The sequence below is a fragment of the Maribacter antarcticus DSM 21422 genome (genome assembly GCF_000621125.1).
GTDB classification, from domain to species: domain Bacteria; phylum Bacteroidota; class Bacteroidia; order Flavobacteriales; family Flavobacteriaceae; genus Maribacter; species Maribacter antarcticus.
In genome coordinates this window covers 1-49,329 of record NZ_JHZC01000022.1, presented here as the reverse complement: position 1 = coordinate 49,329, position 49,329 = coordinate 1, and the positions used below count along the sequence as shown (strand labels likewise).

The 49,329-nt window shown below is 37.5% G+C and carries 40 protein-coding genes, 1 tRNA gene and 2 pseudogenes; 23 read left to right on the top strand and 20 right to left on the bottom strand.

All coding sequences use genetic code 11. The annotated features are described in order from the left end of the window. The 4 genes from Q360_RS0115655 to Q360_RS0115640 form a co-directional block, all read right to left on the bottom strand. On the bottom strand, positions 1 to 269 hold a 269-nt coding region (locus Q360_RS0115655), incomplete at its 3' end, for a carboxypeptidase regulatory-like domain-containing protein (protein WP_027077919.1). A 337-nt stretch (positions 270 to 606) separates the two neighbouring features. Continuing rightward, on the bottom strand, positions 607 to 2,259 hold the full coding sequence (locus tag Q360_RS0115650; protein ID WP_027077918.1) for a serine hydrolase domain-containing protein: 1,653 nt from the start codon (positions 2,257 to 2,259) through the stop codon (positions 607 to 609). A gap of 487 nt (positions 2,260 to 2,746) precedes the next feature. Further along, complete coding sequence (locus tag Q360_RS0115645; RefSeq protein ID WP_027077917.1) at positions 2,747 to 3,211, bottom strand: hypothetical protein; 465 nt, start codon at positions 3,209 to 3,211, stop codon at positions 2,747 to 2,749. 14 nt (positions 3,212 to 3,225) lie between these two features. Continuing rightward, positions 3,226 to 6,024 (bottom strand): bifunctional aconitate hydratase 2/2-methylisocitrate dehydratase, encoded by a 2,799-nt coding sequence (locus tag Q360_RS0115640; protein WP_027077916.1) that lies wholly within the window; start codon positions 6,022 to 6,024, stop codon positions 3,226 to 3,228. 460 nt (positions 6,025 to 6,484) lie between these two features. On the opposite strand from Q360_RS0115640, the pseudogene Q360_RS23595 reads away from it, so the two are divergent. After that, a pseudogene (locus Q360_RS23595) lies at positions 6,485 to 7,458 on the top strand (IS110 family transposase). A gap of 130 nt (positions 7,459 to 7,588) precedes the next feature. Here Q360_RS23595 and Q360_RS0115625 read toward each other — a convergent pair. Both Q360_RS0115625 and Q360_RS0115620 read right to left on the bottom strand, forming a co-directional pair. After that, positions 7,589 to 8,092: a YybH family protein gene (locus Q360_RS0115625; protein WP_027077913.1), complete on the bottom strand. Its 504-nt coding sequence runs from the start codon at positions 8,090 to 8,092 to the stop codon at positions 7,589 to 7,591. Between the two features lie 351 nt (positions 8,093 to 8,443). Continuing rightward, positions 8,444 to 8,860 carry a hypothetical protein gene (locus tag Q360_RS0115620; RefSeq protein WP_027077912.1) on the bottom strand — a complete coding sequence of 139 codons (417 nt, stop codon included), beginning with the start codon at positions 8,858 to 8,860 and terminating at the stop codon, positions 8,444 to 8,446. 433 nt (positions 8,861 to 9,293) lie between these two features. On the opposite strand from Q360_RS0115620, the gene Q360_RS23590 reads away from it, so the two are divergent. The 7 genes from Q360_RS23590 (at position 9,294) to Q360_RS0115585 (ending at position 17,026) form a co-directional block, all read left to right on the top strand. After that, the gene (locus tag Q360_RS23590; protein WP_156950137.1) at positions 9,294 to 10,514 is read left to right on the top strand and encodes a dipeptidase; all 1,221 of its coding nucleotides are present in this window, start codon (positions 9,294 to 9,296) and stop codon (positions 10,512 to 10,514) included. A 67-nt stretch (positions 10,515 to 10,581) separates the two neighbouring features. Further along, positions 10,582 to 11,694, top strand: a complete 1,113-nt coding sequence (locus Q360_RS0115610; protein WP_051554763.1) for an FG-GAP repeat domain-containing protein — start codon at positions 10,582 to 10,584, stop codon at positions 11,692 to 11,694. Positions 11,695 to 11,755: 61 nt separating this feature from the next. Continuing rightward, entirely contained in the window at positions 11,756 to 13,807 is a 2,052-nt protein-coding gene (locus tag Q360_RS0115605; protein WP_084273476.1) for an amidohydrolase family protein, read from the top strand. A 9-nt stretch (positions 13,808 to 13,816) separates the two neighbouring features. Then, entirely contained in the window at positions 13,817 to 14,293 is a 477-nt protein-coding gene (locus tag Q360_RS23585; protein ID WP_051554762.1) for a RidA family protein, read from the top strand. A gap of 99 nt (positions 14,294 to 14,392) precedes the next feature. Beyond that, on the top strand, positions 14,393 to 15,844 hold the full coding sequence (locus Q360_RS0115595; RefSeq protein ID WP_027077909.1) for an SLC13 family permease: 1,452 nt from the start codon (positions 14,393 to 14,395) through the stop codon (positions 15,842 to 15,844). A 304-nt stretch (positions 15,845 to 16,148) separates the two neighbouring features. Beyond that, positions 16,149 to 16,673, top strand: coding sequence for an alpha/beta hydrolase (locus Q360_RS24830; protein WP_027077908.1), 525 nt, complete (start codon positions 16,149 to 16,151; stop codon positions 16,671 to 16,673). Between the two features lie 50 nt (positions 16,674 to 16,723). Then, the gene (locus Q360_RS0115585) at positions 16,724 to 17,026 is read left to right on the top strand and encodes a prolyl oligopeptidase family serine peptidase (RefSeq protein WP_027077907.1); all 303 of its coding nucleotides are present in this window, start codon (positions 16,724 to 16,726) and stop codon (positions 17,024 to 17,026) included. A 280-nt stretch (positions 17,027 to 17,306) separates the two neighbouring features. Here the strand turns inward: Q360_RS0115585 and Q360_RS24825 are convergent, their stop codons facing one another. Further along, positions 17,307 to 18,140 carry a PIG-L deacetylase family protein gene (locus Q360_RS24825; protein WP_051554761.1) on the bottom strand — a complete coding sequence of 278 codons (834 nt, stop codon included), beginning with the start codon at positions 18,138 to 18,140 and terminating at the stop codon, positions 17,307 to 17,309. A gap of 493 nt (positions 18,141 to 18,633) precedes the next feature. Here Q360_RS24825 and Q360_RS0115575 point away from each other — a divergent pair, with 493 nt between their 5' ends. The 5 genes from Q360_RS0115575 to Q360_RS0115555 all read left to right on the top strand — a co-directional run bounded on the left by Q360_RS0115575 (position 18,634) and on the right by Q360_RS0115555 (position 25,126). Next, positions 18,634 to 19,476, top strand: a complete 843-nt coding sequence (locus tag Q360_RS0115575; RefSeq protein WP_027077906.1) for a universal stress protein — start codon at positions 18,634 to 18,636, stop codon at positions 19,474 to 19,476. A gap of 162 nt (positions 19,477 to 19,638) precedes the next feature. Then, entirely contained in the window at positions 19,639 to 20,283 is a 645-nt protein-coding gene (locus tag Q360_RS0115570) for a hypothetical protein (RefSeq protein ID WP_036196167.1), read from the top strand. Between the two features lie 226 nt (positions 20,284 to 20,509). Continuing rightward, positions 20,510 to 22,165, top strand: a complete 1,656-nt coding sequence (locus tag Q360_RS0115565; RefSeq protein WP_084273475.1) for a DUF885 domain-containing protein — start codon at positions 20,510 to 20,512, stop codon at positions 22,163 to 22,165. Between the two features lie 18 nt (positions 22,166 to 22,183). Next, positions 22,184 to 23,671: an APC family permease gene (locus Q360_RS0115560; protein ID WP_036196166.1), complete on the top strand. Its 1,488-nt coding sequence runs from the start codon at positions 22,184 to 22,186 to the stop codon at positions 23,669 to 23,671. A gap of 3 nt (positions 23,672 to 23,674) precedes the next feature. Then, positions 23,675 to 25,126: an aldo/keto reductase gene (locus tag Q360_RS0115555; protein WP_027077902.1), complete on the top strand. Its 1,452-nt coding sequence runs from the start codon at positions 23,675 to 23,677 to the stop codon at positions 25,124 to 25,126. Here the strand turns inward: Q360_RS0115555 and Q360_RS0115550 are convergent. From Q360_RS0115550 to Q360_RS0115530, 5 genes are all read right to left on the bottom strand, one after another. Continuing rightward, positions 25,113 to 26,012: a flavin reductase family protein gene (locus tag Q360_RS0115550; protein WP_027077901.1), complete on the bottom strand. Its 900-nt coding sequence runs from the start codon at positions 26,010 to 26,012 to the stop codon at positions 25,113 to 25,115. The genes Q360_RS0115555 and Q360_RS0115550 overlap by 14 nt on opposite strands. Positions 26,013 to 26,026: 14 nt before the next feature. Beyond that, complete coding sequence (gene fahA / locus Q360_RS0115545) at positions 26,027 to 27,265, bottom strand: fumarylacetoacetase (RefSeq protein ID WP_027077900.1); 1,239 nt, start codon at positions 27,263 to 27,265, stop codon at positions 26,027 to 26,029. A gap of 86 nt (positions 27,266 to 27,351) precedes the next feature. Then, on the bottom strand, positions 27,352 to 28,515 hold the full coding sequence (locus Q360_RS0115540) for a homogentisate 1,2-dioxygenase (RefSeq protein ID WP_027077899.1): 1,164 nt from the start codon (positions 28,513 to 28,515) through the stop codon (positions 27,352 to 27,354). 74 nt (positions 28,516 to 28,589) lie between these two features. Next, on the bottom strand, positions 28,590 to 29,723 hold the full coding sequence (gene hppD / locus Q360_RS0115535) for a 4-hydroxyphenylpyruvate dioxygenase (protein WP_027077898.1): 1,134 nt from the start codon (positions 29,721 to 29,723) through the stop codon (positions 28,590 to 28,592). 67 nt (positions 29,724 to 29,790) lie between these two features. Further along, entirely contained in the window at positions 29,791 to 30,903 is a 1,113-nt protein-coding gene (locus tag Q360_RS0115530; protein WP_027077897.1) for a pyridoxal phosphate-dependent aminotransferase, read from the bottom strand. Between the two features lie 109 nt (positions 30,904 to 31,012). On the opposite strand from Q360_RS0115530, the gene Q360_RS23570 reads away from it, so the two are divergent. Both Q360_RS23570 and Q360_RS0115520 read left to right on the top strand, forming a co-directional pair. Continuing rightward, complete coding sequence (locus tag Q360_RS23570; RefSeq protein ID WP_036196165.1) at positions 31,013 to 31,462, top strand: MarR family winged helix-turn-helix transcriptional regulator; 450 nt, start codon at positions 31,013 to 31,015, stop codon at positions 31,460 to 31,462. 183 nt (positions 31,463 to 31,645) lie between these two features. Next, a tRNA-Arg gene (locus Q360_RS0115520) sits at positions 31,646 to 31,719 on the top strand. A gap of 228 nt (positions 31,720 to 31,947) precedes the next feature. Here Q360_RS0115520 and Q360_RS23565 read toward each other — a convergent pair. The 5 genes from Q360_RS23565 to Q360_RS0115495 form a co-directional block, all read right to left on the bottom strand. After that, complete coding sequence (locus tag Q360_RS23565; protein ID WP_036196164.1) at positions 31,948 to 32,259, bottom strand: hypothetical protein; 312 nt, start codon at positions 32,257 to 32,259, stop codon at positions 31,948 to 31,950. A 98-nt stretch (positions 32,260 to 32,357) separates the two neighbouring features. After that, a complete protein-coding gene (locus Q360_RS0115510) occupies positions 32,358 to 32,723 on the bottom strand; it encodes a hypothetical protein (protein WP_027077895.1) in 366 nt (121 codons plus the stop codon). A 123-nt stretch (positions 32,724 to 32,846) separates the two neighbouring features. Further along, positions 32,847 to 33,521, bottom strand: a complete 675-nt coding sequence (locus Q360_RS0115505) for a hypothetical protein (protein ID WP_211251598.1) — start codon at positions 33,519 to 33,521, stop codon at positions 32,847 to 32,849. A gap of 108 nt (positions 33,522 to 33,629) precedes the next feature. Further along, positions 33,630 to 34,250 carry a relaxase/mobilization nuclease domain-containing protein gene (locus Q360_RS0115500; protein ID WP_027077893.1) on the bottom strand — a complete coding sequence of 207 codons (621 nt, stop codon included), beginning with the start codon at positions 34,248 to 34,250 and terminating at the stop codon, positions 33,630 to 33,632. Positions 34,251 to 35,692: 1,442 nt separating this feature from the next. Beyond that, entirely contained in the window at positions 35,693 to 36,391 is a 699-nt protein-coding gene (locus tag Q360_RS0115495; protein WP_027077892.1) for a Crp/Fnr family transcriptional regulator, read from the bottom strand. Positions 36,392 to 36,542: 151 nt separating this feature from the next. Between Q360_RS0115495 and Q360_RS0115490 the strand changes: the two genes are divergently transcribed. The 6 genes from Q360_RS0115490 to icd all read left to right on the top strand — a co-directional run bounded on the left by Q360_RS0115490 (position 36,543) and on the right by icd (position 45,880). Further along, positions 36,543 to 36,824 (top strand): hypothetical protein, encoded by a 282-nt coding sequence (locus Q360_RS0115490; protein WP_027077891.1) that lies wholly within the window; start codon positions 36,543 to 36,545, stop codon positions 36,822 to 36,824. Between the two features lie 156 nt (positions 36,825 to 36,980). After that, on the top strand, positions 36,981 to 39,524 hold the full coding sequence (locus tag Q360_RS0115485) for a YbcC family protein (protein WP_027077890.1): 2,544 nt from the start codon (positions 36,981 to 36,983) through the stop codon (positions 39,522 to 39,524). A 5-nt stretch (positions 39,525 to 39,529) separates the two neighbouring features. Continuing rightward, on the top strand, positions 39,530 to 41,398 hold the full coding sequence (locus Q360_RS0115480) for a proton-conducting transporter transmembrane domain-containing protein (protein WP_027077889.1): 1,869 nt from the start codon (positions 39,530 to 39,532) through the stop codon (positions 41,396 to 41,398). Positions 41,399 to 41,445: 47 nt separating this feature from the next. After that, a complete protein-coding gene (locus Q360_RS23560; RefSeq protein ID WP_051554760.1) occupies positions 41,446 to 43,617 on the top strand; it encodes a SulP family inorganic anion transporter in 2,172 nt (723 codons plus the stop codon). Positions 43,618 to 43,761: 144 nt separating this feature from the next. Beyond that, entirely contained in the window at positions 43,762 to 44,493 is a 732-nt protein-coding gene (locus tag Q360_RS0115470) for a DUF2490 domain-containing protein (protein WP_169734663.1), read from the top strand. A gap of 163 nt (positions 44,494 to 44,656) precedes the next feature. Continuing rightward, positions 44,657 to 45,880, top strand: coding sequence for an NADP-dependent isocitrate dehydrogenase (icd, locus tag Q360_RS0115465; protein WP_051554758.1), 1,224 nt, complete (start codon positions 44,657 to 44,659; stop codon positions 45,878 to 45,880). An 805-nt stretch (positions 45,881 to 46,685) separates the two neighbouring features. On the opposite strand, the gene Q360_RS0115450 is transcribed toward icd, so the two are convergent. After that, positions 46,686 to 46,925, bottom strand: coding sequence for a hypothetical protein (locus Q360_RS0115450; protein ID WP_156950135.1), 240 nt, complete (start codon positions 46,923 to 46,925; stop codon positions 46,686 to 46,688). A gap of 198 nt (positions 46,926 to 47,123) precedes the next feature. Between Q360_RS0115450 and azu the strand changes: the two genes are divergently transcribed. Continuing rightward, positions 47,124 to 47,651, top strand: a complete 528-nt coding sequence (azu, locus tag Q360_RS0115445) for an azurin (RefSeq protein ID WP_027077885.1) — start codon at positions 47,124 to 47,126, stop codon at positions 47,649 to 47,651. A 76-nt stretch (positions 47,652 to 47,727) separates the two neighbouring features. On the opposite strand, the pseudogene Q360_RS23555 reads toward azu, so the two are convergent. After that, positions 47,728 to 48,408: pseudogene (locus tag Q360_RS23555) on the bottom strand (3-keto-disaccharide hydrolase); the annotation flags it as partial. A gap of 119 nt (positions 48,409 to 48,527) precedes the next feature. After that, positions 48,528 to 48,938, bottom strand: a complete 411-nt coding sequence (locus Q360_RS23550; protein ID WP_262493232.1) for a gluconate 2-dehydrogenase subunit 3 family protein — start codon at positions 48,936 to 48,938, stop codon at positions 48,528 to 48,530. Positions 48,939 to 49,060: 122 nt separating this feature from the next. On the opposite strand from Q360_RS23550, the gene Q360_RS23545 reads away from it, so the two are divergent. Continuing rightward, a partial coding sequence (locus Q360_RS23545; RefSeq protein ID WP_036196162.1) for a carboxypeptidase regulatory-like domain-containing protein occupies positions 49,061 to 49,329 on the top strand: 269 nt, incomplete at its 3' end.

The window sequence follows — 49,329 nt, the reverse complement described above, 5'->3', positions numbered from 1 at the left end:
CTCACTTCAATATCTGGAATTGTACTGGTTTCATAGCCAATGTAACTTACTCTAATAGCCTTTCTGCCTACGGGGACATCTGTTAATGTAAAATACCCGTCAAAGTCTGTAATTACACCTCTGGGTGTTTCAGATCCCAATAGTTCTACACTAGCTCCTACCAAGGGAAGTTCTGATTGTTTATCGAGAATTTTACCTTTTATAGTTCCATTCTGTCCATATATTATGGAGGTAAATAATGTGAAAATAATATAAATTGATTTCTTCATTGTAATTGATTTAATTTTTGTTTCTGCAAAGAAACATTGCTTTAAACCTCAAACTCGTTAACCTAAATCAATAAATTTGGTTAAATGATAAAATCAATAAAATTGTATGAAGTGAATAAGGAATACCCATTGAATATAGACTTGGGTTCTAGTGGTTTTTCCTTTTATCCACAAATATTAATGATTGGTTACTATATGTGGTAACTCCCTATGTCTATGAATATTTGCGTCTTTAAAACACTAAACTTGGCAAATAAAACACGAACCAAGATAGTCTGTTTGGCCTTTCGTAAGTATGCGATTTGCCAGCAATTAATTTTATACGGTTTAGCACCAGTTATTTTTCAAACTTCAAATTTTTAACTCTTCCTGAGTCTAATTCAAAACCTGAAATTAGTCCATCTTTTCTTTGAAATCTTACTAATCCTAGTTCCGTTGAAAATTGGTCTAAGTCCCTAATTATGGATTCAATAGTAGATTGTGTATTTTCAATTCTAACAATTAAAATTTCGTTTTCTATCTCAAAATTATAACTCACATCTAGCTCTTTACTATAATAACTTCCTACGTAATCTTTTAGGTTAATTCCCGAAGTATCAATCTCTTTTTTTCTTGCTGCGATTGTCTCACTATCACCTTGTAAAAGTTTAAGCGTTTGTGTAAAACCATCTTTTAGATTAGAAAATGAAAAACTTAAATTTTCATTTCCTGATATTTGGAAAGTATTCCCACTTACTTTTAAAATATTATAAGTTAATTTATCCCAAGTTTGAAGGACATTTAATGAGTCATTCTTGATAAATAATCGAGCAACAACACCTGGTTGTATTTCATAATCACCTATTAATTGACTTAGTTGAAATTCATCTTCTGTAACATCAAACTTTACTTTTTTATCTTTCTTATCAATGTTTTCAATTAGTTTGTCTTTCAGTAATATATCAGCAACTTGATTAGCCATTCTTGAAGGATTGGCATCACCTCTGTTGGCAAATATTGCAATGGATAGTTTTTGTTCTGGAAAGCGTAATATTTCCGCTCTAAAACCAACAAAAGATCCTCCGTGTCTAACAGTTTTTAATCCTTTGTATTTACTTATCATTAGACCAGAAGCATAGTCAATAACTTCTCCATTGTTTAATACACCTTGTTGTGTCATCACATTCCAAAACTCTCTACTTAAAACAGCTGACTCATAATAGGCGTCATCCCATTTCTTTATATCATTTATTGTAGTAAAGATTCCACCATCACCTATCATATCTAATGTAGTCATACTGATTTTATAGTTCTCGTTATTATCAGGAACGTATCCAGACGCTCTGTTTTTTACTATTTGCTTATGGTCATTATGAAAATGAGTATTATTCATAGCAAGAGGCTCAAATATTTCTTTCTTCGCAAATTCTGCCATATTCATTCCTGCTACCTTTTTTACGATTTGACCAAGAAGCCAATATCCAGAATTGCTGTATAAATATTCTTCACCAGGTGAAAAGTTTAAATCAGTTTGATTTATTAGCCATTTCATAACATTGTCATCTGTATAATAGTCATCACCTCCCAATCCTTTTAGAGAACTAATTTGCAAGTAATCTCTGATACCGCTAGTATGATTTAGTAAATGTCTAATTGTAATCATTTGTGCATAATCAGGAAAATCAGGGAATAGACTTTTCAAATTATCATCAAGACTTAGTTTGTCTTTTTCTGCAAGAAGCACAATAGATGCAGCCGTAAACTGTTTGGAAGTTGAACCGATTCTAAACACAGAAGTAGCAGAGTTCGGAATATCATATTCCATATTTGCCATTCCGTATCCCTTGGCATAAATTAGTTTTCCTTCTTTTATTATTCCTAACGCACATCCTGGGACATCTGTCTTATTCCATTCCGTGAAAATGCTGTCTATCGCTTGACTTTCTTTAATTTGTCCAAACGAATAAACTGTAAAATAAATAAGAAATAATAGTAGAAAATATTTTTTCATAGTTGTGTTTTTTTATTGGTGCTAATGGATGATGATATGTGCCGTCTGCGACGAAGGAGCATATGGTCATCATATCTAATGTTAGCTACTTCCCATTTTAGGAGGAAAAAAGGTGGATTTACCTAGACCAAATGAATTTCAGCTTTCAATACTATTTGATGATCTTAAATAGTGCGTACAAGAAAATTAGTTGTGACTCATGTAATTAAATGTAAATCAATCTGTTAAATAGTAAAAAGTGAACGAATTTCAAGTTGAATCTTTTCACTATTTTAAACTAAAAAAGATTATTAATTATTCTACACTTTTAGGACCATGTTTTACAAAGAATAATGACTATTTCCCTTAATTAGTAAAAAAAATCAACCACAATGTTTTTTTAAAATTGAAGTTATTTTACTAATAATCATTTAATAATTTTTATTTATTTTCTTATGGGTACTAAATAGTATGAATTCAAGCAAAGACATTTTTAGCTTTATTGTTTCTAACTAGCTTTATTGTTTCTAATTAGGTTTATTGCTTCGCGATATTGATCTATGGAGAAGTTAAATTCTAATCCTCGATAGTCCAAATCAAATGGAATAATTTTAGAGAAGTTTTTAAAATCATGCCATATAAACTTATCGTTATTCATAGATATTTTACACGTAAGACTATGGTCCCCGGGAATACCAGAACAGTTGTAATCGTATAGCGTATATCTATTGTCAGTGTATATATAATCACTTAAAGTTCTACATAAAAAATGATTTTGATTATGAAAAGCAATAAAGAAAGATATTCCTTCATAACAACTAGTTTTTATGTTTATTCCCCTGTTGACAAATTGTGGTAATTCAATTTGCTCTATTTTTTTCTTAAGGTCAATGCCGTTTATATATATGGATGTAGTCATATAGTCTTCAAGTTCAGACTTAATACTTCCAAACGCTATAACATCTGTCTGCATAATTTTGAATGCTTTTAAAATGTGAGTAAGTGACCTGGTTTTGAAGTCATTTTATTGATTGGGGGTGCAAATTGAGTCAATGTGATACCTTTTACGGCTGCTTTATACTCTTCAATAGTTGGTGTTCTTCCTAAAATAGCAGAAAGTACAACGACTGGTGTGGAAGCTAATAAAGACTCTCCTTTTTTACGATCCGTATCTTTTACAACACGACCTTGAAATAAACGAGTTGAAGTTGCCATTACGGTATCTCCATTTTCCGCTTTTTCTTGGTTCCCCATACAAAGGTTACAACCAGGACGCTCCAAATATAAAATATTATCATACTCTAAACGAGCTATAGGTTTAGGTTTATTATCGTCAAATTCAAATCCAGAATACTTTTGAAGCATTTCCCAATCTCCTTCTTCTTTTAACTCATCAATAATATTGTAGGTAGGAGCTGTAAGTACTAATGGTGCTTTAAATACAACTTCACCATTAAGTTCTTCAAGGTTTTTAAGCATTTTAGAAACAATTTTAATATCTCCTTTATGAACCATACAAGATCCTACAAAACCTAAATCTATGTGTTTTTTACCTTCATAGAACGATAATTCTCTAATTGTATCGTGAGTGTAACGCTTAGAAACATCTTCATTATGTACATCTGGATCTGCAATCATTGGCTCGTCTATGATATCTAAATCTACTTCAAATTCAGCGTGATATTTTGCATTATCATCAGGTGTTAATGGCGGTTTTTCTCCAGTTTCTATTTCTTTAATTCGCTTATTAGCCAAGTCTATTAAACCTTGTAATACTTGTGGCTCATTATCCATTTCCTTATCAATCATAATTTGGATACGACTTTTCGCTATTTCCAATGACTGAATTAAAGTTTCTGGTTCTGAAATACAAATAGATGCTTTCGCTTTCATTTCCGCAGTCCAATCTGTAAATGTAAATGCTTGATCAGCAAGAAGTGTACCTATGTGTACTTCAATAATTCTACTTTGAAAAACGTTTTCTCCACCAAATTTCTTTAACATCTGTGATTGTGTAGCGTGTACAACATCACGGAAATCCATATGAGGTTTCATTTCTCCTTTAAAAGTCACTTTAACAGATTCTGGAATGGGCATAGAAGCCTCTCCTGTTGCTAATGCTAATGCAACGGTACCTGAATCGGCACCAAAAGCGACTCCTTTAGACATTCTTGTATGTGAATCTCCTCCAATAATAATTGCCCAATCATCAACAGTAAGGTCATTTAAAACCTTATGTATAACATCGGTCATTGGTTTGTATTTATGATCTGGATGACGTGCGGTAATTAAACCGAAGTCGTTCATAAACTTCATCAAACGTGGAATATTTTCTTTCGATTTATCATCCCAAACAGAAGCTGTATGACATCCAGATTGGTAACCCCCATCAACGATAGGGGAAATTACTTTAGCTGCCATCATCTCTAATTCTTGAGAAGTCATTAAACCAGTAGTATCTTGCGACCCTACAATATTTACCTCAACACGAACATAAGAACCAGCGTGTAAAGTAGCACCTGAAGTTCCTACAGCATTCTTGTTAAATATTTTTTCAACTGCAGTTAATCCTTGTCCTTTATGAGAAATCTCTTGAGAAGGAGCAAAAACTTTAAGAACTGGCACTCCTAATGTGTTTGCAGCAAATGTTTGTAATTTCTTACCGAATACAATAGCGTAAGAACCTCCAGCTTTCATAAACTCCATTTTTTGAGGAGTATACGCAGAAGAAATGTCCATTAATTCCTTATCGCCGTTGTATAATTTTTTCTCTTTAGTATTTATTGTTAAAACAGTACCTGTATCAACAGAGTATAATTGTTTCAATATAGCATCACCATCTTCATCAACGATTAGTTTACCGTCTGCATCATAGGTTTTAATCCAGTTTTTAAGATCTAAACCAATACCACCAGTTACACCAACTGTCGTTAAGAATATTGGAGATATACCATTTGTACCAGCAATAACTGGTGCAATATTTATAAAAGGCACATATTTACTAGCTTTTTTGCCAATCCATAAAGCAACGTTATTTACACCTGACATTCTTGAAGAACCAACTCCCATTGTTCCTTTTTCAGCCAGTAACATCACACGCTTATCAGGGTGTTGTGCTTGCAGAGCTAAAAGTGCTTTTTGTTGTTCTTTATTATGCTCAAACATACATTGTCCGTGTAATTCTCTATCGGAACGAGAGTGTGCATCACCACCTGGAGAAAGTAAATCTGTAGAAATATCCCCAATACCGGCAACAAATGTGACAATTTTCACTTCCTCTTCTAATTCAGGTAATTTTGTAAAAAACTCTGCTTCAGCGTAACTCTTTAATAAGTCAGTAGCAAGATCAGATCCGTTTTCATGGGCTACTTTGATACGCTCCATATCTGCTTCATATAAGAAAACTTGAGTTTTCATTACTTCAGCAGCTTTTTTAGCGATACTTTCGTCGCTACCTAAGGCAAGGTCTAATAACACATCGATAGATGGGCCACCTTTCATGTGTGACAATTGCTCAAAAGCGAATTCTGGTGAAATTTCTTTTACAGTTTCAAGTCCTAGAATAATATATTTTAAGTAATCTGCTTTTCCACGAGCTGCATTAGTAGTACCTGGTAATACATTGTATATAAAGAAATCTAATGATTCCGCTCTATGCTCATTATTTCCATCCTTAATTTGATCAATAAGAACTTTTAACAACTCTGCGCTATCAACTGGTTTTGGATGAAGACCTTGACCTTTTCTTTTTTCAATTTCTTCTAGGTATTCACTATATCTACTCATAATTTTTCTCTATAGTTCAAAATTAAAAAAAAACTTCTGTTATAATAATCTCATATGTGCCTTTTTTTTAAAAATAACTTGTGTTCAAGTTTGATTAATGAGAATCGACCTTTTTTCCCAGTCAGATGGATGTTGTAACTAACGTTTTTTGCAAATGGTTTGTTGCGTATTTGGCCAACTAATTTAGCTAATAAAAACCGACTAGAAAATCTGAAAGGATTTTCGTAAGTAGGCGAGAAGCAATAAATTATACACGTCTTAAGTTTGATTCCCTAACTTTTAGGATATACATCAGAAAGAACAAAAGAGAGCATTAAGGGTATTATATACGGTGAAGCACTAGACTTCGACAACATGGATAATTGGCTCTCTTTTACAACTTAAACCATGTTCAGTTCTGTGATACTTTAGATCTCGTTTTCAATTTGTTGTGAGCAGAAGTAGCTGGTTCTTTCATACAATAGCTCTTAAGAATAAATATAACGAAACTTTCGGAGTCGACATCAGTAAAGATGTCTTTGATGTACATGGTACTACCGTAGGATACGACCAGTATAAAAATGATGAATCCGGGTTTCGGAAGTTCCTTAAAGCGTTACCGGATACTTCATTGGTTGTTATGGAAGCTACGGGGTATTACCATTATCGTCTTGCACAGTTTCTTTACAAAAATGGGATTACGGTACCGGTTGTGAAACCCTTATCCGTAGAGCGTTTTATACAAATAGAAGTTGGCCAAGGTGAAAACGGGTAAGAGCGATGCCAAGGCCATTTGTGAATACGCCATAATAAACGAAGTAGCTCTTTATACTGCGCTTACTGAAGTTCAGCGTGAATATTTGCAGCTTTTTAGAGTACTTGATAGTTACTTAAAGAAACGAACGGCAACCAAGAACAAGAGGCATGGCGAGGAGGTGCTAGGGTTACCATCGAAATTTGTGTATCGCTCTTTAAAACGTAATCGATAGCAGCTGGATAAAGGGCATTGAAGAGAAGCTTCTTTCTTTGGTAAAACAAGACCAGCAACACCTGCTGACGGTACTAACTAGTATCCCTGGTATCGGAATCAGAACCGTTCTTTTTTTGATTGTTTGCACTGATGGTTTTAAGAAGTTCGAAACGGCATCTCAACTATGCAGTTATGTTGGTATTACCCCAACGATACGGGAATCCGGCAGTCGTGTTCGAGGCCGTAGTAGAATTAGCAAGATTGGTAATAGAAAGCTGAGGAATCTACTATTCTTATGTTCGTTCAATACCTGCAAACACAACAAGGCCTGTAAAGGGGTATATGAGCGAATCGTGAACAAGGGCGAGAGCAAGAAACTTGCCTTGATAGCCGTATCGAACAAACTGCTCAAACAACGTTTTGCTATTGCCAAATCAGGCAGGCCTTACGATGAAACCTACGTTTCTGTACTGTATGTGAAGTAGTTGAAAAAGCATCAATAAAAAAGCTCAAAGAATTATTAAAGTGAATCTGTTGGACTAAAGTACTAGTGTCTTGAATTAATGAAGAAAAGAGTTGTTTTTTACCTCAGTTCTTTGCTGTGCGTTCGTATTTTTATTCGGTTGGCATTGGTTCGTTACTACTCCACATACCATAAATAGCCATCCACGTTCCTTCCTTATTAAGCTCAAGTATTTCTGTATATTTCCCAACTTCAACTATGGTATCATTTTTCGCTCCGTGAAACCGCATTGTAAACGTTCCAATTTCGTATCCTGAATTACCTACACTTTTAGCATCAATCGTTTTCACGGTTGCATCAATAATTCCAGCATCAATAGCCCCTTGCCAATATGCTTGAATGTTGGCGCGTCCAGTAACAATCGGTTCATTTGGCGGAAGTATAGAAGCATTCTCGTCATAAACAATGGCAGCAGCCACAGCATCTTTTGCTGTTAATGCTTTTGCAAAATCTCGGTTCATTTGTCCGAGCTCTTCTATAGTGGCAGCTTTGGAAATTTCTTCTTTTTCAGGTTTTATATTTTCTTGTTTACAGCCCCATGTCGTTGCTAAAACAACTGTGATAATAAGTGTAAAAATTTTAGATGCAGTTTTCATTTTGATTAGGTTATTGTAATTGCCTACTCTGGTTGGTTTTCGGCTATCCCATTTTTTTTTCAGTTAATTTGTCATTTTAGGGTGTGTTCGTTAAGGCAGATAGTTTATCGTACCTAATGATGCACAACGTTTAGTATAAGAAAAGTAGGGCGATAGAAAGCGATAAACTTTCAGGTTTACTCTGAGCCACATTTTTATATTTTGTGTTTAACTTATTCATATTAAAAGCCAAATTAAAAATTTGGCGGTGTTTCTAAATAGCACTGAATTTTCGTAAACCACAGAATGCCTAATTTGCTATATACAGTGTTACATGCTGGCTTTTCATTTGTTTTTTTAAGTCCCTTTTCATCATCTATTGAATTGATTTGAATAAGATTTATATTCTACAATAATAATAAATCCAATTGCTACTAATTCAAGTGTAAAATACATCCATCCCAATTCAGTAAGTCTTTCAGAGTACTTAATTATCAGCCCGAGGGAAATCAATGAATAGATGACATTGCCAACTATTAATATTCTTAAAAAAGGTTTCCAGTTTGATTTGATAAGACGGTGACAACTAATTGAATAAATAAAGAAGCAAAAGGCAATTCCAGATAATAGCTTTAGAACTTTTTTTGGCATTCCAAAATATTGTTCCAATTGTGCTAAAATTCCGAATAATAAAAATGTGGTTAGCAATGCACCGAAAGCGTCAATCAGAAAAACCCGATTGGGATTGATTATAAGTTTATTTAGAAAATTCTGTTTTCCATTTTCCATATTTTCTACTCAAGTTTTTCAGCTTGCCGATAACAATTGTGTATAAGTACTTATACACGTCGGTAGTAAGGAATATAGTAACAAGGTACTATATTCCTATTTTAAAAGTACTTTAAAATGGTCTAAGGATTTTATTATTTATTTGAAACTCCTGTACTATCATCAAAAAAAGCATAACGCTTTACAAAATCCGCTTTCTGAACAGCCCTTATATACCCATCCCAAACACTGCTATAACCGATACTCAAAATTTAAATCGGAACTAGGTAATTCCTTTGCTAGCTTAAAACTTACAGAAATAAGGAACACATGATGCGCTTTAAACTATTAACACCACAGGTATATTTTGAGAAAGTAGCTTCGGTACTTAGTTAAAGGCAAAAAACTAAAGAAAAAGCTAGGCACAAAAGAAGAAAAATACGCTAAAAAAAATTTGACAGAAGTAATTCTCACAGAATTCCTTACTTTCAGGGCTCTTTATAACTTAACCCCTATCGCTTTGGAAAAGAATCGTAGAAACCTGGCAAAATTACTATCCTTAGGAGTTCTTTTCCCAAGCCAAGCGGCGTATTCACTATCCGCTATTTTAGAAACCTTACCATCTGAGTTAGATGCTAATTTAAAAAACCCATTGGCTTTAGGCATGAAACAGAAAGATATTGATACCCTGTATAAAGAGGCGGTAGTTATTGATGGTTTAACCATCTCAAGAGGTTGGAACGAAGCCTCTTTTAAGGCCTTAGAAAAATCAGGATATACAGGTTTTTGCACTTCATTAGCATCAGGAAATCTAGAAAACGCAATGGAAGCCTTGGCGGACTGGAGGAATCGAATAGACGAAAATTCCGATAGATTAATCTATGCAACTAGTGCCGATGATTTTCTTAACGCAAAGAAAGAAAATAAAACCGCCATTCTCTTAGGGTTTCAAAATGCGACGATGATTGAAAAATCTATCGCTAATATTGATACGCTTTATAATGCCGGAACACGTTGGATTCAATTGACTTATAACCATCGAAATTTATTGGGTGACGGATGCACGGAGCGCACCAACGCAGGCTTATCTGATTTTGGTATTGAAGCGGTGGCGCGTATGAACGAATTAGGAATCATGATAGACCTATCACACAGTGGCCGCCGAACCACTGATGATGGAATTAAATTCAGTACTTCCGGAGCCTGTTTCAATCATTCCATGTGCGAAGCGCTCTACAAAAACCATCCGCGCTCCAAAACTGATGCGCAAATTAAAGCGATGGCCAACAAAGGAGGTATCATGGGTATTATTTGTTTGGGGTATATGATAGGTTCTGATCCTGGCGGCAAAACAACATTAGAAACTTATGTAGACCATATAGACCATGCCGTTAAGATTGGTGGTATAGACCATGTAGCCCTGGCATCGGATTTTGCTATCCAAGGATTAGAGGCTACTGGGGCCACAAGAGAAAATTGGTATGTACCCCGTTTAACCCGATTCAAATCTTCTTATGAGGTACGTTGGCCGCCATGGATTCCAGAATTAGAAAGCCCAGAACGGTATCTAAGCGTTGCTAAGGTTTTAGATAAAAGAGGGTATAGCTCGGGGGATATTGAAAAAATAATAGGACAGAACTGGTTGCGATTTTTTCGAGAAACCTTAAAATCCTAAAACGAGTATTAAACGTTATGAGGATACAAACAACCAACACTTGCTATTAGTAACGCAAATACAATCCATGAAACGAACACTGTTTTTTCTCTTTTTCCTCTCTTTATGCACCGCCAACAGTCAGACCTTGGAATTCTCTACGAATGGTAGATTAATTTTGGGTACGTATAAAGAACGTACCGCCTCTATAGGACTTGGCGATATAGATAGTGATGGGGATATAGACGTGCTTGTTGCCAACGGAAGGCATTGGCCAGGCCAGAATCGTATTTTTCTTAATAACGGCAGAGGAATCTTTACAGTTTCTACAGTTTTGGGCGATGAACAAGAAACCAGCTATGCTACAGAGCTGGCTGATTTTGATAATGATGGTGATCTTGATATTGCTGTTGGAAACGATATGGCGCCCAATTATATTTTTATGAATGATGGGAAAGGCAACTTTACTAAAGCTACAAGCTTTGGGAAACCATACGACCATACAAGAAACATCATAACAGCCGATCTTGATGCTGATGGAGATATCGACATTCTCATTACAAACAGAGGAAGTGAAAATGAAATATGCCTAAATGATGGTGCTGGAAGATTTTCTACAACGATAGGTTTCGGCAATAAAGAAGATTCGACCATCGACGTTGAAGTTGCAGATATGGATGCAGATGGTGACTACGATCTAGTTTTAGCGAATAGGGATGACCAACCCAACTATGTATACTTAAATGAGGGAAATCTAAAGTTTACAAAAAAAATACCCTACGGCACAGGTACCGATATTACGAGATCTGTTGCCATTGCAGATATAGATAAAGACGGCTATTTAGATATTGTTACTGCCAATATTGGAGAACCAAATGTTATTTATTTTGGTAGCAAACAGCAACGTTATGAGCGGAAAGTAACGTTTGATTCCAGCAATGACAAATCGTATTCCATTAGTATTGGCGATTTGGATAGGGATAATGATACCGATATCGTCATAGGAAACTATGGAGCCCCCAACACCGTTTTTGTCAATACTGAAAACGGAAATAGTTGGAAAAAGACAGCCTTAAGTGATAAAAAATTCAATACCTATGATATTATGATTCAGGATTTAAATGGAGATGAAAAACCAGACATTATCGAAAGTAATTCGGATGAGCAAAACGTGTACTACTTTAATAAACACAAGCCCTAGTTTCATTAAAAAATTAAATAATACCATACGTATCCAAACCAAGCGAAAAAATTGAGAATACATGAAAACTGATTTAATACTGACCTATAGAACTAGTACGCTATTTACAATTGTAATGTTCCTGCTATTAATGACATCCTGTTCTTCCGAATCGTCTCGATGGGACGACATCAATGAAGAAGGCGCTTTTTTGGTATTCAGAAGGCAATCGCAGATTGGGGAAGAAACCTATAGCATTACATCCACTAAAGATTCCATTACCGTAACATCGCTACAAGGCGAAAATGAAAGGGGACGTATTACAGGCGTACTATCTGAACTTCACCTCACAAAAGAGTTAGTACCCATGTACTATAACAATAGAAGAATAGCTGCCGATACTACTAACATTTTTAAAATGGAACGTTCACCTGCTGGTACGGTCTCCATTTGGGAAGAAAATTTTGAGGTCGTAACTACGGAAACTCCCCCAGTCTTTTTTCCGTTGCACAGCAATATTCCTGCTGCTATGGAAATGATGCTTTACCATTATTATTTTAAAAATGGCGAAGTAACTATCCCTACCCTACCCAGAGGAGAAGTGACCATCACCCATAAAGGCAAGGATACAATAACCATTAAGGGAGAACAAATACCGTTAGACCGTTACGTAACAGAAGGCATCAACTGGGGCGGTAGAACCGTTTGGTTAGACGAATCACAGCAGCTGATAGCCTTGGTGAAGGCCAATACCCAGATTAGAGAAATGATTAGAAAAGGATATGAAGAAGCCTTACCCGTTTTTATAGCAGGTAATGTTGTAGAACAAATGGCTGCCCTTTCAAAATACACTACAGATTTAAAAGGAGAACAAACTAAGGTTAAAGCTTTAGTAGGAGGAGATATTATAGATGGCTTAAGTGAGCATACACAAAAAAATATGACCCTGATTGTTGAAAATGGACGTATTAAAGCAATTGGAAAAAGCGCAGTAGTAGCAATTCCTGAAAATGCTGAAGTTATTGATGTAACAGGTAAAACATTAATACCCGGACTTTGGGATATGCACGCCCATTCCAATCAAGTACAATGGGCGCCAGCCTATTTGGCAGGAGGCGTAACTACGATTCGGGATAATGGGAATGAACTTGAATTTGCAACTTCTTTTAGAGATGCAATAGCTAAAAATGGAGCTTTAGGCCCCGATATTCTTTTGGCAGGAATGACCGATGGTGCTGGTATAAAAGGCAACGGGGCTATTAGAGCCAGAAGCATTGAAGAGGCTAAAGAAGTAGTGGAATTATACCATAAAAATGGATACAAACAAATAAAAATCTACACCTCAGTACAACCAGAGATGGTTAGGATACTTGCTGAAGAAGCACACAAAAAAGGGATGACCGTTACGGGGCATGTACCCAAAGCTGTGGGCAATGCTATACCAGCGATTGAAAGCGGTATGGATATGTTAAGCCACAGGTCTCTAATCTTATCGGTACTTTTTCCTGAAAAGAACACAACCGAATTAGGAAGATACTATTTAGCCGAGCATGAGGTGAGTGCTGAAAGAATGAAAAAAGCAACAAACTTTTTACTAAAACATAAAACCGTACTAGATCCAACCATTGCGTTAAATGTTGTGGGAGCGCTTCTTAAAGGAGATTCGTTAGAGACGATAGAGCCAGCTGCTGATAGAATTGCCTATGAGTTATTTGAAGGAAAACGATTTAGAAATGGCGTTAGTGCCAAACGCTCAGCGCTAATTAAACAGGATAATAGCAGAGGGATGCAAATTCTTGGTGATTTTTTCAGAGCAGGCATACCCATTGTAGCAGGAACAGATAATGTAGTGCCTGTATTTAGTCTTTATTTAGAAATGGAAACCTACCATGATTTAGGTAACTTAACTCCCTTGGAGGCTATTAAAACAGCAACTAGTGTTCCTGCAAAGGCAATGGGAATGTACACTGAAACAGGAAGTTTAGAAGTTGGTAAAGAAGCTGATATTGCTATCTTAGAGAAAAATCCGTTGGAGGATATTACGAATATAAGAACGGTATCCTCAGTGATGACCAATGGAAACTATTACACAAGCGAACCGCTATGGAAAGCGGCTGATTTTAAACCAAATTGATTTTTAAAAATGAGTACCGAAAATTACGACCCAGAAGCAAGACTAAAAGAACTGAATATTGAACTTCCAAAAGCACCCAACCCAGTTGCAAATTATGTAAATGGTGTGCAAACTGGCAATCTTATTTTCTTAGCAGGAAAAGGCCCCAGATATGCAAACGGTGTTGAAATAACCGGCAAATTGGGTGTGGATATCTCTATTGAAAAAGGCTATGAAGGTGCTCGGTTAACAGCCATCAACCAAATAGCTGTATTAAAAGAAATGTTGGGCGATTTAAAGAAAGTGAAACGTATTGTGAAAGTGCTAGCGCTGGTCAATTGCCATCCCGATTTTATAGAGCAACCAAAGGTTATGAATGGTTTTTCTGATTTGATGGTGGCCGTTTTTGGCGATAGAGGAATTCACGCTAGAGCGGCTATTGGAGTAGCCTCTTTACCTAGAGCACAAGCCGTTGAAGTAGAGTGTATTGTGGAGGTTTATGATTAAAATCGCTAAAGAAGCATAAATAATTAGATCCCTGTTCTCCAAAATTTGACCTTATTATACCCGTATATTTTGAGACGATAATTATATTTTTAGTACCCTATGAGAATTTCAAAACAAGTTATTGGTCGCATTCTTGGACCTCTTTCCTTTTTTTATATCTTATTTTTTTTCCATCCTGAAGGACTTAGCGATTCGGCCAATGCCGTTTTAGCTTCTGTTGCTTGGGTTGCTATTTGGTGGATTACGGAAGCAATTCCTATTTACGTTACGGCATTATTACCCTTAGTTCTTTTCCCCTTGTCAGGTGGATTAGATTTAACGACTACCGCATTATCCTATGGTCACAAATACATATTTTTATATATGGGCGGATTCGTTTTAGCTATTGCCATTGAAAAATGGAACCTGCACAAAAGAATCGCCTTATCGATCATAAATATTATCGGAACCAACGTTATCAATATCATTCTTGGTTTTATGCTTGCCACGGCATTTTTATCCATGTGGATTTCCAATACTGCTGCAACGGTCATCATTCTGCCCATAGCGATGGCCATCGTATCTCAGTTAAACGATAATCCAGATACCCTAGTAAACGAAAATAAAATATTCGGCAAAGCCTTAATGCTCTCCATCGCCTATAGCGCTTCGATTGGAGGGATATCAACATTGATAGGAACACCTACCAACTTAGTTTTAGCAGGCGTGGTAGAAACCACTTTTGGGAAAGAGATCACCTTTACGGAGTGGTTTGTTTTGGGGTTCCCTATCTCCGTGTTATTACTATTTATATGCTGGTATTATTTAACGCGTTTTGCTTTTGATTTTAACCAAAAGGAATTCCCAGGCGGTCGTAAAGAGATTGCAACACAGCTTAAAGCTTTGGGTAAAATGAGCTTTGAGGAAAAAATAGTTTTAGTGGTCTTTGCAGGGACCGCTTTTGCATGGATTTCGCGCTCCTTTTTGCTGCAAAAATTAGTTCCCGCCATGGATGATACCATCATTGCTATGATTTCCGTAGTCATCCTATTTTTATTGCCAACCGGTCAAAAAAATCAAAAATTAATTTTATGGGAAGATGCTGTAAAATTACCTTGGGGCATTTTAATCTTATTCGGTGGAGGTTTAACGTTAGCGCTTGGGTTTGACTCCAGTGGATTGGCGCTTTGGATAGGAAGTAAATTAACAGCACTAGAAACATTACCTTTTATTTTGTTATTACTTATTCTGATCACCCTAGTAAATTTCTTGACCGAGATTACGTCTAACATCGCAACAACTGCAATATTACTACCAGTTTTAGTGTCCTTAGCACCAGTCCTTGGTGTTCACCCTTATTATTTAATGATTGGTGCCACATTAGCTGCCTCATGCGCCTTTATGTTACCGGTAGCAACGCCACCAAATGCAGTTGTTTTTGGGGCTGGCTATTTAGAGATGGATGACATGGTTAAAAAAGGATTTTGGCTAAACATAATTTCTATACTAATTTTAACAGCGGCAGTTTATTTGGTTCTTCCTTTGTTGTGGGATTTGAATGAACCAATCTAAGTTGCGCAATGCTAAATGTAACGACGTTTAGTAAGTACTGTTGCACGCCCTCAATACTACTTCAAAAATTCTTACCCTTAACAAAAGCTGTTTTTTGTAAAGCGCTACTATTTCTGCTTGTAGTAATTTTTCAGAAATGGAATTTGTGTAAAATATAACCCTAACCACTTCCCAGTGCCTCCTATATAAGTGTGATTGGTTAATGTATTGTAAATTTCATGAAACGATTGTTAATAAACTGGACGAATACGTACTACATTAAATTTATTTGACATGGTAACACCAACAAAAGTTGCTACCCCTATTGGTTATATTTGGTTTATTCCTTGAAAAGGCCATAACTGCGCAAGCCCCAATCGAATTACCACTTTGGCCTAATGGCATTCCCAATAACCCCGTGAAATACGAAAAAGAAAAAATACGAACGGAACCCGTATTAAAAAGTCCCTTATCTCAAAAGAGTGCTATTATACGTCAAGTTTATGAACCAACATATACGCTTTATACGCTTGATAAAGACACGGCGAACGGAGTTGCCATTGTCCTTTGTCCTGGGGGTGGTTTTAAAGAATTATGGATTGATAGAGCGGGAACGGATTTCGCCATCTGGCTTGCTAGCAAAGGTTTCACCGCAATGGTATTAACGTATTATAGTAATACCCCAGGATTCACGCTTGAGAGAGATGTGTTCAATGGAGAAGTGTATGCCGATGCAAAACAGGCTATCCATATGCTAAGAATTAGAGCGCATGAATTCGGGATAGATAAAAACAAAGTGGGAAGTAGTGGTTTCTCCTCTGGGGTGCCTTATCGCTTTTTGCTGCTTTAGAAACCTTTAATGAACTGCTCCCCTCCTATGCCCAGTATGAGGAAAATACAGTGCCAGATTTTGCTGGATTTATATATGGTTCTGTATGGGATGTATTTTTTGAAAAGATTGATTCCAATACAGAAATCCCTCCCATGTTTTTAGTCAATGGAGGAGAAGACACCGGAACTCCCCCTGCTAAATGTATTACATTGTATAGTGCTTTGTTAGAGAAGAACGTACCCACAGAATTGCACATCTACGCCAAAGGAGAACATAGTTTCGATTCTGGAATTAAAAGAGGCGTTAGTGTAGCAACTTGGCGCGACAGCTTTGTGCATTGGTTAACTGATATAAAAATAGTGGCTTACTAAACTTTTAAACCCTTGATATCATATCTACTGCGGTTGCCTTTACATTTTGTTCCTAAGCGCCTGTACTTATCAGCTACTCATGGCACTATTTTTTAAAAGGTGGCGGCAAAGGTTTTTCTTATCCGAAGGAACCTCAACATTCCAGACCCCTCGTTATAGAACAAGCTTTAACGGTAATCAATCACAACAAAGAGTATCCTTTACTCCTGGTCAGCAAAAACAACCGTCGCCTCATTACAAATCACCGATTAGGTATGACCCTAATCGAACCTGTAAAGACTCATTCAAAAACAGAGTTTGAATCTTTTGTTGGACCCTCAAATTTTCTTAAGTAAACGAACATACCGTTACTTGTTTTGCCTTTTTCATAATCTTCCTGAGTAATATCTGGATTCATTTGGCTGTAATGACATTGAATTGAAGTATACGATTTGTTAAGGTCTTCTTGGGTATATGAAATTTTAGTTCTTAAATACCTACTAGATTGTCCTCTTAATATTTTAGTTTCAGCAGTGTCGATATTGTCAGAGGGGGTGCCGTAAAAAAATAAGGCCATTGGCTTATCCCAATCTTTACTTAAAAAAACCTGCGTTACAGAGGCACCTACTAGCCTATGATCCATGTGCGTCGTACCTCCATCTGGTCCCCATGTAATTAGAACATCAGGTTGGACCTTTTCTATGATGCCGTAAAGTTCCTTTATCATCGCCCAAGCCTGTGGCATGTGTCCATCATAGCCTTCACCCGCCTTTAATTGATCATGATAGTCTAAGTGGGTTAGCACTACTCCCAGTTTTTCGGCAGCACATTTCATTTCTTCTTTTCTGGTAGCCACAAGGGATTCCCCAGCTTCGTGATCATGATAGTCGTTCGTACCATACCTACCGTCGGTAACGATTACCAGATGCACTTGGGCACCCTCTCTAACATATTTGGCCAATATTGGTGCTACTGTACTTTCGTCATCAGGGTGCGCAAATACAGCTAAAATAACCTTGCCTTCATGGGGTTTCTGACTCCATATTTCGGTCGTTTGAAAAAGCGATATAAACGACACGGCATATAGAAATATAGTGTGAATATCTGTCCGATACGGATAGTTGAAAATTTTCATACTTGTTTTCTTTAAATTTAATAGCGCTGTGATAGTGCACGACTTACTTTTTAGTTCTTCTTTAAAGATAGCAAATGAACCCCTTAACTAAAAAAATAGTACCCAAAGGCGGACGAATTTAAAAATAAACACGGTAGACAAGGAATTCTGGTTTCCCGTAAACAAATGAAAATATAATTAATTTCAGCTGATATCGCGATTATTCAACGACTTCCCATTTTTAAAGAGTAGCATCGTAAGCACTTCTCTAATTTGATATTTATGGGTTACCCCAACTAGTCCTTTACCGCTATTAAGTTAGGTGCTAAAATTTCACATAGCCCAAACCATTGGGGGAAAATGGACCAGAATGGGAGTTTCAGAGTTCCTTTTTAAACTAACATATTTTAAACCTGCATATTTCAAAACCCTCATATTAAAACCTAACCAATGTCATGGTTTTTTGTACTGTAGTGCGATAGCTTTGAATATTCAATCTATAAAATTCTTTATTATGCTACGTATACTCCTTCCTACCGATTTTTCAGAAAATGCTTATGAGGCTATTCAATATGCGCTCCAAACATTCAAGGATATAAAATCTACGTTTTATCTGCTACATACCTATATGCCGCCAGTATATCATGCGGAATATTTGGTAGGTAGCCCAGGCCTCATTGGCCTTGGAGATGTTATACGGGAAGCCGCCGTAGAAAATCTAGACAAACTAAAGGCCAGAATAGAAAAAGAACATCCAAACAACAACCATACTTTTAACTCCCTTGCCTGCCAAAATACGCTTACCAATGAGATCTCTAGAATGGTGCCAGAGGAAGAAATAAATCTAATCCTCTTGGGTACCAAAGGGGCAACGGGAGCCAAGGAAATACTATTCGGCACAAACACCGTAGATATTATTAAGAGGGCTAAGTGTCCCGTGATTGCAGTTCCGCCTAATTTTGAGTACGAGGTCCCCAATGAAATTTTGTTCCCAACCGATTACGAAGTTGATTTTAAAACAGTACCGCTTAAGGTACTACTGAAGGTTGCTAGACAACATGTTTCAAGTATTGAGGTGCTGCACGTCTCCAATGGCTATGACCTCACTAAACAACAGCTAAAAAACCAAGCGAAATTAGACGAGGAACTAAAAGGCATTGCCCATCTTTTCCATAACCCCCACAATCAAGAAATCATTAATGCTATCAATGACTTTCAACTAAAACATAAAATGAACCTGTTGGTTATGGTGCAGAACAAACACACTTTTGTGGAACGCCTTTTTATTGAACCCGTCATTAAAAAAATAGGATTTCATATTACCATTCCGTTTATGGTACTGCCAGATTTGAAATAATACTTGCGATACCTTGTATTTTCAAATGAACCTAGTATTTCCCGATTCCCTAGGTATACACTAACTAACGGACTTTAAAAATCACGTTCTAGCAGAATCAACAGTTAGTACTTAACAACGGAACAAACGCTAGAAAATAGCTAGGCTATCTATAAAAGTAAAATGATAAAAAAATTTATACTACTTCTTATTTTTACCAGTAGCCTATGGAGTTGTTCTTCTACGAAACTTGTAAGCAATTGGAAAAATCCAGATATCGTATTGTTCCACGCCTATAAGGTTCTAATCGTTGGCGTGACGGAGAATGACAGTATACGCGAAGATTTTGAGAGTAAAGTACAAGCCGAGTTCCAAAAGCGAAATGTGGAAGCCGTACGAAGTGTCGACGTTTTTGATGTTGACTTTACAAGCTCCCAACAATCAGAAGCGCAACTTACGGAAGTGGAACAGCAGTTGTTGAATAAGGATTTTGATGCCATACTGTTTACAAAAATCATAGGGTCGGAAGACAAAAAAACGCTTCGTACCCGAATTTCTGATGTAGACCACTACCTATATACCTTTCAGGATGATTATATAAGCCATCAAGCTATTTATTACGAGGACAGCTATTATGACAACTATACCGTGTTTCATACAGAAACAGCCTTGTATTGTATTTGTGTTGGGAAGGAGCGCGAAACCATTTGGAGGGCGGGCTTTAATATCACCGACCTACAAAATTTTAAAAAAACCACCACCGAGTATATAAAACTTATGATACTAGCTATGGAAGAGCAGGACTTGATTTTTTATACTACGGATTAGGCACATTTTGAGTAATGTCTCCCATTGCTTAATCCATCACTTTTATAGTGTCGGAACGTAAATTCTTTTTTTGTTTTCAAACGAGGAATAATTGTGAAATTTAGCCGCTAGCACTCCACCAAATCGTATTGATTAAAACCTAAATCAGCCTAAAAGGGGCTTCTTTTCAAATTTAGTCTTTCAAAAAAGTTATGAATAAACTATCTTTTGGAAAAATATAAGCATAATGAGCCACCAGCCCATATTAAAACATTTTCTTTTTTTCTCCTTGTTGATAAGCTTCGCCACAACGACCTATGGACAGTCTGTTAGTACCGATGACTCCTACACCCAACTAGAGGCCCTCTTCCAAGAATGGCGCTCCTTTGAAAACCCACCACTTTACAATAGCGCTCCCGATTACCGCGCAGCAACTTTTACTGTCAGAAATGCGGAATTCAGTGTCATAAAAAAGCAACTTAATGCCATGGCCATTGGCCAATGGCCAGTTGCAAAACAAATAGATTGGCATATTGCAAGGGCAGAGATGAACGGTTATGATTTTAATCAAAGAATCCTGAAACCTTGGGAGCGTGATCCTGCTTTTTACAAGACCATTTGGACCTCCCGTAGTGACGTCCCTGCTCACGAAGGACCAACACACCACGCTGTTTTAGAGGTCTGGCAGTATGATTTCCCGCTTTCTAAAGAAAAACGTACACAGTTTTTAGCAGAGCTTATGGTCATTCCATCTTTAAACGCACAAGCTAAAATCAATTTAACGGGTAACGCAAAAGACCTTTGGATTACAGGTATACGAGATATTAAAACCCAAATATCCGATTTAGAAAATCTAAAGAACAAATCAGGCATTGGAAAGGACAGGCAAGCACTGAACGCCATAAATAAAGCTATTTTAGCCACAGAAGACCTCGTTAACTGGCTAGAGGAGCAGGCACCCACAAAAACAGGCCCTTCAGGTATTGGAAAGGACAATTATACCTGGTATCAGCAGAACGTACACCTCGTTCCAATGACTTGGGAAGATGAAGTACTACTACTTAAACGAGAGTTAACACGTGCTTGGACAGGGCTTAAATTAGAGGAACATCGCAACAGAAATTTACCTCCATTGACTGATGCGGCTACGCCAGAAGCTTATACCGTACTAAATAAAAAAGCAGCAAATAGTTTATTGGACTTTTTGGAGGAAGAGGACATCGTAACAGTAAAGGATTATTTTGACCCTGCACTAAAGGCGCATTATGGTGAATTCGTCCCCAAAGAGCAGCGGAATTTTTTTTGGATTACTGCTCATTATGACCCAAGGCCACTATTCTCTCACTTTTACCATTGGTTTGAACTGGCCCGTATGGATAATGAACCACATGAAAGCAGTATCCGGAAAGACGCTTTGTTATATAATATTTTCGATTCCCGAAACGAAGGGATAGCTACAGCAGTAGAAGAACTATTTATGCAAGCTGGACTTTATGATGACAGCCCAAGAGTTCGTGAAATTGTTTACATCATGATTGCCCAACGTGCCGCTCGCGGTCTAGGCTCCCTGTATGCCCATGCAAATGAAATGACCATGGAGGAAGCGGGTAAAATTCATTCTGACTATACACCAAGAGGATGGATGAAGACCGAAAAAGAACTCCTGATTTTTGAGCAACATCTCTACTTAAGACAACCGGGCTATGGAACCAGTTACATTACTGGAAAATATTTAGTAGAACAGGCCTTGGCGGAATACGCCCGAAAATTGGAAAAAGAAGGAACCGAGTTTGAATTAAAATCCTTTTTCGATAGACTTAATAGCATTGGGAATATTCCTATCAGTTTAGGGCAATGGGAACTCACAGGAGCTAAAGAGCATTTAAGTACTATTTTAGATTAAAGGTATCTATTGTCAAGAATGAACTTGAATAAAACGCCAAAACTTTCTAGACAATTAGGGCTCGTTGCCTTAACCGCTACAGGTGTCTGTTCTATGTTGGGTGCTTCCATAAACGTAGTGCCGTTTATGATTCAAAAAAACGTTCCTGGCATTGGTCCTTACGTCTTGTATGCCTTCGCTTTTGCAGCTATACCGGCTATTTTTGCAGCGCTTGCCTATAGCATTCTAGCCTCGTCCATGCCAAGAGCTGGGGGTAGCTATATCTACGCCAGTAGAGGGCTTCACCCCTACCTAGGTTTTGTAGCCAGTTTTTCACAATGGTTTGGTCTATCCATTGTCATTGGGGTTATTGCATATGTCACTATTCCTTTTATCCGTGATATTTTTTTTGAACTAGGGTGGATTCAACTATCACAAACCTTGGAACAAGGATGGATGAGAATTTCTCTCGCACTTCTACTCATATGGAGTTTTGTAGGTGTCAATATTAGAGGAAGCAAATCATACGCCATCACCTTACTACCTATGATGTTCCTCATGTTTTTGTTAGGAGGAATTGTTATCGTATCAGGTTTCTATTTCTCTACTTCGGATTTTGTAACTGCCTTAGAGGCTCGTGAAAATCGTAGTTTTTTTCCAATGGATACTGCTGTCTTCGACTGGCGTATTTTTCTATCGGCGGCAGCCTTATTATTTTCAAGTTTTATAGGTTTTGATTCTATTGCCCAAGCCGGGGGCGAAGCTAAAAACCCGACCAAAACCCTACCGAAAGCCATATTATTATCTATTGCATCTGTTGGTCTTTTCTACTTTCTTTTCGCATCGGCTGTGTACCACACTGTTCCTTGGAGTTTTGTGGCAGAAGAAGCTTTCAAAAAAGATATTTCCGCCCCTGGCCTTCTTAGCTATGTGCTGCCTTCTGGCCTTGGGATAGCTATTTTACTAGGTGCTACAATAGCATTGATCAATGACTTACCTGCCATGCTACTTTCCGTTTCCCGACTCATGTTCGCGTGGGCAAAAGATGGTATTTTTCCAAATTTTATCACTACTATTCATAAAAAATATCACACCCCTAATATCGCTTTAATCTTAGCTGGAGGTATGGCAAGTGCCGGCGTATTTGGCTCTCATTTCGCAGGAGATTTTTTCTTAGGAATAGATATTATGGTAACGTCTATGATGGTTAATTTTCTATTGATGTGCATCACCCTAATTACGCTTCCAAGAGTAAATAGGGAGTTAGCAGATACTATTAAAATATTTAAAAATAGAATGCTACAACTCGCTATTGGTTGGATGGGCTCAGTTTCCCTCTTACTTTTTTTAGCGGTACACACGTATAAAGATTTTACCTCTAAGGTAAAAGAGTGGTACTTCCATTCCACTCCTATCTGGCTCATCGTTATGGGAATGGCGAGCTTACTGTTTTTTATAAAATGGAAACAGATGAAGAGGAAAGGCATAAACCCAGTCCGTATTTTTAAAGTACTCCCAGAAGAATAAGACATGAAAGAAAAAATTCAACTTGCAGAAGGTTTAGAAATCTCCAGAATTATTACAGGACTATGGCAAATTGCCGATATGGAAAGAGATGGTAAAACCTTGGACCCTACAACTACTGCAAATCATATGGAACCTTATGTAGCCGCAGGCTTCACCACTTTTGATATGGCCGATCATTACGGCTCTAGCGAGATAATTACGGGTACGTTTAAGAATAATAATCCGCTAGGTAACAAGGTACAGTTATTTACGAAATGGGTACCGGAACCCGGTAAAATCTCACTGGATGATGTTCGAAAAGCTACCCAGACGGCATTGGGTCGTATGCAACAAACCCGTATTGACCTCATGCAATTCCATGCGTGGAACTATCCCGACCCAAGCTGGCTAGATGGTCTTTTCCATCTAAAAAAATTACAGGGAGAAGGTCTTATAAAACATATCGGTGTCACAAATTTTGATGCTGCCCATCTACGAGTTGCCTGTGCTAGTGGGATTCCTATTGTGAGTAATCAAATTTGCTATTCCCTTTTGGACCAAAGGGCAAACGCTGAAATGAGTGCCGTTTGCTCAGAATACAAGGTGAAGTTATTTGCGTTCGGCACCTTGGCAGGTGGGTTTTTGACAGATAAATGGTTTGATAAAAAAGAACCCTCCGAAGGAGACCTTACTACATGGTCGCAGATGAAATACAAACGCTTTATAGATGCCGCAGGCGGATGGAAACACTATCAAAATCTTCTTAAATCAGTAAAAAAAGTAGCTGATAAACATGGTGTTTCTATAGCAAATATAGCTAGCCGATATATTTTAGAAAACCCGAATGTAGCAGCCGTTATTGTGGGCGCCAGATTAGGAGAACGAAATCACATCGTCGATAATAAAAAAATACTACAGATTAATTTGAGCCCTGAGGATAATAATACCATAAAAGAAGCTCAAAAGAAACTACTCCTTATTCCTGGTAACTGCGGTGATGAATATAGGAAACCTCCTTTTCTAACAGCTTCTGGTGATTTAAGCCATCACCTACAGAACATCCCCAAGCCTTTTACAATTAAACAAGTTAGTGACACGAGGCAACAGATTTTTAGTGGAACCGAATGGGAGTCTTATGCTGGATACTGCCGTGCCATAAAAGAAGGGAATCGCATTCATATCTCCGGGACTACTGCTACGCATGGCGCCATGATGATTGGAGGTACTGATGCCGCTGCGCAGACCCACTTTGTGATTGACAAAATAGAAGCGGTATTACAAACTTTTGAGACCACCTTGGAAAGCGTTGTGCGTACACGAATCTTTGTCCACAATATAGAAGATTGGGAACCTATTGCACGGGCACACGGCGAACGCTTTAACGGAATTAATCCTGCGAATACCTTAGTAGAAGCGAAGCTTGTTGGGGACGGTTATTTGGTCGAAATCGAAGCCGAAGCCTTTATTCATAACTAAACAACAAAGCCAAAGCCTCTTGTGTTTTACCTTCTTCTAACCATTTTTGAGCGAGTTGGTGGACTTTTGTAACTAATTCAGCTGCATTAGTTTCCGAGAGAATCATTACGACCGCATCATCAGTACGAATTGCCTCCATTTCAGCGGCAGTAGGTATATTTTCCAAATTACCCAATCGGCCAAGATTGTTTCCGGTAAGTACAGCGCTGTTTACAACAGCTGTTGGCAGCCTGTCTACGCCAATGCCTTTATTGCGTACTGGTTTTGGGATTTCAAAAAGGGAATCACCACTAGAACGGGTGTACCAACTGCCACCCATACGGCCCACCAAATCTAGCTTTTGAGTATCTAATTGTCCGTCAGCATCAAGATATTCTTCTTGGATATGCATACGCTCTACTTTCGCCAGAATTAGATTTCCGGCACCAGGCGCATCCGCCAAAGGAATTACTTGGGTAACCGTACACTCCATAGCAACTGGGGCTTCCCCTACTCTTGGTGGGGCAACAACATCACTCTTTACTTGTGTAAATCCTGTTTTTTCAAATTCATTTACTCCTTTATCATAGGCTGTACTGGAAAGCGACATCTGCTCTACCATAGGGTAGTTTACGATATTGATAACCACCTCCGGAACTTCCAAGACATTTTGATGCGTATGCTTCATGCTCCCATCCCTTCCACTACGAGCAGGAGAAAAGATAAGCACGGGCGGGTTGGAACTAAATACATTAAAAAAACTAAAGGGACTCAAATTCACGTTGCCGTCTTTATCCACAGTACTTGCAAAACAAATAGGTCTTGGAGCTACGGCAGACAATAAATAGGCATGCAGTTCTGGCTGTGAAATATCCGAAGGAGATATGGTTTTTACTTTTTTATTCATCTATGTTTTATGGATTAATCGCTTGGTAAAATGGTCCCACTCACTTCCCCAAAACCAACTTTAATTCCGTCTTTTTCTGCAAATCCTCGCATAATTACGGTATCGTTGTCTTCTATAAAGGTACGTGTACTGCCGTCTTTTAAGGTTACCGGCTTACTACCACCCCAAGAAATTTCAAGCATAGATCCATAGGAACTTTCGTCCTTGCCGGAAATGGTGCCGGAAGCCATAACATCGCCAACGTTTATATTACACCCGTTTATAGTGTGGTGCGCCAACTGCTGTCTCATATTCCAATACATGTACTTTAAATTGGAGTTACTAACGGTATGCGCTACTGAATTTTCTGGCTGCAAGGCTACTTCTAGCTGAATATCGTAATTATTTTTACCGGTATACTTCAGATAAGGCAACACTTTAGGGTCTTGCTTTGGCCCGGCCACCTTAAAGGGTTCCAAAGCCTCTAGTGTCACAATCCATGGCGACATAGAGGACCCAAAACTTTTACCCAAAAACGGGCCTAAAGGCACATACTCCCATTTCTGAATGTCTCGTGCAGACCAGTCGTTGAACAGCACCAAACCAAAAATATAATCGGCAGCATCAGTCGTGGAGACACTATCCCCTAATTGCGTATTCTTCCCTGTTATAAAACCCATTTCCAGTTCAAAATCCAATCTTTCAGAAGGTTTAAAGACAGGCGCTGTGGCATCCTTTGGCATTACCTGCCCCTTTGGCCTTCTAATAGGTGTACCGCTTACTACAATAGATGAAGCCCTACCGTGATACCCAACAGGAATATGCTTCCAATTAGGCAAAAGTGCATTCTCAGGGTCACGGAACATTTTACCTACGTTGGTAGCATGCTCTATGCTGGAATAGAAATCAGTATAATCGCCAATATGAATAGGAAGATGCATTTGAACATCGGCCTGTAAAATTAGAATTTCCTGTTTTTTCTGCAACGGAGAATCGGCCTCCACTAACAAACGTTGTACATCCAAACGCACTTTGTTCGTTACTTTCTTTCCCAAGGCGATAAAATCGTTCAAGGTAGATTGCCTAAAAACAAAAGGGGAAACGTCTATCAATTCCGCTTCTGCTAGGGCAGCCAAATCCACAATCTGATTTCCTATGGCGATGCCCGCTCTTGTTTTTCCTTTCTTTTTCTTTGAAAAGATTCCAAAAGGAAGATTGTGTATACTAAAATCCGAATCGGCAGGAATGTCCAGCCAAGATGTAAGTTTTTTCATAAAATAAAGTTAGTACAACTAATGAGCTTTCAACATGCTATGTTGATTTGCAAAAGCTGTGTATTATAATTGCTATAAACGGCTTTTTATTCTTTATCCAACCAAGAAGAAAAATATTTACCATCATCAATTTTCATGGCATTTTCAGTGAGTTGTAAGGGCTTAAACGTATCTATCATCACCGCTAATTCCTCTGTCTTTGTTTTTCCAATACTTGCCTCATAGGTTCCTGGGTGCGGCCCGTGTGGAATACCGGAAGGATGCAGAGAGATATATCCTGGTCCAATACCCGTTCTGCTCATAAAATCACCATCTACATAGTAGAGCATTTCATCGGAATCTATATTGGAATGGTTATACGGCGCAGGAATCGATTTTGGGTGGTAATCGTACATCCTTGGACAGAAGGAACAAATGACAAAAGCACTTGTTTCAAAAGTCTGATGCACTGGTGGCGGTTGATGTACACGGCCTGTAATAGGCTCAAAATTATGAATTGAAAAACCGTAAGGAAAATTATAGCCATCCCATCCTACAACATCAAAAGGATGTGTAGCATAGACCAAATGGTGCAGCATCCCTTGTTTCTTTATTTTCATTACAAACTCGCCCTTTTCGTCGTGTGTTTGTAAATCTTGGGGTAGCTTGTAATCTCGTTCACAGAACGGAGAATGTTCTAACAACTGTCCAAAATAATTGCGGTAACGCTTTGGGGTGTAAATAGGACTTGAAGACTCGGCATACAAAATGCGGTTCTCTTCGGTATCAAATTCCATCTGATAAATCATCCCTCGGGGAATAATCAAGTAGTCCCCATATTCAAAAGGGATATTCCCTAAGAATGTTTTTAAGGTACCTGTTCCTTTATGAATGAACAGCATCTCATCCGCATCCGCGTTTTTATAAAAATAATCCGTAATCGACTTTCTAGGAGCGGCTAGACCAATAAGCACATCGCTATTGACCATCATAGGTTCCCGAGCTTCTAAAAAATCGTCTTTTGGTGCTACATCAAACCCAACCAGCTTACGAGAGGCTATATTCTTAGCCACCGCAATTTTTGGGGTCATATCTATAGCCTTACCTATTTCTTTTACCTGTGTAGGCCTGTGTACATGATAGAGTAAAGAAGACATACCGTCAAAACCGATAGTTCCAAAAAGCTGCTCATAATATAAGCTACCATCTGGCTTCTCAAACTGGGTGTGCCGCTTTTGCGGAAACTTTCCTAACTTATGATATATAGGCATTTTTTTAAGGGTATGGGTTAAGGGGTTCAGCGTTAAAAATTTTAGATTATCCTTAACGCTGAACCTTTAACTAGTTAATGCAATGTACCTCTGAGCTCTTGCTCGCGCTCGATAGCTTCAAAGAGTGCTTTAAAGTTACCTTTTCCAAAGGACTGTGCCCCTTTTCTTTGAATAATTTCGAAGAACATGGTAGGTCTTGGTTCTACGGGTCTTGTAAAAATCTGTAATAAGTAACCTTCATCATCACGATCGACCAGAATACCTAACTCCTTTAACGGAGCAAGATCTTCATCAATCTTTCCAACACGGTCAAGCACTACATCATAATACGTATCCGGGACTTTCAAAAACTCTATTCCTCTACTCTTTAAATCCCTTACCGTTTGTATGATATCGTCAGTAGCTACTGCAATATGTTGAATTCCTTCGCCTTCATAAAAATCGAGATATTCCTCTACTTGAGATTTTTTCTTTCCTTCGGCAGGCTCGTTAATTGGAAACTTAATTCTTCCGTTTCCATTACTCATTACCTTGCTCATTAGTGCCGTAAAATCGGTGGAAATATCCTTATCATCAAAAGAAAGTATTTGTGTAAAACCTAAAACATCTGAATAGAAATCTACCCATTCGTTCATTCTGTTCCAACCCACATTACCCACCATATGATCCACAAATTTTAGACCCGTCGATGTTGGATTATAGTCAGGAGTTTCCCATTTCCTATACCCCGGTAAAAAAGTTCCATTGTAGTCCTTACGTTCTACAAAAATATGGACTGTTTCACCGTACGTATGAATTCCCGAACGCACAACAGCACCATCGGTATCTTCATCAGTTCTTGGCTCCATATAGGATTTGGCTCCCTTCTCCATAGCTGTATTATAGGCATAAGTAGCATCGTCTACCCAAAGGGCAACCACTTTTACCCCATCTCCGTGATTGTCTATATGTTTACCAATTTCCGTTCCACTTTTTAAGGGAGACGTTAGCACCAAGCGAATCTTATCTTGGCCAACTACATAGCTTTCCCTATCCTTAAGTCCGGTTTCCAACCCAGCATAGGCTAGCGATTGAAATCCAAAAGCAGTTTTATAAAAATGCGCTGCTTGTTTAGAATTACTAACATAAAGCTCCAAATAATCAGTGCCATTTATAGGCATAAAATCCTTAGCGTTTTCGTGTAGTTTTGGTAAAGTTGAAGTATCCATCTTTCTTATTTCTTTAGTATTGCCTTCGCAACATAGTTATTAAAAATATATAATAATTCCTGATTTACTAGCTGTTTAACAACGATTTAATGGCGGCTAACATGGCGGTATTTGCTTCGCGTACACCAAAGGAAATACGCACCTTTCCCGGAGCGCCAAAAACACCAACAGGCCTCACCATAATTCCCTGTTGTTCCATCAAGGCAGTAAATTCCAAATCCGCTATCGGTGGGTCTATTAATACAAAATTACCTTGGGTAGGCCAGTGGGTAATCCCTAATTCTTGTAATCCATTCAATACATAAGCACGTTCTGTCCTTACTAAGCGTACGGTGCGTTCTACAAAATGGGTATCCTCCAAGGCCGCAATAGCACCTTCTAGAGCCAAAGAAGACAGCAAAAAAGGCTTACATACCTTTCTCATGTAGTTACTAAGCTTTAATGAGGCATAACAATAACCCACTCGTAAACCGGCTAAACCATAGGTTTTAGAAAAGCTATTGACAGCAATAATATTATATCCCTTGTTCACAAAAGGTAGCGCAGAAGTATAATCAGTTGCTTCTGCAAAATGACGGTATACCTCATCGTACACAACGATTACATGGGTAGGCAACTTGGATAAAAAATTTTCTAAAGCATCCTGCGGAATATAGTTTCCAGAAGGATTATTTGGCGATGCCAAGAAAATTAATTTTGTTTTTTTGGATATTGCACTTAAAATTCCATCTAAATCATAATCATAATCCGTAGTCATGGGAACGTTTATGGCGGTTGCGCCCATCCATCTGGTAAATGCGGTATAGGGTAAAAAACAAGGTTGCGAAACAATAATTTCATCCCCCTCGGACAAAAATACTTTCGAAATAATATCGATGATTTCCGACCCGCTATTCGCGGTTACAAAATGATCAGTAGAAAGTTCGTTACTAAAATCTTTCACCAATGCGGCTCGCAATCTAGCATCTGTATTATCAGGATATAAACTTAAGTTTTCAGTGGCATTTACTATGGCCATCTTTACCTTATCAGAAAAACCTAAAGGATTTTCATTAGAAGACAATTTATGAACCGTAACACCTTCTGGTAGAACAATCTTTTTACCTCCGCCCTTGTACGTACTATCCTCTAAAATATAGCTTTTAAAAAAGGTGCTATCTGCTTCCTGCTCTTTAATCATCGATTATATATATTATCCCATCCAAAAGTACTACAAATTTTTAATATTGTTGCATCAACAACAATATTTTGTTTTTTCTCCTTATTTTTGCCCCGTAAAACGATAATTTATGGATCGAACAGAAGGCTTTGGTGTTTATTTAGATCGTACCTTAAAAAAGGTACAGAGTACATTTCTAAGTGCCTTTACAGAAAATAATATTGACCTGACCATAGAGCAGTGGGTTATTTTACGGCGCGTGCATTTATTAGGAACCGATGCCTCCCAAGCCGAGATCAGCAATACGAACTTTAGGAACCGCGCTACCACCTCTAGGGTCATCAGTGGTTTATGTAAAAAAGGATTTTTAAAGAAGTTGCGATTTAGGGATGACCAAAAACGCTTTAAGCTTAGTATGACACCTGAAGGCCAACAACTTATGCATCGTGTGATGCCTTTGATAAGAGACATCCGTGCCATAAGCATAGAAAACATAAGCGAAGACGAGTTTGACATTTTCTTAAAAGTATTAGACCAAATTTGGGAGAATTACGATAATTATGAAAGCGGACGCTCTTGACTATTTTAGACCTATAACCACGTATTTATCACATTATCAACACCCTACACTAAATATTATTCTAAAAACGGACTTCAAACATTTAATACTATTTCAAACCAGAGGTTTTTAAACCATCTTTTGAATGATTTTCGTTTTACAGCGGTATAATTTTTAATACATTTGCACGCACATTTAAAAAATGGTGGCATAGCTCAGCTGGATAGAGCACCTGCCTTCTAAGCAGGCGGTCCTAGGTTCGAATCCTAGTGCCATCACTTGATTAACTAGACTTTAGAGCTTCAAACCTCTAAAGTCTTGTTTTATTAGCACTCAATTTGCGCTTAAAAATTGTCTTTATATGGTTTAATATAAGTGTATTTGACAATGTAAACTCATCTCTCTTACTAAAGGAGAACCCAAAGTTTTTTTAGTTTCTTTTTCTCCTTATCCACAAAAAGCGCACGTTTGCGCAAAATCCAATAACGGAATCACATTTGTATATGCTACAATGAAAGTCCACTACCTCTGTATTTTGAGTAATTCGTAAGTTCATCCTTAAACCCGGTAAAAACTTCTTCCGACTTCTTGTCCCTGTTTCCCAATAAGGAACTAATGGCATAAACTCCTTTTCTGAGCAATCGATTTTGTTGGATATTGGACTGCCTTGTAGATGCCACATTCATACGTTCACGAAGCCCTTTATATCCATGTGGTGGTATACCATTCCTCGATGCAGGTTCGGGTGTACATTTTCTGCCGTTATCATAAAGGCAACCTTGCCGTACATTCCTCTTTCCATAAGATGTCCCGCCCATAGGCTTTCGAGGTTGTTCCTGCCCTCCTCAACAAGGTTGTTGATGACAGGGTATTGTTCCTTTAATCTTGGGCCTACATCGGGAATTGCGCTCAAATATTAGCTTGTTCTTTTTGGTAATGCGAAACTTGTTTTATTGTCCGTGTAAATGGATTTAACCTCGAATCCGTCATTTTCTTTCACAAAGTAGAAACCCTTGGCATTGAAAAATGCAATGTAGTACTTTGCGGATTTTTCAAAAGGTAGATGCGTCCGATCTGCATTCTTTATGTAAGAACCCAAAGCGACACTTTTAGATTGCTTTTTGTAAACAGAATTCATTTTCTCATAAAGTTTTGGAAATATCATTGGCATGAAAATAGCCGATACCGTCAGCTTGGGACTATTTTCAAAATACTGTTCCGTCAACATTTCAAGCATCAAATGGTTTTGATGAACAAAACCTGTAGGTATATATTTTTCCATTTCCTTCGGAAAAGGCAAACTATTTAGGGGTACGGGAACGGTATGTCGGCTGGACTTGGCAAAGGACAACTTGTTGGTATTATACTTTACGCCCAGAGATTGGAACAAAAGACGGACACTACCCTATTTCGTGCCGACATTGAAAACATCCTTCTTCAATACCTTGCCAATGAGCTTGAATTTGTTTTCCAAGGTTTCCCTTTCTTTTTTAGTTTCTTGTTTGCATAATTTCTTCTTGACCAATAGAAATTCCTTTGCAAGTACTTTATACAGCAATTCCTTTTGATTTTTTGTAAGATGGCGTTCAAGGAAAACATAGTTTTTTGATTGTGTTTTATACGGAAGGATATTCTCCAATTTTATAGTACGGATACTTTCCGAGAACAAGCGATTTTGTTGCTTGGATTTTAAATAGCAGGTTTGGAATGCCGCTTTTATAAGCTTTTGGACTTCCAAAGTAAACTGTTTGTTATTGGTATTGATTTCCGTGAATTCTTCTCCGTTCTCGAAAATATTGGAACGTTTGTCCCTTCTTATGTTAGGGCTCAGCTCCGTTTCCATAAACACATAACCCGATTTATCATAGATGGTATATCCGTTGGTAGCCTCCCCTCTTTTATCCAGCTTTATAGCGATGCTCTGGTATTCCTTGGGTATATCGGCGAGGTCATTTGGACGGATGGACTTGAAAAGACCATAGGTAATTTCTATCTGTTTCAGCAGCCGCTTCCTGTGCGTTGGAAGCAGTTTCGATGTGGAATGGGTACCAAAGACCTTTTGTAGTTTCGGACCACTCAACCTTCGGTATACCATGGAGCCGTTGATAAACCTTGTCCGGCACCCTTTTTGGTTATTTAGGCCATAGGCGACCCCTAGCCTACCGGATTTATTTTTGGCCTGCCTTATTTAGATATGGTAGGGTTCTACCAGTTTTGCCAGTTCTTGGAAGCTGCGTACTTTGTGTTTTTGGAGGATACCGTTCAGTACATCTTGCAAATAGAATTTTGTCCCTTGGCCGGTATCCATGCCGAACTGTAGCCTTGGCAATCTATATAGCATGAGTTCCCTTTCTTGCTTGATAGTCTGTGATGGCGTAAGGTCGAACTTCTTTTCTAGATATTGTCTGGTCGCCATGCTTCTTCTATAGCTATTGAAGATGTTCAGCACCTTTCCGGCTTCGTTCACATTGGTCGTTACGATATGGACATGCTCGTGCTCGGTATCACTGTGCCTGACTATAACGTAGGGTAGTTTCCTATAACCCATTTTCTCCATGTATTCCTGTGAGACTTTATGGAACGTAGTATCGTCAAGATGTTCCCCGTGGGGAAGGTTGAGGCTGATATGGACATAACGGTTCTTAGTGGCATTACGCTGTCCCTGAAAATGTAATACACTCCTGAAGAATTTTTGTGAGATGTCCTGTGAGCACATATTCCCATAACCGAGTATGCGCATGCCTTCTTTTCCGAACACGTAGTGCAATGTTCCTTGACAGCTGTCCTCATAAATAATACTTCCAATCATTACGTTCGTTCCTCAGTTGTAGCCTTAATGAGCGTATTCATAAGTATGTTGGTCTTTTGTATCGCGTTCTCCAAACTACTGTTAGGACTTCTCAAGTTTTTATGGTGGGCGAGCTTCACCAATTGGTTGCTGTTGTTTCCTATTTTATTGATTCAGTAGGTGAGGTTCAACGTGTTCGGGAACCTGTCCTTTTCCACCGATTCCTTGTCCAGGACCAATCTTCTTAAAAAGGGACTTATTACGCCCCTTTCGGAAATATCCAGTTGATAGGATTCGCAGATAGTTCCCAATCTGTCCTATTCGGTATCGTTGAACCTGAGCATTACGTTATGAGATCGCTTACTCTTTCCTAATCGTTTTCGACCTCTTTTCTGTTGTTCCATTTTAGTTGCTTTTAAAGGCAAACACTTCGCAAGAAGTAGACAATTCTAAGTTACTTAGAATCCACCTCGCTATCTGCTTTACAGATAAATATAGTATATCATATTTAATTATAATATATTAATAATCAGTATTTTATAGTGTAAAACCATATAGATGCATATGGAATTATAAAAATCCAAACCAATAATTAATATGGTCTTATTTGGTATTTATAAATCATGAAAGCATCAAAACTTTGTGGGTAGGGAGAAGAAAGGTCAAGCGGCGAAAAGGCCGCTTGACCTTTTACGCGGCTCTGAGGGTGTCCGGTAAAACTGAAACGGAGCGACTTACCATTCGGACCGGCGTAGCGTGTCCGCATGGGGGAGAATAGAAGTGGAAGGTTGCCAGACTTTCGCAGGGGCTTGGGGTTTTATTCATGAGTATTAAAAGCGAACTGTTCAGGATTTGATTGTAATCAGTGAATATACCTGTTAAATGAAATATACATTTATATAATTATATAAATGTATATTTAAAAGTATTGACTAGCAGCTAGTTAACAACACCATAACTGTATTGAAGGTTATGGATACCCGTTCAATTTCAAAGTTATTTTCTTAAAAACTTACGTTTAAATGAGTTTCTTTAGGGAGATACACATATAGATGGTCTTAATATTTCCAATAAGTTTAAATTATTTTACAATAGAACTATGTTAGGGGTAGTTTGATTAATAATCTCCTAGGTAAAATAACCCATGACTATATTGACAGAGCTATAGCAAAAGTAGGTTAAGTTCATGGTAAGATTTGAAGAAAAGACAAGGTAAACCCTGTCTTTTTATTTCAGGCTATTTTATAGGACGAACTATTTTACAAAGTTTAATTAAAGGTGGGTTCAAGTAAGTAGGAATTAGGTTTATTTGAACTTTAAAAAACTGGACTAAGGGCTTTTGACAGTAGAAACCATCAGCCAATCATTTGTATTGATATTTACATTGCAAAAAGGGTTTATTCTGGTTCTGTAACCGAAAGAATGTAAATCAGCTAATTCTATTTTAACGTTCTTAAGTTAATCTAGTTTATTAGTTCCAAATTGAGAAATTCCATTAACCGTTCTTTGTTTGTTATGTGTATGATTCTTTTTTCGGTTTCAATAATGGCATCATCCTTAAACTGTTTTAAACTTCTTCCCAAGCTTTCCCTAGAAGTGCCAATCAGATTGGCCAAATCATCACGGCTTAAGTCAATACCTCCCGAATTTTCAGGATTTTCATTGAAACGATGTTCTAAAAGCAAGAGAAAAATAGCCAACCGTGCATTTTGGTCTTTTTGCGCTAGTACGGCAATAGTATTTGCCAATACTCCAAATTCATGGCCGATGTTTTTAATTACTGCCTGCTTTAATCGGGGAATCTCATCCAACAACTTTAAAAATTTCTCCTTTGCAATAAAATTCACTTCTAAATCTTCTATGGCTTCACAAGAATCTTGATATCGTTCCTCTCCCAATATAGCATGGTAGCCCAAGATATCATTGGCCTTATATATGTAAAATATCTGTTCTTGACCGCTAAAGCCTCTCTTAAATTTCTTAGCCCTACCCTGTTTTATTTGGAAAATACCTGTCGGAATACCCTCCTCATAAAACAGCATACTCCCCTTTTTAATCAAAAATGTTTCCATGGCTTTATGAACCAATCGTATTTCTGCAGAATTCAAAGAATTAAACAGTTGGTCGCTCTGAAAATCAAATTGGTTGAAGAAATTTTTCATAAATACAATTATGCTTTAAATATAACGTTTATTATTTTTAAACTTAACATATGTTACATATATTCGCAACTTCGTTTATAATATGAAGCTAAAAATCTTCTGCTTACTCTTCCTTTTTTTATCAGCATCCGAGGTTTCGGAAAGCACGCTGATGAATTTTTTATTTGAAAATAAGACCGAAGAATCCGACCAAAAAGAATCATCTGAAAAATGGTTAGAAGAAGAGCGTAAGGAGGAAACCTTATCTGCTAATTCCGATGATGACGCTATTACCCTAAGAGGTTTTTCTGGCGGTGTATCTATCGCTTTAACACCTACTACACCTCTAATAATTTTTCATTTTATAAAAGTAGAGTGCAACTCTCTTGACTGGGTTATTCTTCCTAAAAATCCCAGATATATCGAATTTTGCTCCTTAAAACTACATTGTTAGTACCTTTCTTTCAATAGGCAAAACTGTCTATAATTTGGCATAATTCACCATGCCAATATTCCTTTTACAACTTATCAAATACAATACGGTAAAGGATACCCATATTTATCTTAAGAAATTTTAATAGCTACTTCATAGTAGTATCACAGTTAGTATATGGAAACAACCGAAATTCATTTTAACGAGGGGTATACCCTTGAACATCTTGTACATTATCTTCCATCACAGCTTACCTTGAAAGATTTTGTACACCACAACTCCCTTCATAGTTTTCAGGACAAGGAATTCTTTGATGGTATTTTTAGTGCTTCCAAGATTTTCGGAATTCAGGTAACATTCAATCTGAATGAGTATCGAAAGTTACACCGTCAAGGCCGAATTCGAATGGAAATTATCGACCGTGTAATCATCCAGCAAAAAGGAACATCTAATCTGAATGAATACCGACAAAAAATGTTGTCCGGATCCTATAATCATGACTACGATCCAAGAATAGGACGGCTAAGGGAAAATTGGAAAGGCCAGTACAAGGTTAATCTAGACGATTTGGTACAGCCCTTACTTTTCCGCATTATCGGAAGTTATTTGGACCAAGGTATTGCTATTTGGCATTTTCCTTTTGAGGATAAGGGGTTAATTAATGCCGTCAAGATTTTAGAGGAAAATAGTATGACCAGTTTCTTTAAGACAAAAAGAGCAAAGGCTCTTCTATTTTCTCGAGATCTGTCCATTGAAAAATTACTTGAAATTCTGGTAGGGAATTCTTCCTATTATGAAAATTATCTTTTTGACCAGCAATTTGCGCACAAGGGTTGGAGTGGTCTTGTTGCCGCTATAGAAAGCACCCCGGAAACCTTATTCTATCGAAAAAAAGTACATCTAAAAGATTTTATCCTATTAGAACTCCTATTGGAAATAGATGCGTTGGACAAGACTTTGGGTAAACGTTGGAAGCCTTTGGCAACAAATTACCAGAATCATGCAGATAGCTACTTTGCCAAAGTAGAGCAAGAAGAACTGCAAGAGATTCTCAAATTATGGCAAGAAGCTTTTGAGTGGGATTACTATGACGAAGTGTTAAGTGGTGTAGGGCATTTGGCAAAGACCAACCGTATACCCACTAGGGAGAAACAGAGCTTTCAGGCCCTTTTCTGCGTAGATGACCGCGAATGTTCCTTGAGAAGACACTTAGAATTTGTAGATCCCAAGTGCGAAACCTTGGGTGCGCCAGGTTATTATGGAGCGGCGATTTATTTTCAACCCTACAAGGCCCAGTTCTTTGAAAAAAATTGTCCGGTAGCAATAACCCCAAAACATCTTATCAAAGAAATTGAGGTGTCGAAGGAGCGAGGTAATGAGATACTTCATTCTAAAGAGTCACATACTTTTTTTAAAGGTTTTTTGTATGGTATTTCCTTAGGGTTATGGTCCGGTTTTCGAATGATACATGATCTGTTCAGCCCAAAAATGCGGCCAGATATAGCCGATGCTTTTTCTCACATGGATATTAATGGGAAATTGAAAATAGAAAATACCGACCCCAACGAAAAAGAGAACGGTCTACAAGTGGGCTATCGAATCGAAGAGATGGTCGACATAGTGGAATCGCTTTTAAAAGGTGTAGGCTTAGTGGATAACTTTACTGATTTGGTCTATGTAGTGGCCCATGGTAGCAGTAGCGCAAACAATCCACATCATGGTGCACATGATTGTGGAGCCTGCAGCGGAAGGCCCGGAGCTATCAATGCCCGAGTATTTGCCTTTATGGCCAATCATGATAAAGTACGGATGGTTTTGGAGACGAATGGAATAATCATTCCCGACAAAACCCAATTTATTCCTGCCATGCACGATACCGCAAGTGACGAGGTAGGTTTCTACGATGAGGACATACTGTTTCCAGAAAATGCGAGACAACATAATCTGCATCGAGAGACCTTTGAAAATGCCTTGGATATCAATGCCAAAGAAAGAGCCAGAAGATTTGCTTCTATTGATATCTCAAAAGACATCAAGTACATTCGAAAAGAAATCAAAAAAAGGTCTGTTTCATACTTTGAACCAAGACCAGAATTAGGACATGGCTCTAACGCCTTATGCCATGTAGGTGCAAGGGATAAAATCAAGGGCCTTTTCCTCGATCGTAGAGCCTTTCTACAATCCTATGATTATCGCACGGATCCTGATGGAGAGGTCTTATTACAGGTTTTAAGCCCGTTACCTGCAGTATGCGGTGGTATTAATTTGGAATACTATTTCTCAAGGATGGATATCGAAAAAATGGGTGCCGGTACCAAACTGCCCCATAACGTTATGGGGCTCATTGGTGTGGCTAACAGTAGCGATGGCGACTTACGGCCAGGATTACCCCTTCAAATGATAGAGAACCACGATCCCGTGCGTTTACTAATGATGGTGGAGCATAGGCCTGAAATCGTACTGAAAACCATTAAATCATCAAAAGCAATGTACGATTGGTTTGATAAAGGCTGGCTACACCTTGTGGCTATTTCACCTGATGACGGAAATCTCTACCATTTTCATGAAGGAGCTTTTATTCTGTACGTGCCCATATCGAAAATCTCGGAAACCAATGATATTTTAAAAGTCATAGAAACCGCTGAAGAAATGGAGACCAACCATATCATCGACGCTACAAAAGAAAACATTCCAGTTTATGTTTATCCCCATAAAAACTAAAAAAAATGAATGTATTATTACCTGTTTTACTCATTACCCCACTACTATCCTTATTCGTAGGCTTTAGCTTTTCGAACAAAGATGAAAAAGCAATATTTACCGTATCGGTGCTTGGCGTGCTATTAAATTTCATTGTCCTAATCCTACTCTTTTTCGCCTATATATACAACGGTTTTGAACACATGCGCTTTGTAGGCCCCGTACTGTATCATACAAGTGAAACCAATTTGGGCTTTAATCTGTTCTTAGATGGATATGGACTGGCCTATATGTTGGTCGCCACTTTTCTTACGGGTATTATCGTAGTTTTTAGTAAAAATTATATCCATCGTGAAAAGGGGTATAAACGCTTTTTCAATAACCTAAAGTTCTTCTATTTCGGACTTATGTTGGTGCTATTGGCTGACAATCTGGAAACCCTCTTTGTCGGTTGGGAAGTTTTGGGGGTAACCTCTTTCTTTTTGATTGGGTTCTATAGAGAGCGCTATCTTCCAGTAAAGAATGCCCTTAAAGTCGTTTCCTTGTACCGAGTGGCCGATATAGCCCTGTTACTAGCTATATGGGTAACGCATCATTATTTTGGGCATAGTATTAGTTTCTTTGACTTTGAAGGCTTTCAAGGTTCAGAGCCACATATCCTTAATGAGACTTTTTATCAATTTATGATTCCTGGTGTTATTTTCATCGCCGCCATGGTAAAATCGGCGCAGTTTCCATTTTCATCTTGGTTACCAAGGGCTATGGAAGGCCCGACCACTTCAAGCGCTATTTTTTATGGTTCCCTCTCCGTTCATATTGGGGTCTTTTTAATGATACGTACCGCTCCTTTTTGGGAAGAAAATATAACCTTTCGCCTCTTAATCGGCACAGTTGGTCTAACTACCTGTATCATGGCCACTTTGACATCAAGGGTGCAATCGTCTATTAAAACACAGATTGCATATTCGTCCATTGCCCAGATAGGGTTCATGTTTATTGAAGTAGCACTAGGTTTTTATTGGTTTGCTATATTTCATTTTACTTCCAATGCATTTTTTAGATCGTATCAGCTACTGCTTTCACCTTCGGTGTTGGGCTATCGAATTCACGAACAGCTTTTCCATTTCGTACCTCCGGCAGCACAGGGCACAAAGGGTTTATGGAATAGAATAAAACTTTCTATTTATATTCTTTCTATTAAAGAATTCAATCTGGATAGATTTATGTACCGTTTTCTATGGAACCCTTTGAAGAAAACCGGTAACCTCTTTCGCTTTATTAGCACCAAATCGCTTTTTTATATCATCGTACCTTTATTTTTGGTGGGGCTATTTACGGTGTACAATCAAGATATATTGTCAGCAGCCTTATTGCGCTACCTACCTGAAATTTACGCAGGCTTTGGTCTGGTACTTATTCTTAAATCTTTTGTGGAACGTGACTCCGTACTATCTAGTTGGTTGTTGATTTTCATGAACCAATTGTACCTTTCCTTAGCTTTTGGTTTTAACGAGGAGTTCGATTTCAACCAAATTCACATCTTTCTCAGCGGAATATTTTTAGCTGCGGCATTGGGCGTGTGGGTTATTCTTAGATTAAAGAAAAAGGGAGAGGATATTTCTCTGAACCAGTTCCAAGGACATTCCTACGAGTATCCACGCTTGGCCTTTTTATTCGTGATAGCTTGTCTGGCCATGGCAGGTTTTCCAATTACACCAACCTTCATTGGAGAAGATCTGATGCTCGGCCATATTCACGAAAACCAATTTCCGCTATTGCTCTTAATGGTTTTGAATCTTATTCTAGACGGTCTAGTGATTTTTAGAATCTATTCAAGACTGTTTTTGGGTAAGCATAAAAAAGGATACCACGAGTTTGCGTATAGGTCTTCATAAATCGCTTGGAATTCAAAAAATTAAGTAAACATAAATTATCATATAAAATGAAAAATACAGAAATACCAAAAAAAGGAATCGCAGGTTTGAAAGCCTATTTTAAAGACGATTTAGTATCGGGCTTTAGTGTTTCGTTGATAGCCTTACCTTTATGTTTGGGTATTGCCATAGCTTCGGGGGTCCCACCCCTTGCGGGTTTGATTGCTGCTATTATCGGTGGTTTGATTGCCTCGCGAATATCTGGAACATTTGTAACTATTAGTGGTCCGGCAGCAGGATTGATAGTAATCACTTTAGGTGCAGCAGAAGCTATGGGTGGCGCTGGGGCCGAAGCAGGATATTTAGGATATCCACACGTCTTGGGTGCAATAATTATCGGAGGATTGATTATGGCGCTTTTTGGTCTATTAAAAGTGGGCAAAGTTGGCGACTATTTTCCATCAGCCGCCGTTCACGGTATGTTGGCCGCCATTGGTATAATTATCATTATCAAACAATTATTTCCCGCTATCGGTGCACCTTCGCCAAAAGGAGAAATTTTAGAAGTGGCAACGGATATTCCACATGCTTTTACCGAATTGAATCCCTATGCATTGACTATTGCTTTAATTTCTATGGCAATTTTAATTGTGCATCCAATTTTAAAGGTCAAATTCATCAAAATGATTCCTGCTCCAATGTGGGTGCTCATACTTACGATTCCTACAGCGATACTTTTAGGTGCCGAGAATTTGGCAATGGTAGAAATGCCACATAATCTGTTTGGTGAAGGCGGTTTTCAATTACCATCTTTTGAGAAAATCGGTGAATCTGCATTTTGGATTGCTGTTGTAGGTTTCGCTTTGGTTTCGGCAATAGAAAGTCTTTTGAGTGCCAAAGCGGTTGATAGTTTAGATCCCTATAAAAGAAGTTCGAATTTGAACAAAGATTTAATCTCAATGGGCGCCGGTTCTTCACTTTCCGCTTTAATTGGGGGACTTCCAATGATTTCTGAGATTGTACGTTCTTCTGCAAATGTGAATAATGGGGCAAAAACTCAATGGGCAAACTTTTTTCACGGTGGTTTTCTTCTCTTTTATTTACTTATTGGTGTAACCGTAATCGAGATGATTCCTATATCCGCTTTAGCGACAATGCTCGTTTTCACTGGGTTTAAGTTAGCTTCTCCTAGGGAGTTTAAACATATGTTTCAAATTGGCTTAATGGAATTTGAAATTTTTGTAGTAACACTTGTTGCCGTTTTAGCCACAGATCTGATTATTGGTATCGGAATTGGAATTTTATTCAAATATGTATTAATTCTTATTAAAGGAACAAAGTTCAAGGAGTTGTTTAAATCTAATTTGGATATACGCCACGAAGGAGAGGTCAAGACAATTCACCTGAAAGGCTCACAGATTTTCTCCAACTATTTATCGCTTAAAAAGAAGATGGATAGTGGTGTTCAAAAACACAAAGAGTTAATTCTTGACTTCTCTGAAGTAGAATTTGTGGACCATACCGTTATGGAACATTTAGAAGATTATGCGCGATTAGCAAAGATGAATGGTAAAGATGTACATATTGAAAATACAGATGGTCTTAACCCGGTGTCTAATCATCCATTAGCGGCCAGAGACCGCAGATTGAAAGTAAAATTAGACAACATCAACATAAATACCCGAACGCTACAATTACTTTCGTTCTCCAATGGAAAAAACTATCAATTTAGCTCAAAGTTAGATGATTATAGTGAATGGGAATTCTACCATTTTACCATCCGAAAACAAATTTTATCCATTGAAAATGTAATTCAGTACCAAAAAAATGGGATGACCTACCAGATAGCTGACATCACCACAAAAACAGGTGCAGAAGTCACAGCAGATATTGACAAGGTAACAGCCATCAAAGTTTCGGGGATATCTGATGTACCAAAATTTTATTTACAGCGCAAAGATTTCTTGAAGGCCCTCAAAGATGTTTTTGATCACAATGACATCACTTTTGCTGACTTTCCTAAATTTTCAAAACATTATGCTGTGCACGCTGCCGATACAGAAGATAAAGTGCGCCATCTATTTAATGATGAGCTGATGTCCTATATGGAAACTCATGGCACTATGTTCATGAGTGGTAATGGTGAGGATTTGCTCGTTCATCTGGAGGACAAATTGCTCAACATTGATGAAATCGAATCGATTATTGCCCGTACTGAACATATTGTTTCTGTTATGTAAACCAGAACAGCATTGAAAATAAGAATATAAACTTTGACATATTTGGCCATAAAACAACATGGTTAGTGAGGAGAGATGGTTTATACCTGTCCCTGGAAAACCTTCTCTTCTGTTGTTTTGTGGCCTTTCTTATACTTGATTAAAATGAAAAATCTATATGTAGTTCTGTTGTCCCTGCTGGTTTTCAAATTTGCTGGAGCACAAGAGACAAAACAGACCCATTATAGTTCTTGGAATAGTTTTATACCCAAAATGAAGATAAACAAATCATTCTATGTAAAATCTGAAATTCATTTTAGACGCACAAACTTTCTAAAAGATTGGGAACAACTGCTCATACGACCTGCAATACATTACAAACCTGCCGACGTTTATGATTTCGCTTTGGGCTACAGTTACATTCGAAATTATTCGTTTGCCGATTTTAGCTCGCCCATTAATGCGAACGAGCATAACGTATGGGAAGAAGTAGAACTGCGCCACACGCTTATACGATTAAAATTTAACCACAGGTTTCGCTTGGAAGAACGCTTTATCGATAAGTTAGTTCAGCCTTCTGAAGGTGTCTTTAACATTGATGGCACTACCTATAACAATCGGTTTCGCTATCGCTTTACTTTAACAAGGCCCCTAATAAAACTGAATGAGACAGAAAATATTTCATTTCAAATTTTTGATGAGCTTTTCATCAATCTGGACCAGAGTGTTCGACCAAAATCATTTAACCAGAATTGGTTTTATATCGGCCTAAGCTATCCCATAACTTCAAAAATGGCTTTGGGAATGGGATATCATAATATTGGTCTAAATGGTGGTAACGATACATTTATAACCAATCATATTTTACAGACAACTGTTTCATATAGTATTAATTAATAATGTTATGCGTAATACCAACAGAACTTATTCGATTTAATTTAAATGGATTAGGCAACTATGGAATTGGCAAATGGGTTGGCAAGTTGATGAATAAAGCAACGAGCTTTATTTAATAATACAATATTTTATTTTTTTTAATGCTTTAAATTAATTTAAGAATATGAATAAAATTACAATTCAAGACGGTAGACTAAATGTTCCAGATAACCCTATAATCCCATTTATAGAAGGGGATGGAATAGGACCTGATATTTGGAAAGCTGCCAAGCAAGTATTCGATGCTGCTTTAGATAAAGCGTACGGAGAAAGCAGAAAAATAGAATGGAAAGAGGTATACGCAGGCGAGAAGGCATTTAATAAAACGGGAGAATGGTTGCCCAAGGAAACTGTTAAAGACATCGCACAATATCTTGTTTCCATAAAAGGGCCATTAACCACACCGGTTGGTGGAGGCATGCGGTCACTTAATGTATCTTTGAGGCAGCAACTTGACTTGTACGCTTGTGTAAGGCCTGTGAGGTGGTATCCTGGGGTTCCCTCTCCCGTAAAATCGCCTGAAAATGTAGATATGATTATTTACAGAGAAAACACGGAGGATATTTATGCGGGAATCGAATGGATGAACGGAACACCAGAGCTAGAAAAAATCAAGAACTTTCTGATGAACGATATGGGTGTTACTAGTATTCGATTTCCCGATACGGTCTCAATAGGAATAAAACCCGTTTCAAAAGAAGGTACAGAACGATTGGTTAGAGCTTCCATTGAATACGCCTTAGAGCAGAAAAAGGCATCTGTAACGATTGTTCATAAGGGCAACATTATGAAATTTACAGAAGGTAAATTCAAAGAATGGGGCTATCAATTGGCAAAAGATGAATTTGGTGCTATAGATTACGAAGGAGGCCCATGGCAAATAATTAACCATAATGGACATGAGCTCATCATAAAAGATGTTATCGCCGATGCATTTCTACAGCAAATTATTTTAAGACCCTCGCAATATGATGTAATTGCAACATTAAATCTTAACGGCGATTATATTTCAGATGCGTTGGCTGCCATTGTTGGTGGAATCGGTATCGCTCCAGGTGCCAATATCAATTATAAGACCGGGGTTTCTATTTTTGAAGCAACTCACGGAACAGCCCCCAAGTACCGAGGGCAAGATAAGGTGAACCCCTCTTCTTTGATTCTTTCTGGGGTTATGATGTTGGAATACCTTGGATGGCAAGAAGCAGCAAGTGTTATAGTTAATGCTATGGAGACTACTATTGCTAAAAAGACCGTCACCTACGATTTTGAAAGATTAATGGATGGAGCAACCCTTCTCAAATGTTCAGAATTTGGACAAGCATTGGTAAAAAATATGAAAGTCCAGTAATGCATGAAACAACAAATGAGGGGACTCAAAAAACGTAAGGTGAATTTAACCTAGGGGTTTTTATGGACGAGTAGTTTTTACAGTATATTTAAAGGGTTGTTTATTTATACTTCTGAAGAAGTAGGTATCCATTAAGTTCATAAAGTTTAAAGTACCATATCAATTAAATAGTTTTCTTTTTGACCTTTAATTAAACTTTCACGTCCATCATAAATAGTTTTTTAGAGACTTAAAAAACTATTTACAAAAAGTACAGGTTGTAAATAGTTTTATTCTTTATTTGAATTTTGTTATTGGTTTATGATGCCAAATATTCTCAAACTAATAATACCTCTAGGAAAACCTTTCCACATCAAAATAACTCCAACTGCCGTCGCATTGAAAACACCCTCTCTAACTTTGAACCCTAAATTATCGTTTAAATAAAAGATTATTTTATGCATTATGGTTCCTACAACATTGGAGAGTGAAAAAGAATTAATTACCAATATTTTGCATTCTGATGTTTTGTTAATTAGTTTTTCCAAGAAAGCAACCAATTGAAGTACTGATTCAGTCGAATGTATTAAGGTGCTTAACCTAATCTTTACGTATCATTCGTTATTCCTTAACCACTTTTTTTGAATTAGAATTACCTATCCATGAATTAAAATTTTATCTATTTTTTCCTGAGGCCATTGACCTCTCGAATACTTATTTTACTGCCATTACGATAAAATTTGTTCCTAAAGCATGGAAATATTGCAACAAAATATACAATCAGATATAATGGAATACAAGCAATCACTACCACAATGAACAAAATCTACTTTGCCAACCAATTTGTTTGAAGAAAGGTTTCGGTGCTATCACCTCTATAAGCTGTATCGCAATGGTTAGCTCCGTCTACTGGATAGAAACATCCGTTAACTAATAGTTCAAGAAAACTCCAATGCACACTCTTTCCTTTTGATATCAACATATAGTAACCAATCATTAATATTTGTGGAGAAAAGGAAAAACCACTAGAACCCAAGTCTATATTCAATGGGTATTCCTTATTCACTTTATACAATTTTATTGATTTTATCACTTAACCAAATTAATTTAAAGAGACTCAAAGAGTAAACTCTGCAATTCTAACAATAAAACATCCTCAAAAATAAACAAATAATACCCTTTTCTTTTAGGTAGGCTTCATTCATTTTTCTTTTGCTATAACAAGAGAAAGCAGTAATTTAGTACCTCACAAAAAATTAAAAAAATGAAATATATTTTAACAGCAATTGTCTGTATTACTTTATTAGTAAGCTGTGGCGAAAGCAAAGAAGAAAAAGCTACTTTAAAAACAAAAACTACCACGGTAAAAAAGTCTAAGGTTGTGGCAAAAAAAGAAATGGTGGTGGTAGATGCAGATGGCGTTGTAAACGTTAACATGATTACTGCTGACCGAATGTGGTTTAATCTTAAAAAGATTACTGTAAAAGCAGGTCAGAAAATAAAACTGACACTTACTCATACTGGTAAACTACCCAAAAGCGTAATGGGCCATAATGTTGTCTTTTTAAAGCAAGGTGTTACAACTTCTGCATTTGCATCTGAAGCTGCTGCTGCTAGAGATAATGATTACATTCCTGAGGGAACAACAGCTGTTATTGCATATACTAAAATGCTTGGTGGTGGAGAAACAACTACCATAGAGTTTACTGCACCAGCTGCCGGAACATATGATTACATCTGTAGTTTTCCTGGACATTATGGAATAATGAAAGGAAAGTTAATTGTAGCATAAAATTTATAGAAAAGTAGCTATTAAAAAACCCTTCTTAGAAATTTCTAAGAAGGGTTTTTTAATGCATTGTCATTTTTTAAAGTTCTAAAATTTCTATATTTTTAAATTCTATTGGATGACTTTCACTTTGCAAAGAAATATAACCACTAGTTAAAGGTTGCCCATCTTTTAATTGTATTTCTTTAGAGGTGCCCTCTAAAAACTGGCCACCAATACTTGGGTTTGTATATGTAATTACACTGTTGCCATTTATCTTATGGGTAATCTTTTCTTTAGTTACTATTATTTCTAAAGCGATCCATTCTTCGCCATAATAAGTTTCTGAATTTGCATTGATGCAATGATCTGTAACTAAAACGTTATTTACAGAGACATGGGTTGCTGGTGTGCATAAATTACCTGTTGGTCTTAGTATTTTTGGTGTAATTCCACCTAATAACTGCACTTCTAGAGACAACGGAAAAGCCTGATCTAACAACATACTTTCTGGTGATTGTGAATGAATCATAACTCCACTATTTTTAGTGGCCCAAGCTTCGCCACCATTTGTTTGGGTTCCTGTAAACCGATATTGTAATCTAAACTTGTAATTTGAAAAAGGAGTTTTGTAGGTTAACAGTCCGAATCTGTTTTCAAAATTATCGTACCCATCATAAGAAACTTTAAGAATGCCGTTTTCTACGCGAAAGGTATTCTTAAAGTTGTCATGTAATTCATAGCCATTAATCTTAACAACCCAATCATCTAAATCTAGGCCATTAAATAATTGTTGCTAAGAAGCTTCAATAATAGTGCTTTTTAGGTTTTCTTTCTTTGTGAAATCACAATTTATAAAAAGCAATAGGATGACAAGTAAGCTACCTAGCTGTTTCATACTTATAAAGATGAAGATTTGCCTCCTGAAATTTCTTGCAAATCTCCACAGTAATAAGCCGTTGGAACTGGATCATACATTAAAACATTTTCACCAATCTCTTCTGCAGTTACATACGCCGTAATTGTCAGGTATTTCAAATGATTTAAAAATTCATTTTTGGTAGGCTGTAATGCTTCCGGATTTGCCAATCTATCTTCATCAATATCTCCTTTCACCAATAAATGCGTGTCTAACAGCGCGGTGTATTGTACTGTGGTAATATCTCTAATGTCTGTTTCTACGGTTGGTTTTAAAGTTGCAATCAACTCTGTAAAGCTAATTCTTATCGCTTCTTGGTCTTCTGAATTTAAAACTTCTGTAATATATGTATCTATAAATTGTGGCACATTGACCTCTGTTGCTGAAGGTATTCCTTATTCACTTCATACAATTTTATTGATTTTATCACTTAACCAAATTTATTGATTTAGGTTAACGAGTTTGAGGTTTAAAGCAATGTTTCTTTGCAGAAACAAAAATTAAATCAATTACAATGAAGAAATCAATTTATATTATTTTCGCGTTATTTACCTCCATAATATATGGACAGAATGGAACTATAAAAGGTAAAATTCTCGATAAACAATCAGAACTTCCCTTGGTAGGAGCTAGTGTAGAACTATTGGGATCTGAAACACCCAGAGGTGTAATTACAGACTTTGACGGGTATTTTACATTAACAGATGTCCCCGTAGGCAGAAAGGCTATTAGAGTAAGTTACATTGGCTATGAAACCAGTACAATTCCAGATATTGAAGTGAG

Excerpts from the sequence above, each read along its gene's own strand:
- Q360_RS0115650 (WP_027077918.1), bottom strand. The coding sequence starts at position 2,259 with ATGAAAAAATATTTTCTACTATTATTTCTTATTTATTTTACAGTTTAT.
- Q360_RS0115645 (WP_027077917.1), bottom strand. The coding sequence starts at position 3,211 with ATGCAGACAGATGTTATAGCGTTTGGAAGTATTAAGTCTGAACTTGAA.
- Q360_RS0115640 (WP_027077916.1), bottom strand. The coding sequence starts at position 6,024 with ATGAGTAGATATAGTGAATACCTAGAAGAAATTGAAAAAAGAAAAGGT.
- Q360_RS0115625 (WP_027077913.1), bottom strand. The coding sequence starts at position 8,092 with ATGAAAACTGCATCTAAAATTTTTACACTTATTATCACAGTTGTTTTA.
- Q360_RS0115620 (WP_027077912.1), bottom strand. The coding sequence starts at position 8,860 with ATGGAAAATGGAAAACAGAATTTTCTAAATAAACTTATAATCAATCCC.
- Q360_RS0115610 (WP_051554763.1), top strand. The coding sequence starts at position 10,582 with ATGAAACGAACACTGTTTTTTCTCTTTTTCCTCTCTTTATGCACCGCC.
- Q360_RS0115605 (WP_084273476.1), top strand. The coding sequence starts at position 11,756 with ATGAAAACTGATTTAATACTGACCTATAGAACTAGTACGCTATTTACA.
- Q360_RS23585 (WP_051554762.1), top strand. The coding sequence starts at position 13,817 with ATGAGTACCGAAAATTACGACCCAGAAGCAAGACTAAAAGAACTGAAT.
- Q360_RS0115595 (WP_027077909.1), top strand. The coding sequence starts at position 14,393 with ATGAGAATTTCAAAACAAGTTATTGGTCGCATTCTTGGACCTCTTTCC.
- Q360_RS24825 (WP_051554761.1), bottom strand. The coding sequence starts at position 18,140 with ATGAAAATTTTCAACTATCCGTATCGGACAGATATTCACACTATATTT.
- Q360_RS0115575 (WP_027077906.1), top strand. The coding sequence starts at position 18,634 with ATGCTACGTATACTCCTTCCTACCGATTTTTCAGAAAATGCTTATGAG.
- Q360_RS0115570 (WP_036196167.1), top strand. The coding sequence starts at position 19,639 with ATGATAAAAAAATTTATACTACTTCTTATTTTTACCAGTAGCCTATGG.
- Q360_RS0115565 (WP_084273475.1), top strand. The coding sequence starts at position 20,510 with ATGAGCCACCAGCCCATATTAAAACATTTTCTTTTTTTCTCCTTGTTG.
- Q360_RS0115560 (WP_036196166.1), top strand. The coding sequence starts at position 22,184 with ATGAACTTGAATAAAACGCCAAAACTTTCTAGACAATTAGGGCTCGTT.
- Q360_RS0115555 (WP_027077902.1), top strand. The coding sequence starts at position 23,675 with ATGAAAGAAAAAATTCAACTTGCAGAAGGTTTAGAAATCTCCAGAATT.
- Q360_RS0115550 (WP_027077901.1), bottom strand. The coding sequence starts at position 26,012 with ATGAATAAAAAAGTAAAAACCATATCTCCTTCGGATATTTCACAGCCA.
- fahA (WP_027077900.1), bottom strand. The coding sequence starts at position 27,265 with ATGAAAAAACTTACATCTTGGCTGGACATTCCTGCCGATTCGGATTTT.
- Q360_RS0115540 (WP_027077899.1), bottom strand. The coding sequence starts at position 28,515 with ATGCCTATATATCATAAGTTAGGAAAGTTTCCGCAAAAGCGGCACACC.
- hppD (WP_027077898.1), bottom strand. The coding sequence starts at position 29,723 with ATGGATACTTCAACTTTACCAAAACTACACGAAAACGCTAAGGATTTT.
- Q360_RS0115530 (WP_027077897.1), bottom strand. The coding sequence starts at position 30,903 with ATGATTAAAGAGCAGGAAGCAGATAGCACCTTTTTTAAAAGCTATATT.
- Q360_RS23570 (WP_036196165.1), top strand. The coding sequence starts at position 31,013 with ATGGATCGAACAGAAGGCTTTGGTGTTTATTTAGATCGTACCTTAAAA.
- Q360_RS23565 (WP_036196164.1), bottom strand. The coding sequence starts at position 32,259 with ATGGGCGGGACATCTTATGGAAAGAGGAATGTACGGCAAGGTTGCCTT.
- Q360_RS0115510 (WP_027077895.1), bottom strand. The coding sequence starts at position 32,723 with ATGGAAAAATATATACCTACAGGTTTTGTTCATCAAAACCATTTGATG.
- Q360_RS0115500 (WP_027077893.1), bottom strand. The coding sequence starts at position 34,250 with ATGATTGGAAGTATTATTTATGAGGACAGCTGTCAAGGAACATTGCAC.
- Q360_RS0115495 (WP_027077892.1), bottom strand. The coding sequence starts at position 36,391 with ATGAAAAATTTCTTCAACCAATTTGATTTTCAGAGCGACCAACTGTTT.
- Q360_RS0115490 (WP_027077891.1), top strand. The coding sequence starts at position 36,543 with ATGAATTTTTTATTTGAAAATAAGACCGAAGAATCCGACCAAAAAGAA.
- Q360_RS0115485 (WP_027077890.1), top strand. The coding sequence starts at position 36,981 with ATGGAAACAACCGAAATTCATTTTAACGAGGGGTATACCCTTGAACAT.
- Q360_RS0115480 (WP_027077889.1), top strand. The coding sequence starts at position 39,530 with ATGAATGTATTATTACCTGTTTTACTCATTACCCCACTACTATCCTTA.
- Q360_RS23560 (WP_051554760.1), top strand. The coding sequence starts at position 41,446 with ATGAAAAATACAGAAATACCAAAAAAAGGAATCGCAGGTTTGAAAGCC.
- Q360_RS0115470 (WP_169734663.1), top strand. The coding sequence starts at position 43,762 with ATGAAAAATCTATATGTAGTTCTGTTGTCCCTGCTGGTTTTCAAATTT.
- icd (WP_051554758.1), top strand. The coding sequence starts at position 44,657 with ATGAATAAAATTACAATTCAAGACGGTAGACTAAATGTTCCAGATAAC.
- azu (WP_027077885.1), top strand. The coding sequence starts at position 47,124 with ATGAAATATATTTTAACAGCAATTGTCTGTATTACTTTATTAGTAAGC.